This is a genomic window from Mycoplasma sp. 06067-C1-B144P-99-0482-3, assembly GCF_051053925.1.
GTDB lineage: Bacteria > Bacillota_I > Bacilli_A > Mycoplasmatales > Mycoplasmataceae > Mycoplasma > Mycoplasma leachii.
In genome coordinates this window covers 346,030-403,700 of sequence record NZ_CP144017.1, presented here as the reverse complement: position 1 = coordinate 403,700, position 57,671 = coordinate 346,030, and the positions used below count along the sequence as shown (strand labels likewise).

Sequence of the window (57,671 nt, the reverse complement as noted above, 5' to 3'; positions counted from 1 at the left end):
AAAAATAAATTTTTCAAAACCTTTTAAATAAGTTGTATATAACTTAGTATATTTTCTATGTTCTAATAATAAATTAATTATTGGATGAAAAGTTATTAATTTTTCTAAAACTTCTTTACTAGTAGTACCTTTTTCTAAATTAGGCAGCTTTAATTTATTAAATAATAATTCTTGAATTTGTTTTGGTGACGAAAAATTAAAATTATTATCAATTTCTTCAGCAACCATAATTTTCATTTGCCATTCAATATGATTAATTTTTTTTAATATTTGTTCAGTTTGTAATTTCAACTGTTCTTTATCTATTAAAATTCCTTGGACTTCAATATCATATAAAACCTCAATTAAAGGATAATCAATTTTTAAATATAAATCATAAGTATTAGTTTGTTTTAATTGTTCAATTAATTTATCAGAATATTTTTTTAATAAATAAGCTTTTTTACTAATATATTTAGACTTAATATCTATATCAATATCTGGATTTTTTTTAACTCCTTTTCCAAAAATAATTTCATTTGTTTCAATTTCTTCTTGTTGATTAACTAATTTAATTTGGTTAGATAAATCAGAAACAACATTAGCATTTAATGAATAACAAGCAACCATAAAATCAAAATCAAAATTACTTGGTAACACATTATACTTGTGATTTTTTAATAAATAAGTAGTTTTTTTAATGTCATAAGTATATTTTTTTAAGTTTTTATTATTTAAAAACTCTTCAAACAAACTGTCAGTTGAACTTAATGTTGTATCTTCAAAAAAAGATAATTGCTGAACTTTATTTTTAAAATCTAAATAAAAATTTCCTTTATTATTTGAAATGCCAATTCCAATTATTTTATCTTTATGATAATCTTCTTCTAATGATTCAACATACAAATAATTTATAGAATCTTCATAATCTTTTGATCATGAACTAATTATTTTAATATCTAAATTTTTTTTATTATTTTGATAAGAATTAAAATCAAGATTTAAAATATTTGAAAAACGTTTTTTTAAAGAATACATTTCATATTTGTTTAAAAATTCATAAATATTATTAACATTAAAATCTAATTTATTAAAAGAAAAATTTTCTAAAACTACATCAGTTTTGATTATTGCTAAATCTTTACATAAAAAAGCCATTTGTTTGTCTTGTTCTAATTTAGTTTTAATTGCACCTTTTAATTGTTCTAAATTATTATAAATATTTTCTAAACTTTCATATTGTTGAATTAATTTAATAGCTCCTTTTTGACCAATTCCATTAACTCCTTTTAAATTATCTGAAGAATCACCAACTATTGCTTTATAATCTGGAACCTGATTTGGTAAGATTTGTCATTTTTCAAATAACTTATTAGTATCAATTTCTTCAAGTTCATTAACTCCTTGAATTGGATTTAAACAAATTACTTTATTTGTAATTAATTGATACATATCTTTATCACTACTTAAAATTTCAGCTTGTAAATCATCAAATTGCTCTTGAGCATATTTACAAATTGAACCAACAATATCATCAGCTTCAATATTTTCTTGTTCAAATCATTGAATATTTGCTTTTGTTAAAAATTCTCTAACTATACTAAATTGTTCAATTAATTCATTAGGAGTTTTAATTCTATTAGCTTTATAATCACTTAATAAATCATGTCTAAAAGTTTTTTTTCCTTTATCAAATGCTATTAAAATGTGATCATAAGGTCCTCTTTGATGAATTACAGATAATAACATATTAATAAAAGAATAAACTGCATTTGTTAAAACACCACTTTTTGTTTTTAACAAACTAGTATTTGGTGAATAAGCAGTTGCATAAAAAGCTCGAAAAATTAAAGAATTACCATCTACTACTAAAATTTTAATTTTCATATAACCTCCTAAATAGCTTTAATTAAACTAACAAACTTTATTGAAGTTTTATTATTTGTTTTAGTTTTTAATACTTTAAAAACATAAGCTTCATTTTCTATTAATTGATCAGAAATATCTTTATAATCACTACTAAAAATTGTTAGTTCAAGTTCACTAGTGTTATCAAAAATTGTTACAAACGCCATTTTATTATTATTTTTATCTTTAATTTCTTTAATTTTTAAAATATAACCTAAAATTACTTGTACTTTATTATATTCAAGTTTAGAAATATCAATAAGATTTAAATCAAAATTACTAGTTTTAAGTTTTAAAATAGGATTTTGTTCAATAAAAAAACCATATAATTCTTTTTCAAAACTTGCTAAAATCTCATCTTCATATTCATCATAAATAATTAAATTAATTTTTTCATCATCTAAAATATTATTAACTTGTTTATAAGCATTAGCTTGACTAATTAATAAATCTAAATTTTCTATCATTGTCTTTTTATTATAATTAAAAATATCTAAAGCTCCAGCTTTTATTAAAGTTTGCAATACATTAATATTAATTTTTTGTTTAACTATAGCTAGTATAAAATTATGAATATCTAAATACATATTTTCATTTTCGCTTTTAGCTAAATTTATCTTTTTAACTACTTCATAACCAATTGATTTAATACAAGTTAATGGCATATAAATTTGTTTGTTTATAATTTGATAATTAAAATTAGCATTAATCACACTTGGTTTATTAACTTTAATCTTATAATCATACAACTCTTTAATATATTGTTGAGTTTTAATTTCATTACCAATATTTTGATCTAATAAACTAGTATAAAATTCAGTTGTAAAATGAGCTTTAAAATAAGCTAATCAATAACTTATATAAGAATAAGAAATAGAATGTGATTTATTAAATCCATAATTTGAAAATTTTTCAATTCAATTTCAAATTAAATTAGCTTTATTATAAGAAAAATTATTCTTAACAGCACTATTAATAAATTCTAATTTCATTGATTGCATTACTTTATTATTTTTTTTACTCATAGCTCTTCTTATAATATCAGCTTTTGCATAAGAAAAATTAGCTACTTTATTAAGCATTTGCATTACTTGTTCTTGATAAATAATAATTCCATAAGTTGGTTTTAAAATCTCAAAAACACTTTGATCAATAATTTTAAACTTATTAGTTTTTTTATTTTCTAAATAAGTTGGAATCATTTCTTGAGGACCTGGACGATATAAAGCTGAAGCTATTGAAATTTGTTCAATACTATCAACTTGCATTTTTGAAATTAGATCAGTCATTCCTTTTGATTCAAGTTGAAAAATTCCTGAAGTTTGTTTATTTTTTAAAAGCTCAAAAGCTTTTTTATCATTTAATGGAATTTTGTTTAAGCTAATTTTTAGATTTTGATTTAAATATATTAAATGTTTTATTTCTTGAATAGTAGTTAAATTTCTTAACCCTAAAATATCCATTTTAATTAAACCTAAATCATCTAAATAATTCATATCAAATTGAATTTGATTAATTCCATTAAAACCAATTTTAATAGGAACAAGTTCTCTTAAATCACAATCAGTTAAAACAATTCCAGCTGCATGTGTTGAAGTTTGACGTGGTAAACCTACAATTTTATGCATTGTTATAAAAATTTCTTTAAATACATTGTTTTGAAAATAATCATTTAATAATTTATTTTCTTTAATAAACTCTAAAAAATCAGAATTTGTATATTGATCTAAAACTTTAGAAATTTTATTAACAATTAATAAATCAATATTAAAAACTCTACACACATCTCTTCAAGCCATTTTATAACCAATAGTTTGATAAGTTGTAATCATACCAACATGATTTTTACCATATTTTTCAAATAAATATTCTAAAACTTCTTCTCTTCTATTATCTTGAAAATCTAAATCAATATCAGGTAAATTTGATCTATCTGGATTTAAAAATCTTTCAAATAATAAATCATATTCTAATGGATCAATATCTGTAATTCTTAATAAATGACTAATTAAACTACCAGCAGCACTTCCTCTACCAGGACCTACTAAAATATTGTTTTTCTTTGCAAAATTCACATAATCACTAACTATTAAAAAATAATCACTAAACCCCATTTGCTTAATAACTTTTAATTCATAATTTAACCTATTAATATATAGTTTTAAATCTAAATTAGGCTTAATTTTTTGTTGATATTTTTTTAATGACAATAAACAAATTTGGCGTAAATATTCAAATGAAGATAAATTATTTATATTTTTATATTTAACTAAATGTTTTTTATTACTATCAAATAAATTAAAATCAACTTTTAAATTAATTTCATTAATAACTTTTTTAATATTTTCTAGTGAATAATTTTTTAATAAATAATCATTATCTGGATAAAAATAATTATTAATATTTTGAATTTGTTTTATTGTTTTATTAGTCTTAACAGCATTTAAAATATTAAAAGTTTTTTGATCATTTATATCTAAATAGCTTATTTGATTAAAATATAGATTTAATTCTTTAACATCATAAAAATCATTATTTAACTTATTAATTAAATGTGTTTTAAAATCTAAATCACTAATTAAACCAATAACAACTACATTATTATTAACTAGTTCTAAAATATATTCTTTAATTTCATAATCATAATGATTAAATCCATCATTTAAAAAACTAGAAACAAAATTAAGAATTTGATAACCTTTTTTGTTTTTAGCATAAATTATAAATTTAGTAGAATCTTCAAATTCAATTGTTAAACCAATTATTGGCTTTATGTTATTATCAGTAGCTTTTTTAAAAAACTCAGCAACACCATACATAGTATGAGTTTCACTATAAAAAGCATAACTAAGTTTATTTTTTTTAATAAATTCTATATATTGATCAATAGTAATTAAAGATTCTAAAAAATCATATTGATTTTTAATAGTTAATAAAGATATATAGTTCATAGTTGCTCCTTATATTAATTTTAGTGAGTTTTTTATAGTTTTAAAATAATACTAGTTATAAGTTGAGATATAACCCGAGTTTTACAGTTGTTGTGCTAAAGTAAAAAGTGCAACAATATTTTAATCGTTATTTAAATCTTATAGAGTTCAAAATTTTATCAAATTCAACATCTGTCATTAGCGATTTTATCGTGTTTGTTTTTTCAAATAGCTTTGATAAAAGTTTAAAATCTTCAACAGTTTGTGAACTATCATTAATTATTTTTGTAGTTGAATAATTCTTTCCATTTTGATCTTGTTTTATTTCAAAACCTTGTTTTTCATCATTTTTGTAAATATAAACAATTCCACCACTTATATTGCTACAAGAGCACATATTAAGTGCTTTGATAATTCTTTCTACACTAAGTTTCCCATTTAATTTATGAAAAATTATTCTAAGTATAACCAGAGAAACATAACATATTAAAATGTGAGCATTTATGTGTTCTTTGGTTCTAACAAACATTGGTCTTGTTGCTAGATCGTTTTTTGTTACTCTGAAAACATCTTCTATTTTTGCTAATCCGTGGTATAAATCGCGGATTTTTTTGTGATCATATTCAAGTTCTGAAGTCACAATACAAGAATAACCTGCAAATTTTAAATCTTTTTCTATTTTTTCTACATCAATTATAAATTGTTTTTTATCAGCTATTTCACCTGTTATTGATGAATAATTTTGTGTTTCTATATATTTTGTGTAGCTATGTGTAAGATTAGCAACCCCATATTTAATTGCGTTTTGTGCTTTTAGCACTTTTTCATTAATTTTTCTAATATCTCTTCTTGCTCTTTTGCCATCTCATCAAATTAAAACCTTTTGTTTAACTGTAACTTTTTTGTTATTTTCATCAAAATAAGTAACTGGTTCGATAAATTCTTGGTATTTATAGTCTGAAGTAACTGTTTTATACAATGATTCATCAAACATTTTTTCTTGGTATTTTTTACCTTTTTTACCTTTTAGAATTTGTGAAAATAAGTATCCGTCACCATTTTTAGCAATAGATTTTATGTTTTCTTGACAGTTTATTCCTTTATCGGCAACTATTACAGTTCGCTCTAAGTTATAACTACTTTTTACTTCATTTAAAATAGGTAAAAGAGTTTTTGAATCTGAAGTATTTCTTGGAAAAATCTTATAGCTTATTGGAATTCCATTTGAATCCATCATAAATCCCAACTGAACAATTGGATCAACAACATGTTCTTTACTAACTCCGCGTTTCAATAAACCTGTAATTTTTTTATATTGTTTTTCTGTATTACCGTCTTTAATTGAAATTATTTGCTGATCATTTATGATTTTTTTATTAGTTTCAAGAGGAAAAACCTCTTCATAAACATCTGCATCTTCAAAGTCTTTTTCAAAATAAAAATTTGTTGAATCAAAGAATGTTTCAACTGCATTTCTTCCTATTTTTGATGAAATAACCTTATTTAAATGTTTTTGAAGTTCATCTGAGTGCTTATCAATGTAATCTAAGCATCTATAAACAGCATGAATAGGAAAATTAAGATCTTTATTATAAAAGGATTCTATCTTTTTATATGTAGATCTCTTAGAAGCTGGTGACATTATTCTTTGCAAAACTAAAAACTTGAAAATTTCATTTATAGAATATGTTGTTTTGTAGTTTAAGCTAGCAAAAAAATCATCTAATTCCAAGAATTGATATACTGCTTCTAAATATTTGTAACCAAAGTTATATGAACTTGAACTTAGATCATCTAAAAATGATTTATCTTTAATTTCACTAAAAGTTATTCTAGGTCCTTTAAGTGCGTTTTTGTTAAACTCTTCAACCTCTTTTATGAATTTATTTTGATCTAGTTGGTCTTCTAGATAGCCAAAACTTTTAACGATTTCTTGTTTAACTTTTCCGTCTTTATCTCGATATCCTCTAACAACTCTAAAATATGTCTTAACAGTCCCGTCTTTAAATTTTATCTTATCTCGTTTTATCATAATATCTCCTATAAATATTTTAGCATAACTTTGGAAAAAGTAAATAGGCGTAAGAAAAAAGATGAAAAAGCCCTTAAAATCTGAACTTTTCATCTTTTTTATCTATTTATTAGCACAACAACTGTAAAACTCGGGTAATACTAGTTATAAGTTGAGATATAAGTTTAAAAAATATCAAAAAATAAACTATTTAACAAATTATAAAACTATAATAATAAAACAATAAATTAATAGTATTTTTGAAAATATAAACAAAAGAATCTAAGTTTTAAACAACTTAGATTTTTACTTTATTAAAATAACAAAATATTTTTTCTTACCTTTTTTAACTAATAAATATTTATTTTGGATTAAATCAAAACTACTTATTAAAGTGTTTTCATCTTCTATTATTTGATTATTAATCATAATCGCTTTATTAGTTAAAAATTCTCTAGCTTCTCTTTTTGAACTAGCAGCTTTTACTTCAATTAAAGCATCAATTACTTTAGTAGTTTTATTGATTTGAGTATTTGGTAAGGAATTTAAAGCCATTTTAAATAGATCATCAGTTAGTGAAAATAAATTACCACTAAAAAAAGCTTCTGTTAATTTTAAAGCTTTATCTAGTCCTTGTTGTTGGTGAACAAACTTTGTCATTTCACTAGCTAAAGCTTTTTGTAAAAGACGTTTAGAAGGTTGTTGATTATGTTGTTTAATTAATTGTTCAATTTGATCTTTAGTTAAAAATGTTAAACATTTTAATAGATTAATAGAATCTTCATCAGTTTGATTAATTCAGAATTGATAAAATTCATATTCACTAGTTTTAGATTTATCTAATCAAACAGCCCCAGATTCAGTTTTTCCAAATTTTTGACCATCAGATTTGGTTAATAAATTAATAGTTACTCCTGCTGCCTTATTGTTTTTATTAACATTATCAGAAATAAAATCAATACCACTAGTAATATTTCCTCATTGATCAGATCCACCAATTTGTATACTACAATTATTATTTTTATATAAATAATAAAAATCAAATGCTTGTAACATAGTATAACAAAACTCAGTTACAGATAAGCCTGTTTGAATTCTTGTATCAATTGATTCTTTTGCTAATAAATAACTTAGATTAAAATGTTTTCCTATATCTCTTAAAAAGTCAATTAAACTAATATTTTCTAGTCAATCTCGATTATTTACAAAAATAACTGTTGGAATAATTTCTTTTAATTGAGCACTAATTTTATTAATATTATGATCTACTTGTTGTTTTGTTTGTAAAACTCTTTCATTGGCTTTAAATGATGGATCACCAATCATTCCTGTAGCTCCACCAATTAAAGCAATTGGTTTAAAGCCTTGTAAAGCAAATCTTTTTAAAGTAATAATCATCATTAAATGACCAACATGTAGTGAATCTGCTGTTGGATCAAACCCACAATAAACTGCATCATTATTATTTTGAGCATCTAAAATTTTAGATTCATTTGTAAATTGTTTAATTAACCCTCTTCATTTCAATTCTTCTAATATACTATTTTTCATAAAACTTCCTATTTAACTTTTTTTAATCTAAGATTTTTAATATTTTCTCTTCCAAATTTTGCTTGTTTTTTATTGTTGATTAAAACAGCATCACCTGTAAAGTGAATATTTATTTTAGCTAAAGCAGATCCAACTCCATAAATATCTACTGGAACTTTGTTGTTTTCAAATTCTTTAATTTTTTTTGCTGAAAAACCTGATGAAACAATAATTTTTGTATGACTACATCCAGCATTATCTAAAGCTTTTCTTACTTCTCTAACTAATTGTTCACTTACTCCATTTAAATTAGTTTTATTTTCATATTCTTTATTTTTAATAAAAAATTTATCTACTAAATTTTCAGAAGTATCTAATCTAACTGCAAACAATTTATCTTTAAAATGTTTTGCAATTTTAGTTGCCATATTTACACAATCATTATCATAATCTATTAAAACAACTAAATTATTATTTGAATATGTTTTATAAAATGCATCAGCTGCTTTTAAAGTATCTCCATTAAAAGCTTGAATCAATGCATGAGGCATTGTACCTGATGGAATTGGAATAGTTTTATCATCAATATATTCTAAACTAGCTTGAGTTACAAATAATCTAAATCCACCAATATAAGAAGCATAACCATCACTTGCTAGTGTTAAATAATTATCTGCTCTATCTAACATATTTAAAACATTTTTATTATTAGCAGCATCGATAATTTGTTTTGAATTGGTAGCTATAGAAGTATTTCTTGACAAAATCCCATCAATTATTCCTTCTAATCAACCAAAATCTTGATATCTTCCAGTTATTTTTAAAACTGGTTCTTTACTATTAATTATATCTCCATCATTTAATGCATATATCTCTAAATCATCAAAATTAGGAGAAGCAAATTTTAAAAGATCTATAACTTCATTAACTCCACATAAAACTACGTTATCATTTCTTTGAAAAAATTGCATCGTAACTTTTTGATCAGGTTTAAATTTTTTTAGAATTTCTACAGTCTTTTTAAAGTAATCAGCTATAAAATAACCATCTTTTATTCTAGGGTCAAATTTAAACTTGATTTTATTTTGCATAATATTCCTTTCAGAAACTTTCACCAATTTTATTATTATATTCACTACCTAAATCAATAATTCCTTGTTGTTCATTTTCAATATTTAATTCCTTATAACTACACAACATTCCAAATGAGTCAACACCTCTAATTTTACTTTGAATGATTTGAGTTCCATTTGGTAATCAACTATTTAAAGTTGCTACAACAGAAATCATTTTTTTTCTAACATTACTTGCACCACAAATTATTTGCAAAATTTCATCTTTAATATCTACTTTACAAATATTTAAATGAGTTCCCTCGATAGGTTCACAATCAATAATTCTTCCTATTAAAAATTGTTGTTCTTGATTAATTCAAATAATATCTTTTAAAGTTTGAATAACATAATTTACTACTTTTGGATCTTCAGAACAAAATCCTGATTTCAAATCTAAATTTTGATCAACATTAAAAATATTTGCACCGATTATTTGATCATTATTTTTCAATATTGTTATATTATTTATTTGTTGGATTGATGTAACTTTTTTATTATAAAAACTTACCAACAAACTATTGAACTGTTTACTATAAAAAATTCCAAATTTTATGTTATTCACAGTCAATATCCTCCTTGTTACCATTGTATTATATTATATCAATTTATATAATCTAATTAAAGAAATAGAAATGGGTGGTTAATATAAAAATAGCAGTTCTTACTGATTCATCTTTTGATGGAAAAGTTAGTGATTATCAAGACCTTTACGTGATTCCTTTAATTATCGTAACTCAAGACAATCAAACATATTATGATGATGAAAATTTATCAAAAGATAAATTTTATAATCTCTTAAACACACAGGTTTTAAAAACTAGTCAAACAACTCCTGGAGATATGTTGAAAATGTGAGATGAACTATTAACTAAATATGATCAAGTCATTTTTTTACCAATTTCAAAAGGATTGAGTGGGCAATACAACACTTTTAAAATGCTTCAACAAACTGAAGAAAAATATGAAAATAAAGTTTTTGTATGTGATACTAATGCAGTTAGTGTTGTTATGCAAGAAGTTGTCAATAAAGTATTTATGTGAATAAAAGAAAATAAAACTGCACAAGAAATTTCAAAATTAATTGAAAAAATAGCAGATGATTTTGTAACTTATATTATTCCAAAAAACTTAGATACTTTAAAACAAGGTGGAAGAATTTCTCCAGCCGCAGCAGCTTTAGCTAAAATTTTAAAAATAACTCCAATTCTAAAATATGATGGAAGCATTGATAAACAATCAACAGCTAGAACTTTTAAAAAAGCTTTAAAAGAAGCTTTAAGCTTATTAAAAGAACAAGTTCAAGGTTTAAAAACCATAGATATTTCATATTCTAGAACTGATGAAAAAACTTTAGAAATGATTAAAAATATTATTAAAGAAGAACAATTAAAAATAAGACTAGAATCAGAATTAACAAATGTAATAGCATCACATACTGGAATTGATACTATTGCATTAGTAGCTTGAAAAAAATAGAGGTGACAATTATGAAATTTGGTATATTAGTTGATAGTGCTGCTATTTATGATCCCATTGAATTTAAGGATACAATTATTGATGTAATTCCACTTCATATAGTTTTTCCAAACAATGATGAGTACTTAGACATCAATAGTACTGTAAGCCAAGAAAAAATTTTAGAAAAAGTTTCAGAAGGAATTAATATAAAAACTAGCCAGGCAAGTCCTGGAGAATTAGAACAAAAATATGATGAATTATTAGAAAAGTATGATCATATTATTCATATTCCAATTACTAATAACTTATCTTCTATGTTACAAACAGCTACTTTAGTTAGTCAAGATGAAAAATACAAAGATAAAGTAACAGTTTATCAAAACAATGATTTAGCTGCTCAAGCTATTGCTTATACTGCCTTAAGTCTTGCAAAAGCTATTAAAAGTAATAAAGTTAAAACTGTAGAACAAGCTATTAAATTTATAGACAACTTTAAAGAAAAAGTTCTAATAGCTATAATTCCAGGAGATCTAAAAAAACTATCAAGTGGTGGTAGAGCTAAAGGAGTTATTACAACTGTTTTAAATCTTTTAAAAACTAAATTACTAATTGTTTGAGCAAAAGAACCTAAAAAAGAGGCCATTGGAAGAACTTATAATGGTCTTATTGAAAAATTAATAAAAAATCTTTCTAAAAAGTTTAAAAAAAATAAATATAAACTATACTTTTTATCAACTCCACTAACCTCAAGCAAAACTGTTGAAATTATTAAACAAATTCTTAATGATGGAAAAGTAAAATTTATTCACGGATATGTGCCAAATATTTACACTATTCATGCAGGGATTGAGACTATAGGTTTTGTTGCAATTGAAGAATAAAAAAAACTGGGTTCCCAGTTTTTTTTATTTCTTATGGCAGGAGAGAAAGGAATCGAACCCTCAACGCTCGGTTTTGGAGACCGACGTTCTACCATTGAACTACTCTCCTATAAAAAAATCACACGAGGTGTGATTTACTTTCAAAATGGCAGGGGCAACAAGACTCGAACTCGTGACACTCGGTTTTGAAGACCGATGTTCTACCTACTGAACTATGCCCCTATAAAACTCACTTATAATTATAAAGTCAATTAATGAGTTTTTCAAGGCAAATACATATCATTAGCTAACTCATCTACTTATTTATTTCTTTATTTGAACACTTTAAACAATATCCATGTCCTTCAATTTTAAAATGGGTTAGCTTAATATTATTTTTTTCACATAAATCTAATAATTCTAAGAAATGATAATTTTTTATATTCTTGTCATCTAAATGAATGACTTTTAAGCATTCATCACATTTTAAATGAACAGACTTATCAGCTGCTATTTCATAAGAAATATCTTTGCCATTAAAAGTATTAGCAAAGACAATATGCTCTTTTAATAGTAAATCAATGGTATTATAAACACTCATTACATTAATATTATTAATTTCAGATTCTAAATTATTAATAATTTCTTGAATAGTTAAATGATCAGAAATAATTAGCATTTTAATTACAATATTTCTTATATCAGTTAATCTGATTTTTTTATCTTTTAACCTTTGAACTATTTGATTGTATTTTTGTTTTTGAGTTTTAGATAAAACAATCATTTTATTTTAATTCCTCTATTACTTTTAACAAATCATCAATAGTACGTAGACTTAGTAGTTGATCATCATTAATTCTAATATTTAATTTTTCTTCTAATGTAACTACCATATCCATTAAATCTAAAGAATCTAAGCCTAGAGATTTAAATTCGCTATCTTTAGTAATATTACCCTTAGCACCCTTGCTTTTTAACTCTTTAATAATTTGATTATAAATAGTCATTATTTCACCTAAGCTTTCTTCTATTTATTATTATATACAATTTTATATGACCATTTATAGTTTTGATAAGCAACACTAACACTAGTATTGTCATGTTGAAAGGTAATTAGTTCATCTAGTGTTAAAAGATCTTTATTTTGTTTTTTTAACTCTTTTAAAAAGATAGTTTTAAACTGAGTAATGTTTAATTTATTATCTGATGTTAATAATTTATTTAGATATTTTTCACTATCAATTATAGGTTTATTAATTTTTATAGATTGTTTTAATAAATTATTTTTATCTAATGAAAAAATATTTGAAAAATAAATCGAAGCTATTGTTGATAAAATACAAGAAGCTATTAAAACAAACATAATAAAAAGTTTAATATTTTTACTTCACTTCATATTTATTTAAATCACTTTCTAAATTAGGATTAATTTCTAATGATTGAAAAAACTCTTTTGATAAAAGATATTTAGAAATTATTGGATTTATAAATTTACAATCATTACAATCTATAAATTTAATACTATTAACCTTAGTTTGAAAATTTAACAGATCATTAAAAATCTTCAAATCATAATAAAATGTATTTTCAACTAATCCATTAAAAATAAAACCTTTTTCATTAGAATTATTTATAACAGTTTTGTCTTTAATTATTGAATTATTATTAAAATAAATACCATCATCTTTTATTTGACCTTTAGGTAAATCTTTATAAAATTTATTAGTTTTTAAATAATCATTAATTTGTAATTTATTTATTTGAATGAAATTATTAATATTTAAATTCAAAAGATTGTTAATTAAATAGTTTATTTCTCAATTTCTATTAAAATCTTTATGCAGATTAACTTTAAAATTATAATCAAAATCCATAATTTTTTGATATTTTTGATTGATTGTAAATTCTAGTGACTTGTAATTTAATTGATAAGTTAAAAGATTATATAAAAGGTTAGTTCTATTTTCTTCAAAATTTTTATAATAAGTAACTAGATTGTTTAAATAACTATTTTCAGTTTTAATAGATTTGTTGTTTAATAAAATAATATTACTAAATTCTTCATTTAAATTATTTGCTTTAAATTTAGCATTAAAAACTAATTCTAATTTATTATCAATAAATAAATTAGCAGGTAGATTAATTAAAATAAGTTGTTTTTCTTTAGTATTACTAATTTTATAATTAATTGGTTCTTTTGTATTGCTAATTAAATTAACTAATTTATCTTTATTTTTATAATTAATAGAATAAACAAAGTTATTTAAATAACTAAAAATCTTTTCTTTGTCAAAATAACGCAAATTCTTAGAAACTATTAAGTAAAGTTTGTAAAATTCTTTTTTATCTTCTTGAAATTTTTGTTTTGAAAAAATCACATCAACTAGATATTTAGGTTTTTGTGTTGCTCTAGTATTTTTAACTTCTATTTCTTTAAACTCAACATTCATGATTACACCTCATATAAGTATTAGAAAAAAATAGAAGATATTTATCATTTATAAAAATAAAAAACAACACCTAAGTGTTGTTTGTTGTTTTCAAAATGGGGCGTAGAACGGGGATCGAACCCGCGTATGTCAGAGCCACAACCTGATGTGTTAACCACTTCACCACCTACGCCATTAACTATCTTATTATCTAAAATTTTCCACCTAAAGTCAATATAATTAGATTTTTTCGTTGGATTATTAGATTTTTTCATCTAAAAAAGTAGTTAAAATTAACTACTTTTAATTATTGTATCTAAATACTATAATAAATTTATTTTTATTTAATAAATTTAGTTCCACTTAAATTTTGTAAAACTTTTTCAGCTTGTTCTAATGAACCAATATAAGCTGGTTTACCATTTGTTTTTTTAACAAATGACATTACAGCTTGAATTTTTGGAAGCATTGAACCTGATGCAAATTGATTTTGATCAATATATTCTTGAGCTTTATCTAAAGTTAGTTGATCTAAAGCTTGTTCATTTTCTTTTTTATAATTAATCATAACTTTGTCAACAGCTGTTAAAATAATTAAACTTTCTGCACCAATTATTTCAGCTATTTTTGCAGCAGCAAAATCTTTATCAATAACAGCAGCAATTCCTACTAATTTATCATTTTCTTGATAGACTGGAATTCCACCACCACCTCCAGCAATAACAATAAATGAGTTATTTACTAATTGTAAAACTGCTTGTTTTTCAATAATATCGATTGGTTTTGGCGAAGCAATTACTCTTCTTCACCCACGACCTGCATCTTCAGCAACATTTCAATTATTTTCTTTAGCCATTTTTTTAGCTTCATCTTCACTCATAAAAGATCCAATTGGCTTAGTTGGTTTTAAAAACGCTGGATCATTTTTATCAACTAGAGTTTGAGTAACAATTGTAGCTGTCTGTTTATCTATTTTTCTTAGTTTTAACTCATTATCAATAGCTTGTTGTAAGTGATATCCAATATAACCTTGACTCATAGATCCACATTCAGGAAAGTCTAAAATTGGAGATTTTGACTCATTTTTATTAGCAATATCAAAAGCATTATTAATCATTCCAACTTGAGGACCATTACCATGAACAATTACAATATCATTTCCCTGTTGAATAAAATCAACTAGTGACTTAGCTGTTTTTTTAACAATTTCTAATTGTTCACTTGGTGAATTGCCTAAAGCATTTCCACCAATAGCAATTACAATTTTTGACATTTTAACTTCTCCTTTCTTTATAAATTTCTTTTATCTTTTAAAAAATAACCACTCATTATAAAGTTTTTATTTTAATGAGTGGTAATTTATTAATAAAATTTGTTTATAAGATAGTTTTATTTAGTTGTTGGTTGTTGTTGAGTAATACAGTGAATATTACCACCACCTAATAAAATTTCACGAGCCATTACAGTTTCAATTTTATGATTTGGATAAACTGATTGAAGTGTTTTAACTGCTAAATCATCATATTTATCACCAAAAATAGGTAAAATAATAGCATTATTTGCAATATAGTAATTTGCATAACTTGCTGGCATTCTTTGTTCTGGTTCTCTTGACATAGTATCGCAAATATCTATACCTTCTGCTTCTTCTTTTGTAATAAATAATGGACCTGGTTGATGTAATTTAGTTACTTTAATCTTACGACCTTTAGCATCTAAAGTATTTGTTAAAATATCATAAGCTAATTTAGAACGTTCATATTGAGGATCGGTTGTATCATCTGTTCAAGTTAAAACAACATGACCTGGACTAACAACATTTAATAAGTTATCAACATGTCCATTAGTTTCATCATTATAAACTCCTAATGGTAATCAAACTACTTTTTCAACACCACAATATTCTTTTAAATTTTCTTCAATTTGTTCTTTAGTTAAATCTGGATTACGGTTTTCATTTAATAAACATTCTTCAGTTGTATATAATGTTCCATCTCCATCAGTGTGAATACTTCCGCCTTCTAAAACAAAATCAGTTCTATAATAATCTATATTACAAATTTCACAAACTTTTCTAGCAATAGCATCATCTTTATCTCAAGGAAAGTACAACCCACCTTTAAATCCTCCTCAAGCATTAAAGACTCAATCAACACCACGAATTTCACCATCTTTATTTTTAACAATAGTTGGCCCTACATCTCTCATTCAAGAATCATCATTTGACATTTCAATTACTCTAACATTTTGATCTAAAAGGTTACGAGCATTTTCAAACTGTTGATGAGAAACTAACATTGTTACTTTTTCATATTTTGCAATGGCATTGGCTACATTTGCAAATACACGTTGAGCTGGTTTTGCTCCAAGTCTCCAATTATCAGAACGTTCAGGTCAAATCATTCAACATTGATCGTGTTTTTCTCATTCACCCGGCATTCAAAAACCATCTTTTTTAGGAGTTGAATTCATTTTTTTACTCATATTAATCTATTCTCCTTTAACTAAGTTTTTTTTATTTTTATAACTAGATCATCATATTAATAGTTCACCAATACCAATACAAATCACGGTTCCAATTAAAGCAAATAAAACATATCCTCCACCAGAATTTAATTCTCAAGTTTTTGCACCTATCATAATCTCACCAAATAAGAATAAAATTATACTTAAACATAAAATCATCATAGGAGTAATTACAACAACTCATTGGAATCATTTAGGTCCTGGAATTTTAAATGGTTTTTTTAGATCTGGATATTTGTATCTAATAATGATAAAACTTGGAAATATTAATAAGTAAGGTAATAAGAATATAATTGATGAAAATGCATATAATTGTCAAAAGATTTCAGAAATTTCTCCACTTGGAGATAATAAACCTGCAATAATTAATAACACTGTACATACACTTCCAGTAATAATAGTTGCTCATAATGGAGAATCATTTTTTAAAACTGTACCAAAGATTTTTGGAAACTCTCCATCACTTGCTGCTTCTTGAATTGCTTTATTAGCACCTGTACTTCAAGTAATCATATTTCCAAAAAAAGTAAATAGTAAAAATACACCTAAAATTTTAGTTAATCATTCTGGAAATACTTTTTCAATTGTTTGAATAATACCATTAGAAACATCTAAAGTTTTTACATCTAATATAATATTAACTGCAATAGTTCCTATAATATAAGAAATTACAATTGTTACTCCAGCTAAAATAGTCGATAATGGAATATCACGTTTAGGATTTTTCATCTCACTTGCAGTATTTGAACCTAATTCAAAACCAGAAAGGTTATAAATAATTACTGGTAAAAAGACAATACCTTTACTAAATGATGGAAGGATTCCATATTCAGCATCATTTATTTTTGTAGAAACTGGATTTCCTTGAGCTAATCAAGTAATTGCTGCTGCAATTAAACCAATAGTTACAACAAGTTTTGAAATAGAAGAAAAATTAGGTAATCACTTAGTATATTTAAAATTTAACAATCCAACTAAAACAGTTAGTCAAGTTATACCAATAGCTATACCTATTTGAGTTCATAATGACAATGGAGAATTTGGAAAAAAGATTTTTGATAGTGTTGATGAGAATGCAATATAAACTGAAGACATTCATAAACCAACATTTAATCAATAAAATCAATTAGTTCTAGCTGCTCACTTATTACCACAAGCATTTTTAACTCACGCATAAATTCCACCATTATCACTATATGCTGCACCTAATTCAGCTGTAATTAATCCATATGGTAAAAAGTATAAAAAAGCTAATAAGGTTCAATAAATTATTGATTGTCAACCAATTGCTGCTGCTGAAGCAAATGAGTCTAAGACAAAAACTGCACTAAATGTAAAAGCAATTATGTCAAATAATCTTAGACCTTTTTTTGTTTTAGACATATTTAAAAATATTTTTTATTTTATTTTTTGTTTTTTGTTTCAGCATAATCATTATTATATGTGTAGCGATGTTTTCATGAACGATCTTGGTGTTCCATAAAGGCTTCAACTTTACCTCTATAATAATCTTTAACAGCATTTGATGATTTATCAATTTGTGGGTATAGATAGTAAACTAACAGACCCATTTGAGCTGTTAATCTGTTTTCAGCTTGTTCAAAAGCAATTGATTGATCTGAATCTATTACTTCATCATAAACTTCTACATTTCTTGAAGCAGGTAAACAATGCATAAATAGTGCTTGCTTTCCTGCCTTTTCCATTAGTTCAGGAGTAACTTGATAAGTTGGTTTAAAGGCTTTTACTCTTTCTTCAGCTTCATCTTCTTGATCTACTCATCATCATAAATCAGTATAAACAATATCAGCACCTCTAACTTGTTCCAAGTCATCAGTTACTAATACAGATCCACTATTAGCTTGTTTGATGTTTTCATTAGCAATATCAACTCATTCTTGTGGGCTTTGATATCTTTTTGGTGAAATATGTAGAAAATTCATACCTAGTTTTGTAGTAATATGCATTGTTGATGAACACACATTAGTTCTATCTCCAATAAAGACAACTTTAATATCTTCAAATTTAATGTCTTCATATTCCAAGTTTTTAGTTGCTGGCATATATTCTAACATTGTAAATACATCACAAATTGCTTGAGTTGGATGATTATAATCTGTTAGACCATTTAAAACTGGAACATCAGCATATTTTGCTAAATTTAAAACTGTTTCATGTTTTAAAGCTCTACACATAATTCCATCACACATATGTGATAAAACTTTGGTTGTATCATATAAACTTTCACGAACTCCAAGGTGTAGTTCACCTGGTTTTAAATATTGAGCATGACCACCTAAATGTGTCATAGCTGCTTCAAATGAAACACGAGTTCTAGTTGAAGGTTCTTCAAATATCATGGCCAGAGTTTTGTTTTTTAACAATTCAGGCACTGCACCACAATAACGAGCTTCTTTTAACATTTTCATTAGTCGAAATATTTCAAAAATTTCTTTTTTATTCAAATCTTGAGTATCTATAAAATGTCTAACTTTGTTCATATAAAAATTCCTTTCTTAAATTTATTTTAGCACTAATTGTATGTTTTTTTTTTTTTTTTTTAAATTACAAAAGACTTAAGTCCTTTTAAAAAGTACTTAAAAAATAAGGTTAATTTATATTAAAATTTTAATATTTTATAAATTCTTAATTGTTATTTTAGTTAATCTTTTAAGATTTAACTCTCTTTATAATTAAATTTATCTTTATAATTAACCTATAGTAAAAGGAAGAATATGCAAGAAAAAATTATAGAAATTAAAAATTTAACTAAACAATATAATAATGGTTATGGAATTTTTGATATTAACTTAGAAGTTAATAAGGGTGAAATTTATGGTTATTTAGGACCAAATGGAGCAGGTAAATCTACAACAATTAGACACTTAATGGGATATATTAAACAAAACAAGGGAAAAGCTTTAATTTTTAATAAAGATTGTTGAAAGCATTCTTATAAGATTCAACCAAGTGTTGGTTATTTACCTGGAGAGATCAATTTTCCAGAACAAGAAAATGGATTAAGCTATATTAAATTTATTTACAAATTAAGAAAACAAAATAATTGAGATTATGTTGAAAGACTAATTAAATATTGAGAATTTAATCCAAATATTAAAATAAAAAAAATGTCTAAAGGAATGAAACAAAAACTAGGTTTAGTTTTATGTTTAATGCACCAACCAAAAGTTTTGATTCTAGATGAGCCAACAACTGGACTAGATCCTTTAATTAAAAACAAATTTATTCAATTGATTTTAAAATTAAAGCAAAATAACACTACTATTTTTCTAAGCTCTCACGTTTTTGAAGAAGTTGAAAAGCTATGTAATAAAGTAGCAATAATTAAAAATGGTAGAATAATTAATAAATTAGATTTAGACCAAATAAAAAACACTAATGACAGAGAGTACAAAGTTACTTTTAAAGATCAAAATATTTATAAGGATGAATTTTTAATAAGTACAAATGATTTACTAGCAACTTATAAAGTTCCTATTAATAAAGTAAATTACTTTTTTAATCAATTAAAATCATATGAGATTAATCTGCTTGAAGAAGTTCCTTTTTCATTAGAAAACTACTTTTTAAAATTTTATAAAAAAGAAGGAGAAACTGAATAGTATGTTTAATTTTCAATTATGAAAAAACTCATTTAAAAACACTTTAATAGTTTGATTGTTTTGTATTCCTTTTTTTAGTTTTATATCTATTATTTTATTAGTTTCTATAAAATCAGATAGTAAATCAATAAATATAACTGCTTATCAAACTATTTTAAAAATTCTTTTTGATCAATATGGTGTTTTAATTATCTCTACTTTTTTAATTTCAGGAACTATTTCTTTAATGACAAGACCAATTGAAAAAGGTCATTTAACTTATATACTTTCATCTAATTTATCTAGAACTAATATTGTTTTAAGTAGATTTTTATACTTTTTATTTAGTATTACAGTTTATGTTTTTGTTGTTTTTTTAATAAATGCAGTATTTATGAAAATTAATCACATAAACACAGAAGAGCTTAATTTAAAAAACTGAACCTTACAATGTTTTTCATTTTGAATAATAGTATGTGCAATTGGATCAATTTGTTTTATGTTTAGTTGTATTTTTAATAAAGGAACTTGAGCATTAATTTTTAATGGAGCTATTTTTACAATTTTTGTTGCTAGTGATGTAATTAGTCAAGTTGGTAAAGCTTTAAATAGACAATTTTTAATTGATTTTAAAAATTTTACTATACTAAGTTTAATAGATTTTAATAGACTTTCTATTAAAACTATTTCTGAATTTTATATTAGTTATGCAATATTAATAGGAATTATAGTTTTATCTTCTAGTATTGGAATTATTAGCTTTACTAAAAAAGATTTAACATTATAAAAAAGAGAAGATTTGTCATCTTCTCTTTTTTTATCAATCTTGTTTTCTAGATGCTTTTTGTTTTTTAATAAGTTTATAAGATAAAAAGCCAGCTCCAATTAAAACTACAACTCCAGCTAGAACTCCTCCAACTGTTTCAGCAATTTTATGAGTATTTTTGTATTCTATAACAACAGTATCACTTTTATTTATTTTTAAAATAAGTGTTGCTTTTTTACTTCCAATTTTAATATCAACATCAGTTTCTTTAAGTTTTTTATCATTTTCTAGTTTATTAACTTCATTAACCCTTTTAATAATTTCACTAGCTGTTGGTGTTTTATTAAAACTACCAAGTTTTGTATTTTTTATTAAATTAGCTAGTGTTTTAGAATTGTTTTTTTCTTCTTTTTTAGCTTCAGATTTTAAAACAATACTATTAATATCATTATTAATAATCAAACTAGAACTTAAAAACATACTAGTAGAAATTGATACTAAGATAGCTAGAAGACTTAATATTTTTTTCAAAAAATCACCTCTATTTTTAAAATAATTTTCTTAATTATTATTTTATATTCACAAACTATAGAAAATCAATTTATATTTTAAGGTTATTTTATTTTTGAATTACTTTAGTTTGTTTTAAAATTTTTGCTGTTTTTGAAGTAATTAAATTATTAATTAAAAATTGAGCTGTAAATAAATAAATTCAAAATATTACCATTACTAAAGTGTTAATACCAGAAATTAAACTACTATATTCCATTACTTGTTCAGATTTAGCAAATAATGCAACAAAGTTAGCTCCAGTTGTAATTGTTCAAATAAATCCAGGTAAAACTATGTTATTAACTATTAGTTTTACTGATAGTTGTTTTCCTGATCTATAATTATCAACTAAAGTTGCTAACACATACATTACTAAACAAGTTGTTAACACTAAATAAGCTAAAGCACCAAATCATTTAGTCATTAATGGAGCTGTAAAAGGTTGAGCAATATTTCCAACTTGAGCAATTCCAACACAACCAGCAGTTAATGTCATAAATGCTAATAATAATAATGAATAATAAGTAATTGCAGGCTTAATTAATATATATTTATTAATTTTGTAATCTTTTTTAAAGAAAATATAAAATCCATGAAAAATGATTGCAAAAATTACTCACAACATAATAAATGAACCAATTGTAACTAAAGCAGTAATGTTTGAAGAGTTTTCAGTAATTAGTTGTAATAAAATACCACTAATTATTCCAGATAATAAGATACTTGGAAGTAAAGCAAATAGCAAGAATAATGAAAAACGAGAAATCTCTATACTAAAGATTTTTCATCCCAACTTTTTAGAATCTTTAGACATTGCTTCATAATATTTAACAAAATATCTTGAACTATAAGAAGAGTATTCAAATCCACGTTTTATGTCATAAAACATTTCATCTCCTCTTCCATTATTCATTGCACGTCTTTTTTCTTTAAGATACATTTCTTGAATTGATTCTAATACTGAAATACAACCATTTTTAAATACTGTGACATCACCAAATTTAATTAGTGTTTTATAAATTTCATTCATTAAATTAGTTAAAAATACAGGTTTAAATGCTAGTGATGAATATGATGAGTAAGCTGTTTTAACTCCTTCAAAATCACCTTCACTAATTTTTGTTTTTAAATTTTCAACAAATTCAATAGTTTTACTATAGTTAAATAAAACATTCATATCTCTATTTTTTAAATATGATTTAATGCCAATAATTGTATTAAATAATAATTGTTTTAATAAAGGTATAAACATTGCAAAAACCCCTCCAACTAAAATAAGTTTAAAAGGACTTAGTAATGTATATAATAATGAGTCTGGAGCCATAAATCCAGTTAATTTATAACCAGACTGATTAATGGCGTTAACTCAATCTGTTCATGATGTTGATCCATTAAAAGCAGCTACTTTTTTTCCTCATTCACTACTTTCACCTAATTTTTCAATTAAAATAGTTTTTCAATTATTAACTCATGCAGAAGTTGAAGTCATTAGTGAGAAAAATGGATCTTTACCATCATTTTTTACACCTCTAATTGCATAAATAGCAACCCCGTCAAGTCAAGCTGAATAACCAAAATAAATTACTGCAACAACTAATAAAATGATTGTTAATTTAACGGTTTTTTTCATTTAAACTCCTTTTCTACAAAAATGATTATATAATTTTGCAAAATAAAAAAGGTATTTTCTACCTTTTTACTCAATTACAATATTGACAATTCGATCAACAACTGCTATATATTTTAAGTTTTTATGATCTTTAATAAATCTGATAATATTTTCGTTTTCTTGTGCTAATTTTATTAAAATTTCTTTATCTGTTCCTTTTTCAACTTCAATTGTTGATCTTAATTTTCCATTAACTTGTAAAGCAATAACAACAGTATTTTTAACTATTTTAGTTTCATCAAATTCTGGTCAAGTTTGTAAAGTTACACTAGTTCTATTTCCTAATTTTTCTCATAATTCTTCAGCTAAATGTGGAGAAAATAAACTTAACATTTTTACAAAACCTTCAATATATGGTTTATAAACTGTAGATAATTCTTCTTTATAAATTGCATTTACTAAAACCATTAACTGACTAATTGCTGTATTAAATTTCAATTCTTTTATCATTTGAGTTACTTTTTTAACTACATCATTATAAACATAATCTAACTTATGATTATTAGTATTACTAAACTCAACTTTATTAATCATTCTATAACAACGATTTAATCATTTTAAACTAGCATCTAATCCGTCAAAACTTCAAGGTAAGCTAGCATCTAATGGACCCATAAACATTTCATACAATCTTAAAGCATCAGCACCATGTGTATCTATTACATCATCTGGATTAATAACATTTCCTCAAGATTTAGACATTTTTCTATTATCAGACCCTAATATCATTCCTTGGTTGAATAATCGCTGAAATGGTTCACTTGTTGGCAATAATCCTAAATCATATAAAAAATGGGTTCAAAATCTAGAATATAGCAAGTGACCAACAGCATGTTCTTGACCACCAATATACAAATCAACTGGTAGTCATTTTTCTAGTCTTTTTTTAGCTTCATCACCAGTTAAATCAATTAAGTTATTTTTTGAATTAGCTAAAACATAAGCAATAAAGTATCAACTTGATCCTGCTGATTGAGGCATAGTATTAGTTTCTCTTTTATATTCTCTATCACCAATTTTTACATTTACTCAATTTTTAACATTAGCTAAAGGACTTTCACCAGTATTAGTTGGTTTTATATAATCATTCTTTGGTAAAGTAATTGGTAAATTGTCATCTTCAATTAAGATAATATTATTATCTTTATCATATAAAACTGGGAATGGTTCACCATAAAATCTTTGTCTTGAAAATAACCAATCTCTTAATTTGTAATTAGTTTTTTTCTTACCTAAATTATTTTTTTCAATATAATTATGAATTACTTGCAAACTTTGAGTTCTATCAAGATCATTTAAAAAGTCTGAATTAATGTGTTTTCCTTCACCAACAAAAGCTTTAGATTGATCTTTTGTACTAATTACAAATCTAATTGGTAAGTTAAATTTAGTAGCAAAATCCCAATCTCTTTTATCATGAGCAGGAACAGCCATAATAGCTCCTGAACCATAATCATTTAAAACATAGTCACTAATTCAAATTTGAATTTGTTCTTTAGTTAATGGATTAATAGCATAACTACCAATAAATACACCTGTTTTAGTTTTTGATTCATCTTTTCTTTCAATTTCAGATTTATTTGCAGTTAGTTCAATATATTTTTTAACTTCATCTAATTTATTTGGTGTTGTTAGTTTTAAAACAAGTTCATTTTCTGGAGCTAAAACAATATAAGTTGCTCCAAAAACAGTATCAGCTCTAGTAGTAAAAACTGGAATATTTATATCATTTGATTTAAAGTTTATTTCACATCCTTCAGATTTACCAATTCAATTTCTTTGCAATTCTTTTACAGAATTTGGTCAATCTAAATTATCTAGACCTTTTAAAAGTTTGTCTGCATAATCAGTAATTTTTAAAACTCACTGACGCATTTTTCTCTTAACTACAGGATGTTCTCCTCTTTCACTAACCATTAAACCGTCTTTTTCAATAATTTCATCATTTGCTAAAACAGTCCCTAGTTCTTGACATCAATTAACATCAATATTTCTATTTTCAGCTAAACCTTTTTTATAAAATTCTTTAAATATTCATTGTGTAACTTTATAGTAATTTGGATCAGCTGTGTTAATTTCTTTATCATAATCATAACTAAAACCCATTTTAACAAGTTGAGCTTTAAAATTTTCAATATTTTTTAAAGTAAAGTCTCTTGGGTCATTTCCTGTTTTTAAAGCATATTGTTCAGCTGGCAAACCAAATGCATCTCAACCAATTGGGTGTAAAACATCATAACCTTGCATTCTTTTAAATCTACTATAAACATCAGTTGCTGTATATCCTTTAATGTGACCAACATGTAATCCAGCTCCACTTGGATAAGGAAACATATCTAAGACATAAGCTTTTTTGTGATTACTATCAGTAGTTTTATAAACATTATTTTCTTTTCAATATTTTTGTCATTTTTTTTCAATGGCTTTGTGTGAAAAATCCATATGTTAACTCCTTTACTATAATTAATTAAAATTGTTATTAAAATGTTTAAGTAAGAAAATGAATAACTATTTATTAATTATATAAAAAAGTAAAAAAAAAACACCAATTGGTGTCAAAATTAATATTCATATGGTCGGAATAATTGGACTTGAACCAACGACCTCTCCGTTATCAGCGGAGTGCTCTAACCAGCTGAGCTATATTCCGGATAACAAGATAATATTATATTTTTTTTGTTATAAATTCAAGATGTTATTTAAATTTTTAAATATTATTTTGTATTGTTTCTTTTTTAATAGTTTCAACTATAAATGTCGATTGTTTTAAATCTCTTCTAACAATTATAGCATATTTTTGATTGTTTATAGTAATTGAAACACTTTGAGAAATAATTAAACCTGAATTTTCTTTTTTAGTTTCACTAAATTCAAATTTATTAAATCTTTGATCATTAAAATGTTTTTCTAGACTAGTTGTAAAGTTTGGTTTCTTATTTAAGTTTATAATAACATTGTTTAAAAGTCCAGCAAATCATTTCAAGCTATCTTGATTCTTTGCTTTATCACTTGGAATTAGCTTATTAAATAAAAGATCTATTAATGAATTTGAATTTTCTTTCATCCCTTCATCAGTTAAACCTATAACTTCTTTAAATTTATTGGGATTTTCTAAAATAATAGAAAATAAATTTTTTTTATCTTCTTTTCCATTATTTCATTTATATTTGTACTCAAAAATACCTTTTATAAAATTCTTTAAAGAAATTATACTAAACCCATAAGCTTTGTCAAGATCTTTTAGTTTTGAATCAGATGAATCTGAGTTAGAAATTTCATTTAAAATTTCAGTTATAGATTTATCTAGATAATAACTACCAAAATTAGGATAAGTATCTACTTTAATAAAATCTGATAATTTTATACTAAATAAATTTTTAAGATTTAAGTGAATATTATTTGGAAATATATTTCTTAAACTAATGGCAACTTTTTTAAAATAGGGGAATATAAAATTTAAGGCTGCTGGAATTTTAATATTAAATTTTTCTAAAACTAGTTTTGTTACAGAATCATTTGTTAGTGTTGCAATAGTATCAAATGTTTGTTCAACATTTTTATCATATATATACTCAAAGAAATTTTCACCAAGAATTGGAATTAAACTTTTAATACCTGATTTGACTAAAGAAAAAGTAGGTTCATTTTTAATAAAATTATCTATTTTTGTTGAAATATCATCAAATTTAACAAATTTTTCTAATAATGTCTTAATAAAATTGATTGTTACACTGCTATCTTTAAATAAACTTTTTAATAATTCATCTAATTTTAAATTTTTTAATATTATTGAAATATTTTCCACAACTTTAACAAAGTTATCATCAATAATTGGTTTATTTGATACAAAAGAATCAATGACTAAATTTAATAATGAAATAAAAACATCTGCAAGTCCTTTTTTTAAAAATAATTCGCTTTCAAAGAAATTTTTAAGATCTATTTTTTCTATATATGTTTTAGCAATACTAAAAATTGGACTATCAAATTTCAGATTTTTAAGATTAATATTTGAAAGTGATTCAAATAATATGGCAACTAAAAATGTTTGAAATCCATTTAATTTAATTTCTTTTATAGTATTATTTTGATTTCCATTAAACTCAAAAAATAAACTATTATAATTTTGACCAGCATTTGTCCCACTATTTTCGCTTCCAGAACTAGTAGTACTATTTTCATTTTTATATTTGTTTTCTATATATTTTCCAGAAAATAAAATAGCAGCAAATTGTCTTAATCTGTACGCATTTTCTTTTTTATTTACACTACCTAAATAATAATTTAATGTATCTATTAAATATTTTAAATTTAAAGTTGTTTTAAAATTAGAACCAGATGATCAGTTATTATTAGGACTAGATATTTTTTTACTAGAAGTAAAGTTTGTAGATGAACCAGAACCATTACTATTATTTAATCCATATAATTCTTTAATAAAATCAGCATTAGTTTTGTTTTTTTTAAAAATGTTAGCACCATTAATGCTAAATTGCTCTTTTCGAGTATCATCAAATAAACTAAAAAGATATTGGAATAATTCTAATCCTCTAATTAAACTTGCAGCTACTTTAATATGTCTTTTAATATTATCTGGAATAATTGGTTGATTATTATTAGTATTATTAGAAATTATATTTACTGATGGAATTACACTTGTTTTATTATCAAATTTTCTTATTTTTCTTATAAATGTTTTTGATGTTTCTCATAACTTAACATTCAAACCATTATTAGGTTTAACTTCTGCAGACACTAAATTATAATCTTTATCTAAAATACCATTAATACCATCTAAAATATTTAAAAGAGCTAAGTTATTTAACTCAGATAATTCAAAATCTTTATATAAAGTTAAAGCATCAAATGTTTCAATTTCTTTATTTAACTCTTCTAAAAATTTAGGATTAGAAAAAATAGCATTTAAAATGGTTGTTATAATGTCCTTACTTATTTTTAAATTGTTAATAATATCAGCAAACTTATTGTTAATATCAAAATTTTTACCTAAATCAAGTATACCAACAATACCAGCACTACTTAAATTTTCTAAAATAAGAGAAATAGCACCACTAATTTGTTCACTAGTTAATCCAAATAAAGTTTTTGGTAATACAGAAGTTAAAAAATCAGTGTCAGTTCCTTTAATGCCATCTAAATTAATATTTTCATTTTTTTTAATAATTAAAGATTTGCCAAAATAATTTTCAAGAGCATCTTCAAAATCAGTTGATAAAGTAATTTTGTCTTTAACTTCAGCGTTTATATTATAGTTTTTTGCTTGTTGAAAAAAGTTCTTATTATTAAAATAAGATTTTAAAAACTCAAAATTATAGCCATAATAATCAGCTATAGCAACTTGTTTTAAAAGTGTTGCTGAAACTGTTTTAATATTATTTAATGAATTATTTGTAATTGTAACTTCATTATTATTATTATTATTATTTGTATTTATAGATGGAGTTATAGTTTTTTTACAAGCTAAAACTGTAGAAAATACACCAGTACTTACTAAAGTTAACGAACTAAAAATAGCAAGTATTTTTCTCATAAAAACTCCTTATTTAATATTGACAATTATAAAAATTATAACATATTACAAATATCTTACTTGTGATAGTATATTCTTGGCAAAATAACTATAAGTTCTATGACATATTAATTTTATCTTAAAAAAATAAAAAGCAACATTTTTATGTTGCTTAAAAGAGATTAACGTTTTGAGTATTGAGGTGCTCTACGTGCTCCACGTAAACCATATTTTTTACGTTCTTTAATACGAGCATCACGAGTTAATAACCCTTGATCTCTTAATAATTTTCTATAATCTTCACTAGCTTGTAGTAAAGCTCTAGCAATACCTAATCTAGTTGCACCTGCTTGACCTGTAAACCCACCACCAATTACTTTAACAATAATATCAAAATCTTTTAAAGTATTAGTTGCTACTAATGGTTGTTCTAAATCTTGAACTAAAGTAGCATATGGGAAAAATTCTAATGCTGGTTTTCCATTTACTGTAATCAAACCTGAACCAGGAGTTAAAATAACTTGAGCAATTGAAGATTTTCTTCTACCAGTTCCTCTGTAAATAACTTTATCTTTAAACATTATTTAACATCTCCTTTTTTAGTTGAAATTTCTAAAACTTCAGGTTTTTGTGCAGCATATGGATGTTCAGATCCTTTAAATACATGTAAAGCTCTATATTGATTTGAACCTTGAACATTTTTTGGAAGCATTAATCTAATAGCTCTTTCTAAAATCTTAGTAGGATCTAGTTCTCTTTGAACTGAAACACTTCTTTTTTTCAATCCACCAGGATGCATTGAATGATGGTAGTAAAATTTATTAGATTCTTTTTTACCAGAAAAAATTGCTTTTTCAGCATTAATTACAATAACGTGATCTCCATTATTAATATGTGGAGTAAAATCAACTTTATGTTTTCCTCTTAAAATAAGAGCAACTTGAGTTGCTAATCTACCCACAGTTTTCTTTTCTGCATCAACAATGTATCATTTTTTATTAATGTCTTTTGCAGAAATCATAGTAGTTTGTTTCATTTTTGCTAACTTCCTTTAATTGACTTGTCCGGGGTCTTTAAAGTGTGATAAGCATTAATTTATTATATATAAACTTATAGTGTTTATCAACATAACAACCTAAAATACAAGCAATTAATTATTTTAAATATCATTATCTTTTAAAGTTAAAGTTGCATCAGTTTTATAAATTGAATTAAATCCAACAATTAAAGTAATTAAATAAATTCCACTAACTGCAAAAATTACAGCAAAAGGTAGTCAAATTGGAAAAATAATCGGAAGAACTATAATTGAATATAATGATTTAATAGTTGAATCAAAAATAAACCAACCACTAACAAATCCAATTACTAACATATTAGCAATAACTATAAAATACATTCCTAAAATGTTTTCTGTAATGTATTTATTTGAATAACCTAAAACTTTTAAAGTAGCAATAAACCTAACATTGTCTGAAATAATTAAAGAAGTGGTTAATAAAATAATTATAAATACAATCATTAATATTGTAATAATTGCTAAAACTAACGCTAACATTACTAAACTAGAAATTTGATCTAGAATTTGTTTTGTAATTTGAATTGGAGTAATAGTTTTAATAACTCCTTGTCCAATTCCATCATAAACAATTTTATTTTCTAAATGTTGTCCATTTAAACTAATAGGATTATAATCAGCAATTTTTGAATAAGTTGAAACTATTGTATCTAAATTACCAATATCATTACTTTTTGAATATTTATAATTAAAAATCGGAAATTGATTATCAAAGATTTGTAAAACTTTTTTAGCTACATTATGATTAGGGTTTTTAGAATCATTAATAAATTGTTCAACAAATTGATCATAACTATAATCAGTTAAAGACTTATTATTTAAATCTAAAATATTTTTTAAAACTTGTTTTGCTTGAGTTGTTGAAAAAGTCTTATTTCACTGAGGAGCAAAAATATCTCTTCATCAAATTTGTTTATTTTGTTTATAATTTAAAATATTTTGAGCATCATCTTCTTTAATTCAAGCCATGCTTTCATTATAACCATTATGAATACCAACTATTTTAAATTCTTTAGTTTGACTTTTATTTGCAATTTTAAGTTTATTTTCTAAATAACTTTGATAATAACTAGTAATATCTGAAAAATTATTTAAAGACAAATAACTATTATTAGTTTTAACTTTTAAATTATCTGTAGTAATTTGAGATCTTTGAACAAAACTATTAAATTTATTATCTTGTTTCATAGATCAATCACTAGTTTTAAAAACAGTAGTTTTATTATTTTCTACATATTGTAGTTCATTTTGTAAAACATTTAGTGAAATTTTATCATTAGTATTTAAGTTCAATCTTTTTGCTATAGTTTGATTAATAATAATACTATTTCTATCTGAATCAAATAATTTTTTAATTAAATCATTTTTATTTTCATCATATAAATCAATATAGTCATGATTATTTAAAATTCCATAAATTTTAAATGAATGTTTATTATCTAATGTTTTTACATTTAATAAAGTTCCTAGTTGCTCATAATTTTTATTAAAAGGAGCTAAGTTAAATCCTAAAGTGTAATCTTTATTACTATTGTATGAAATCTTTAAGTTTTGTTTTACAAAATAAGGAGCACGTGAATAAGCTGCTTGAATTAAAGCTTGATCATCTCTTTTATAAAACATTACACTAAATCATAAAAATAGTTTTGCAACCAAATCTTTTAAATCATCTAATTTATATTTTTTATTAATAAAATCAGAAGCTGAAATATCTAAAAATTGATCTGATATAGAATTAGATTTATTTCACTTATTATCTAAAATATGATAAAGCCCTAATCTAGATTTACTATCTGTTAGTTTAAACTCTTTTAATATGTTAGCTTTAAAACTATCATTTGATAAACTAGATTTGCTTATTGATAATAAATCAGAATTCAAAATATCTTCATAAGCTTTAGTTTTTAAAGTAATTTGCTCATTTTTAATTTGATTAAACTTATTAATTTTTAAATTTTCATTGTCTTTTAAATCAAAACTATTAACATATTTTTTATTAATAGCTAAACCAATACTATTAGTATAAGTTGCATAAAATTGTTGTAAATATTTAAATTGATTTAATAATGTTTCAAATTCACTTGATTTTGTTTGTTTTAAATTACTAATTAAATTAATATAATCAGGTCAGTTTTTTAATAAAATAAAGTTTATTGAACTAGGAGAAGCTGATAAACTAGCAATATATTTAAAATATTGTTTTGTTAAAGCAATGTCTTGAGCTTGTAATAATTTCATATTTGCTAAAGCCAAGTTAATTGAATCAACTTCTTGTTTATCTTTTAAATCAATATCTAAACTATAATAAGCATTATTAAAAGTTTGATCTAAATAGTCTTTAATAATAGTTTCTAAATCATAACTTTGATTTTTACTAGGTAAAGAAGTGGCTAAATAAGAATCGTTGTTTTTAATAATATTATAAGAATTTTTAGATTTGATATCTGAATTAAATACTCTTATAAAAGAAAAAGGATTATTATAAGTTGGTTGGCTATATTCAACAACTTGATTATACTTAACTCCATTATAAGAATAAATCTTGTTATTTTTTAATAAATTTGGTGAAACAAAAGAAATAGTAAATAAAATTGTAGCAATTAAAACAACAAACCCAACTCCAGTTAGTTTAGAACCAGAATCAACTAATAAAGCAGCTCTTAAACGATGATTAAACTTTCTTTTATTAGATAAACTTTTAACTAAACTACCTAGTTTTGTAATTTTTTTAGCACTTCTATTTTCTAATAAATTAATTGCTCCTTTTTTCATAATTAAAGAAGCAATTAAAAATGAAATTGCTGAAATAATTAATCACATAAAAATTAAATTATTTAAAAATCCAATTCAATCAAAGCTAAAAACTCCATAATCTAAACTAAAGTAATTAGCAAATTTATTAATAATAATAATTGAAATTAAACAAGATAAAATATATCCTAAAATTCCACCAACAATACTTGTAAAAAATGGCATCATCACATAATTAAATACCATTTGACGCTTTTTATACCCAATTGCTCTCATTGTTCCTATTTGACCACGAGAATTTAAAATTTGTTTTTTAGTGATTAAAAAAGTAGTATATAAAACAACACTAATAATAGCTAGTAAAACAGCAGCAGAATAAATATTATAAGCACTAATAGTTTTTTTAATAACACTAGTTCTTGAATTAAATCTATAATTTGAATCTTCTAATTTATAAATTCATTTGCTTTGTGTTCTTTTATTAATTAATTCATTAAAATATTGATTCATTCAATCAATAATCTGATCATTTAATTTATGTTCTGTTTTTAATGAATAAAATGATTCTCATTCATTATTTGAACTCACAACTAACTTAGAACTAGTCGAATCATACCTATAAAAACCATCATCTTGTTTAATTAAGCCAAATCTTGATGGATCAACATAAATAATTCCTTCATTTAAACGATTAGGAATTGGTGAATAAGCATTAATTGTTGGAAAAATAAAATCAGCAGAATTTGCAAATCCAACTACTTGGTATCAATCAAAACTACTTGCATATTTAATCTGATAAACACCATTAACATCAGTTAATCCTTGTTTTGTAATTTTATTAATATCATTAAATTGTTCTTGACTAGTTTGTTTATTATTTAATGAATTTACTAATAATTGATCACCTAAAACATCTTTTTGAAATCTAATAATATCATTAATTTTTATATTATGTTTTTTAGCATAAATTGGATCAATTACAACTTCTTTGTTTGAATTAATATTTCTACCTTTAACAATTACTATTTGATCAACTTTATTATTAGTTAAATATTGTTTTGAAATAGCTTTTAATGTTTGTAAATTATTTAAAGATTTAACTTGTTTAAATTCACGTGATTCAGTTCTTGATCAATCAAATTTAAAATTGTATCTAGAATGTAGTTTTTCATTTAAATGATTAATATATTGTTGTTGAGCTTGAATTTGATTATTAGAAGTAATTAAACTAGTTGGTAAATTTTCATATGGATCTAATTTTAAAACTAAATTATGTTGATTAGAATTAGTAATCAAATTATCATATCTATTTAAAACTCTTGAGTTAATTGCTGATATTAAAGACATAATTAAACTCATAATCATTACTAATAAAACTAAACCAAGTAATTGCGATTTATATTTAAAAGAGTTTTTTAAAGAGTTTTTTAAAATAAGACCCAGCCATTTATCTCTTTTTTGATATTTAGTTTTCATAATTATTCCTTTTTAATCTGATTTTTTAATATGATAATTTAAACAGTCGTTCTTTTTTATTATATCAATATAGTAAAAAAACACCATTTTTGTTACAAGTAACAAATTAGGTGATTTATAAAAACATTTATTTAAATTTAATTTGTTGCAAAACTAAACCCTTTGCTTCAATAATAAAAGGTGTTTTTTTACCAATACCTTGCAACATTTCAATCAAAGTATTAACATTAATTTTATAATTCAAATAAGCATTTAAACAATTTGCAATAATAATTCTTATTTGATATCTAATAAAACCTGATGCTTTAAATTGAATCACAACTTTATTATTAATTCTTAACACTTTAATGTCATCAATAATTCTTTTTGTTTGATAATCATTTCACTCATTTTCTTTTAAACCAGAAAATAATTTAAATTCATGTTCACCAATAAAAAGGTTAAAGATTTCTTGCAATTTTAAAATATCTATTTTTGAGTGTTTTCAAAAATATTCACATCGATTAGTAAAAATATCAAATTTATAATCATTAATATAATAATTATAAATTTTATACTCAACTTCTCTTATATTAAAATTAGAATCTACAAATTTAGCATTTAAAATTCTAATATCTTTAGGTAAAGCTTTATTTATAGCTTTAATAAACTTTTCTAAAATTGGAGTAAAATAAATTATTAATAAAACTTTTTGATCTAAAGCATGAACATTAGCATCAGTTTTGCTAGCTCCAATTGTTTTAAACTCACTAGTTTTAATTACTTTTTTAATAGCTTTATTTAAAACAGTTTGAATACTTATAGAATTAATTTGATTAATTCATCCATGATAATTACTTCCATCATAGCATAAAGTTAATAAAATACCTGTTTTCATTTTAATATGTTACTAGTGAATCAATGTGATTAATATGTCAGTTAGTAAATACTCCACTTGGATTCAAACCATAAACCATCATAAAAACAGCAAAACCAATACCTAACACAAATAAAATAAAATCAATTAATCTTGGTTTAAATTGTACAAATCTAGTTCTTGAAGCATTTGGATCATAACCTCTAGCATCCATTGCATAAGCTAAATCTTCAGCTTTTTGAAATGATGAAACTAATAAAGGAATAATTAATGAGGTTAAACTTTTAACTTTATCTTTAAATTTCCCATTTTTAATATCAATTCCTCTACTTGCTTGAGCTTTCATAATTCTTCCTGCTTCATCAATTAAAGTTGGAATCATACGTAAAGCAATTGAAATAATCATTGACAAAATATAAACTGGAGCTTTAATTAATCTTAGTGGTGATAATAAATCTTCAATAGCTAATGTTAATTGCAATGAAGGAGTTGTACCTGTTAAAATACAAGTTAATGTAATCATTAAATAAATTCTCATTCCCATTACCAAAGCACTATATAAAGCTTTTTCACTAAATCAAAAGACTTTTCAATTAAAAAAATATCCAATAGGTTGTAAGTTTTTAATATGTTCTAATTTATTATCTTGTAAAATATTAACAGCTTTAACATCTAATTGGCCAATTATTGAACTACTAGTTTTTGATCAAAAAATTTTATCAGTATTACTTGTAGTTCATTTTGAAATCTCTTCAATTGCTTGGTTTGAGGGGTGAATGAAAAAAAAGTTCATAATTACAATAATTACAAAAATAAAACTAACAGGAACAAATAATCTAATTAACATTTTAAAACTTAATTGACTTAAGGCAAAAACACTAATAATAACTAGACTAATAATTAAATATCCAGTAAGACCAATAGGAAAAAAAACAGAAACAATTAAAACTATAATCATAAATAGTTTCATTCTAGGATCCATTTTATGAATGACTGAGTTTTTAGGAATATATCTACCAAAAGTAATTCTCATAATTTGGCCTTTCTATTTTAATACTTTAGCTAATTCGCTAGCAAATTCTTCAATTGTTCTAATTTTTTTATTTAATAAGTCAATTCCTTTATTTTTCAATTTATACATTAATTGATAAAGTTTTGGTGGATCAATTTCAATTTTTGCTAATAGTTCTATGTTTGAAAAAATCTCAAACGGTGAACCAATAGCAATTACTTTTCCCTCATGCATAACAATTACTTCATCAGCAATTCTTAATACTTGATCCATATTATGAGTAACCATAATAATACGTTTTTTATATTCTTTATTTAATCTTTCAAATAAATTAATAAAATCTTCTTCACCTTTAGGATCTAAACCTCCAGTTGGTTCATCTAAAACAAGTGTATTACCATCCATAGCAATAATTCCAGCTAAAGCTACACGTCTTTTTTGACCACCAGATAATTCAAAAGGAGAACGTTTAGCATAATCTTCGGGTAGTTGAACTAGTTTTAAAAGTTCAGGAACCTTTTTATAGGCTTCTTGTTTATTTTCACCTAAATTAACAGGGCCAAAAGCAATATCTTTTTCAATAGTTTCTTGAAATAATTGATATTCAGGAAACTGAAAAACTAAACCTATTTCTTTTCTTAAGCGTTTAACTTCTTTAATTTTTTTAATATTTGCAGGAATAGCATAATCACCAACAATTGTTTGACCAGTTTCAGTAATTATTAACCCATTTGTTAATTGGATCATTGTTGATTTACCTGAACCAGTAGTTCCAATTACACAAGTAACTTTATTTTTTTTAAATTTTAAACTAGTATTATTTAAAGCCTTAAATTCAAAAGGAGTTTTTTTTGCATATGTGTATGAAACATTATCTAAAATAATATCTTTTGAAAAATCCATTTTTTGTGGTTCTTGATTTTTATTATTTATTTTTTGCATATTTGTTCTACCAGCTCATCTATATTTTGTGTACTTGCAATTTTAATTCCTTTTTTTTCTAATTCTTCTCTAACCAAGCCAACAAAAGGCACATCTAGTTGAATATTTCTTAAAAATTCTTTATCTTCAACTATATCTAATGGTTTAGCAACTCTAACTAGTTTTCCATGATCTAAAACAATTACTTTATCAGCATTTAAAATTTCATCCATATCATGAGTAATTGAAAGAATAGTTTTAGTTCTAGTTTCTCTTAATTGAACCATAATTTCTTTAATTTCTCTTTTTCCTTTTGGATCTAACATACTAGTAGCTTCATCAAAAATCATAATATCTGGATCTAAAGCTAAAGTTGAAGCAATTGCTACTCTTTGCTTTTGACCACCACTTAAATTTAATGGTTCTTTTTTTAAAGCTCACTCCATACCAACTTTTTTTGCTGAATCTAAAATAATATCTGGCATTTTTTTAGGATCAACTCTTTTATTTTCTAACCCAAATGCAATATCAGCTTCAACAGTTGAACCAATAAACTGGTTATCAGGATTTTGAAAAACTATTCCTAAAAATTTTCTAGCTTGTTCAATATTTTGATCATGAACAATATTTCCAAAAATTTTAATTTCACCTTGTTGAGGATTTAAAACACCAATTAAAATTTTAGAAATAGTTGATTTTCCAGAACCATTGTGACCAATAATAGTTACATAATCACCTTTATTAATAGTAAATGAAACATCATCTATTGCATTAGGAAATTCAGGACCATACTTAAAAGATAGATTTTTAATTTCAATAGCAATATCATTAAGTTTTTTAAGTTTAATACTTTTACCTTGACCATTAATAACTTCTTTAAATTGTATTAGCATATTTTTAGCATTCTCAACTTCAAGTTGGGCTTTTTTAATATCATCCTGATTGTTAGATGATTTAATTTTTTTATACATACTCTCAGCAAGTTTTACATTTTGTTTAAAAAGTTTAGTGGTTGCTATTATTTTATTAATTTCGATTTTTGTAGTTTTTCTTTGAATTTTAATATTTTGTTTTTTTAATTTATCAATATTATCTTGACGAATTAAATTCAAATATTGGTTATTTAAATCATTTAATTTAACAAAATAATTATTAAGAGAAATAATAGTCGCTTCTAGATCATCTTGAGATATTTTTTTAGAATTAAATTCTTCAAATATTGCTAAATTATCCATTCAAAAGCCCCGATTCTATTTGTTCATTATAATAATTATAAATTAAAAAATATTTAAAAAAATAATAGAAATAAAAAAAATAAGGTGCAAGACCTTATAATTTTGAGACTAGATTAATTTAATAATAACCATAGGTGCATTATCACCTTTACGGTTATCTAATTTTAAAATACTTGTGTAACCACCATTTCGATTTTCATATTTTTTTGCTAATTTATTAAACAATTTTTGTAATGCTGTTTCTTTTTTATCAGCATCAATATCTCTTAATCAACTAGCAGCTTGACGTCTTGAATGCAAATCACCACGTTTAGCTAATGTAATCATATGATCAAAATGTCTTCTTAATTCTTTTGCTCTTGTTTGAGTAACTTCTAAAGTTTCATTAATGATTAATTCAGTAGTTAAATTACGCATTAAAGCAGTTCTTCAAGCAGTATTTTGGCCACGTTTTTGAATGTATGACATAAGTTTTTACCTCCTATAATTATGATTGTCTAAATGCTAATCCTAATGAAGCAACTTTATCTTTAATTTCTTTTAATGATTTACGTCCTAGATTTCTTATTGAACCTATTTCGTCTTCATTTTTAGTAACTAATTCTCTTAATGTATTTATTCCAGCACGTTTTAAACAATTTAAACTTCTTTGTGTAAAGTCTAATTCTTCAACTATTCTATCTAGTTCTTTATCATCAGTTTGATTAACACCAATAACTTCTAATACACTAATTTCACGGTTTAGATCAATAAAGAATTCTAAATGAGCAACTAAAATTTTAGAAGCAATACTAATTGCATCAATTGCAGTAATTGAACCATCAGTTGTAACTTCTAATTCTAATTTCTCAAGATCAATAGCTCTTCCAATTTTTGCTGAATCTACACTATATGCAACTTTAATAATTGGTGAATAATTTGAATCAATTGTAATCATTCCTGGTTCAATATTTTTTTCATTTTTATTATCTTTAAAAGTCTTATAACCACGTGAATTTTTAGCATATAAAACTAAATCTAAAATTCCACCCTCACTAATAGTTGCTATTAATAGATCTTGATTTAAAACTTCTACACCTGCTGGTAATTCTAAATCACCAGCATATACAGGACCTTGAATATCAGAGCGAATTTTTAATTGTACAACTTCATCATCACCATACATAGAAGTATCAATTCTTAAAACTAATTGCTTAATATTTAAAATAATTTTAGTAACATTTTCAATAATTCCTGGAATTGAAGTAAATTCATGAGTTGCCCCAGCAATTTTTATCGCATAAACACTTGCTCCGGGAGTTGCTGCTAATAAAGTTCTTCTAATCGCATTACCTAAAGTTATACCAAATCCTCTTTCTAGAGGTGATACACTAAATTTTCCGTATTTTTTGTCTTGTCCTTCTTTTAAAAGAATAAATTCTGGTCTCACAAATTGTTTCATAAATTAACCTCTTGGGCGTTTTCTTGGACGCACTCCGTTATGTGGAATTGGTGTTGTGTCTTTAATTGATGTAATTTCTAAACCAGCCATTTGTAATGCTCTAATTGCAGCATCACGTCCTGGCCCTGGGCCTTTAACTTCAACAGATACAGTTTTAACACCATTATCCATAGCACCTTTAGCTGCTGCTTCTGAAATTAATTGAGCTGCATAAGGTGTAGATTTTTTAGAACCTTTAAATCCTATTGCTCCTGCACTAGATCAAGAAAGAACATTTCCTTTTTCATCACTAACTGTAACAATTGTGTTGTTAAAAGTAGAATGAATATGCGCAATACCTTTAGGAATATTTTTCTTAATTTTTTTCTTAGCTTGTGGTTTTGGATTTGCCATGATTATTTTCCCTTCTTTCTACTTTCTATTTTTTCTTATTAGCTACAGTTTTTCTTGGACCTTTAACAGTTCTTGCATTAGTTTTTGAAGATTGTCCTCTAACAGGTAAACCTTTACGGTGTCTTAGTCCTCTGTAACTTCCAATTTCCATTAAACGTTTAATATTTAATGATACTTCTCTACGTAATTCACCTTCAGTTTTGTATTTTGAAATTTCAATAGAGATATTTTTGATTTGTTCTTCTGTTAAATCTTTTACTCTGATATCTTCAGAAATGTTTAAAGTTTTTAAAACACTTTGAGCAGTTGGTAGCCCTATTCCATAAATATAAGTTAAAGAAACAACAACTCTTTTATTATTTGGGATTTCTACTCCACTAATACGAGCCATATTCTAGGGTATCCTTTCTAATTTATTAATTAAACAATTATCCTTGTCTTTGTTTGTGTTTTGGAGTAACACAAATGATCATTACACGGCCTTTACGTCTAATTACACGGCATTTGTCACAAATTTGCTTGACTGATGATCTAACTTTCATCTTTAAAACCTCCATATTTTTTAAAATAAAACAATAATCGTTTAAATGATTTAAATTGTTTTAAAATAACTACTTACCAATTTTTCTATAAGTAATTCTTCCACGTGTCATATCATATGGTGAAATTACAATAGTTACTTTATCTCCAGGTAAAATGCGGATGTAATGCATGCGGATTTTACCTGACACGTGGGCATTAATAACTACACCATTTTCTAATTTCACTTTAAATTGGGCATTAGGCAATACTTCAACAACAGTGCCTTCAAATTCCATTTCTGTTTCTTTAGCCATCGATAATGCACCTATCTTTCTGTTTTAGTTAGTACTTCACAACCATCTTTTGTAATTAAAATTGTATGTTCAAAATGAGCTGTTGTACTATGATCAGCTGAATACACTGTTCATTTATCATCTGCAACTTTAGTTTTATAAGTACCTATTTGAACCATTGGTTCAATACAAATAACCATACCTTCTTGCAATCTAATTCCTGTATTTGGTATTCCATAATTTGGAATATAAGGATCTTCATGTAAAGCTAAACCAATTCCATGACCAGTATAATCTCTAGGAACACTAAAATTAAACGATTCAACATAATTTTGAATAATTGAACCAATTGTTCCAACTCTTATTCCTGGTTTTAATTCAGTTATTGCTAGTTCTAGTGCCTGTTCAGTGACCCTTATAAGTATATCATTTTTTTTATTTTTTGCAATTCCACAAACCATAGTAAAAGCACTATCTGCATGTCATTTTTGATACATGCAACCAGCATCAATACTTACAACATCTCCATCAAGTAATACTCGATCTCTTGGAATACCATGAATCAGTTGATCGTTAATTGAAATGCAAATAGTTTTTGGAAATCCTTGATAATTTTTAAAATTAGATTCACATCCATTTTGTTTAATAAATTCTTCAAAAGCTTTATCTAAATCTAAACAATTAACACCAGGCTTAATCATTGATTTTAATAAATTTAGACCTTTTGCTAAAACTTGGCCTGCTATTTTCATTTTTTCAATTTGCTCTTGATTTTTAATTGTTATCATTAAATTTTTAATTCTCCTTTGATTTGATTAAAAACTTGTTCAGCTGATAAATTATCTGCTTTAATTTCAATAAATTTAGAATTAGTTTTAAAATAATCAATTAAAGGTAAAGTTTGTTCATTATAAGTTTGTAGTCTTATTTTAACTTTATCTAAACTATCATCACTTCTTTTAACTAATTTGGTATTATCAAAATCACAAAGATCTTCTTGTTTTGGTTTTCTAGTTTCTAAATTAAAACTAGCTTTACAAAATGGGCAAACCAATCTATTTGTAATTCTTTTAATTAAAATTTGATCATTTACATCTATATAAAATACATAATCAATTTTTTTATTATATAAATCTAACATTTTTTCTAGTGATTTAGCTTGTTCTAAAGTTCTTGGGTATCCATCAAAGATTAATTTATTATTAGTATGTTTTAAAAATTGACTAACGATTTGATTAACAATTTCATCTGGAACATATTTACCAGCATTCATATACTCTTGACACTTTAAACCCAATTCTGTATTTAATGAAATTTCTTTTCTCATTAAATCACCAGTTGATACTTGAATAAAATTTAATTTATTTACTAGTTGTTCTGCTTGTGTTCCTTTCCCACAACCAGGTGCTCCTAACAGCATAATGTTCATATATAAAATTCCTTTTTAATAACATTATAAATGTATTTTATAATAATCTATATTCTAAATAAAATAAGATAATAAAATACTTTAGTTTATATAAAATAACAATAAAGTAAAAAAGGCATATTGCCTTTTTATCAAATATGAGATGTTTTATTCTTATTAATATTATTAGTGAATTTTTCTTTTTTCTTCTCAATAAAGTTTTGTTGAATAATTCTTCCTTTTAATTGTTGAACAGTTTGAATAGCAACTGAAATACAAATAATTAATCCAGTTCCACCAATTGCAAGATTTGATGGAAGTTGAGTTAATTTTGAAATTACATAAGGTAATAATGCAATTATTGCTAAAAATACTGATCCTACAACTGATAATCTATTAATAATACCAGTTAAATATTTTGTAGTATCTTTTCCTGGTTTAATACCTGGAATAAATGTTCCAGATTTTTGGAAGTTTTCAGCAATTTTTTCTGGATTAATTTGGACTTGAGAATATAAGAATGTAAATAACACGATTAGGATTCCAAATATTGAAATACCTCACCAAGTATTAAATGATAAATAATCTCTTGTAAATATAACAAATCCACTATCTGGGTTAACTGCTTCTATAATTTGAGAAATTGTAATCGGGGTTGAAATAATTGCTGATGCAAAAATAACAGGAATAACTCCAGCATTATTTAACTTTAATGGTAAATATGGAGTATGTTCACTAGAATCTGTTAATCCTGATCCAGTTTGCTGAATTGGGATTTTTCTCTCAGCTTCATTCATAATTACAACTGATAGAATTACTAGTAAAAATACACTAATATAAATCATAAAGTTTAATAATCCTGAAAAAAAGATATTTGCTTCTTCACCAGAATTTGATACTCAATATTCAAATGTTGATTTTAAGTTTGATGGCATTGAAATAATAATACCTATAAAAATTACTATTGAAATTCCATTACCAATACCTTTTATAGTTATTTGATCGGCAATTCATAACATAAAAAACGAACCACCTAGCATTACTAAAGGAATCAAAATGTAATAAAATGCTGAATTTGCTATAGCATTAGTGTTATCTCAACCAGGAATAATTAATCCTTGACTTGATAAAGTAAAAATAGTTGCTTCAGCTTGCATTAACGCAAATGGAATCATAATAATTTTTGTTAATTTATCAAGTTTTTTTCTTCCTCTTTCACCAGATTTTGATCATCTTGTCAAAACAGGAATCACATCTGTTGATAAAAGTTGCACAATAATTGAAGCAGTAATATAAGGAGAAACTCCTAAAGCTAATATTGAAAATCTTCCAATACTTCCTCCACCTAATGTTGAAAGTAATTGAAAAAATTGAATTCTACTAGAATCAGTTGCAAATCTTTTATCTAAAGTTACTCCAGGAACAGTTATATAAACGCCAAGTCTAATAATAACAAGAGCTAATAATGTAAAAAGAATTCTATAAATTAAATCTTTATTTTTTGTAAAAAAACTTAATTTAAAAAGATTTTTCTTTTTATTAGATGATTTAAAAGTACTTTTTTTATCAACTTTATTAGCAGGTTTTTTAATAACCATTAAATCACCTCTACTTTTCCTCCCAATTTCTCAATTGCATCTTTAGCTGCTTTTGAGATTTTGTTAACTTTTACATCAACTTTTTTAGTTAATGTACCATTAGCTAATATTTTAATTAATGATGTACTATTTTTAATAACTTTGCAATTGATTAAATTTTCGTGATTAATCACTTCTAATCCTAAAGTTTCTAAATCACTTAGATTTAAAATAGTGTATTGTTTTTGATTTAATGAAGTAAATCCAACTTTTGGAAGTCTTCTAAATAATGGTGTTTGACCACCTTCAAACCCAGGACGAACCCCTCCGCCTGAACGAGAATTTTGACCTTTATGTCCTCTAGTAGCTGTTTTTCCTTTTCCAGAAGCCATACCTCTACCCACTCTAGTAGCTTCTTTTTTACTACCTGGTGTGTATTTTAATTCATTTAATTTCATTAATTATGACTCCTTTCTACTATTCAACTGAATTTTCAGCTTCATTTTTAATCATTGGTTCAGTTACGACATCTTCTTTTTTAACTTTTTTAGAAGTCATTTTTTTAGTTGTTGATTTAGATGGTCTTTTTTCAAGATTCTTAGTTTCAGCAGTTTTTTCAACTAACACAACTTTTTGTTTATCAAAAGTTTTACCATATCTTAATTCTTGAACTCTTTTTAAGGTTTGCATTGAACTTAGTCCTTCAAAAGTAGCTCTAATCATATTAATTGCATTATTGCTTCCTAGTGATTTAGCATAAACATCTGAAATTCCTGATAATTCAATAACTGCACGAGCTGGTCCACCAGCAATAATACCAGTACCAACTTTAGCTGGTTTAATTAAAATTTTACCTGCTCCAAAAGTTCCTAAAACTTCATGTGGGACAGTTGTATTTCTTAAAGTTACACTTATTAAGTTTTTCTTAGCTTCTTTAATTGCTTTTTTAATTGCTTCTGGAACTTCATTAGCTTTTCCAGTTCCCATTCCAACTAAACCTTTTTTATTTCCAACAACTACAACTGCTGCAAATCTAAAATGACGACCACCTTTAGTTACTTTTGTAACACGTCTAATTGTTACAACTTTTTCTTCAAACTCATCTTTTACTACTTTTTGTCTAGATGATGGTCTTGATTTTCTTTCAAATCTTTTATTATTTTCTTGTTTTGGAGTAGAAGCTTTTTCAACATTAGAATTCATTTCTGATGATGTTTCTACTACATTCATTTCTTCAGTCATAATCTCTTCTACCCTTTCTTAAAATTTTAATCCATTTTCTCTTGCTTTTTGAGCAAATGCTTTTATTTTTCCATGATATAAATAACCATTACGGTCAAATACTACTTGATTAATGTTAGCTGCTAAAGCTTTTTTGGTTAATTCTTCAGCAACTTTTTCAGCAGCTTCAATATTAGATTTATTTTTTAAATCCATTTTTAATGTAGAAGCAGATACTAATGTAACTCCTTTAGTATCATCAATAATTTGAGCATAGAAATTAGTATTTGATTTAAATACATTTAATCTAGGTCTTTCAGCAGTACCAACAACTTTATGTCTTACTCTGAAATGTCTACGTTTTCTAGCTTGAGTTTTAGTAAATTTCATACTTAGTAATCCCTAAGCTCTGGTACTATTTACCAGCTGCTTTCCCTTCTTTTCTAATAATAGTTTCATTTTTGTATTTAATTCCTTTACCTTTATATGGTTCAGGTTTTCTATATGCTCTAATATTTGCTGCTACTTGACCAACTAATTGTTTATCAATTCCACTAATAGCTAATTCAGTTGGTTTAACTGCTTGAATCACTACACCATCAGGAATTTCAAATTCAACAGGATGTGAATAACCTAAACTTAAATTTAATTTAGAACCATTAACTGCAGCTTTATACCCAACCCCAGTAATTTGTAATTCTTTTTTAAATCCTTCACTAACTCCAGTCAACATACCTTGTAGTAATGAATTAGTAGTTCCGTGTAATTGTTTTGTATGTTTTTGTTCATTTAATCTTTTAGTGATTAATTTGTTTTCTTCAACTTCAATTTTGATTAAAGGTGAAAATTGTTTTGATAAAGTTCCTTTAGATCCTGTAATTGTTACTAAATTGTTTTCTGCTATTTTAACTTCAACACCATTTGGAATTTGCAATAATCTATTACCTATACGAGACATATTAAACTCCTATTATCAAATGAATGCTAGAACTTCTCCACCAGCATTAGCTAGTCGAGCTTTTTTACCAGTCATTATTCCTTGTGATGTTGAAACAATTGAGATACCTAATCCGTTTAATACTTGTGGAATTTCATTAGCTTGTGCATAAACTCTTAAACCTGGTTTAGAAATTTTCTTTAATCCTTGAATTACTCTAGTTTTTCCTTGGTACTTTAATTCAATATTAATAGTTTTTTTAACATCACCTTCAACAGTGAAGTCTGAGATAAATCCTTCTTCTTTTAAAATTCTTGCTATTTCTAATTTTACTTTGCTAGAGGGAACACTTACAGTTTTTAAGTATCTTTGATTAGCATTTCTAATTCTAGTTAGCATATCTGCAATAACATCTGTTGTCATACTTTTGAATCTTCTCTCTTTCTATCATGAAGCTTTTTTAATACCAGGAATTTGTCCTTCATAAGCAAATTTTCTAAAACATAAACGGCAGATTCCAAATTTCTTTAACACAGCATGAGGTCTTCCACAATGATTACAACGTGTATAATTTCTAACATTAAACTTTTGATGTTTAGCTTGTTTAACTTTTAATGATTTTTTAGCCATTATAATATCTCCCTTGTTCTATTTTTCAAATGGCATTCCTATTTTTTGTAGTAATGCAAATGCTTCTTTATTTGTTTTAGCAGAAGTTACAATAGTAATATCCATACCACGTAATCTAATAACTTTATCATAATCTACTTCTGGAAAAATAATTTGTTCTTTAATTCCAGTTGTAAAGTTTCCAAACCCATCAAATGAAGTTTTTGAAACTCCTCTAAAGTCACGTACTCTTGGTAAAGCAACATTAATTAACTTATCTAAAAAGTCATACATCTTTTTACCTCTTAAAGTAACTTTAGCACCAATTGCCATACCTTCTCTTAATTTAAATACAGCTAATGATTTTTTAGCTTTTGTAACAATTGGTTTTTGTCCAGATAATTTTTCTAGTTCAGATATAGCTGCATCTAATTTTTTAGGATCTGTTGTAGCATCTCCTATTCCCATGTTAATTACAATTTTTTGGATTTTTGGAACTTGCATTATTGATTTGTAATTTAATTCTTTAAATAATTCAGGAACAATTTGATCTTTGTATTTAATTTCTAATCTTGATTTCATACTAATTTATTTCCTTTCTTATTTAGCTGTTTTAATTTGAGTTTTAGATTTTCTAGCTATACGAACTTTTTTACCATCAATAATTTCAAATCCTACTTTTGTAACTTGATCTTTATTTTTTGGGTCTTGTAATGCAACATTTGATATATGAAGTTTTGCAGGAATATCTTTTATTCCACCTTCACTATCTTCATTAGTTGGCTTAACATGTTTTTTAACTGTTATACCTTGAACTGAAACTCATTGTTTATCTTTTGTAATTGAAGTAATTGGTCCAATTTGTCCTTTGTGTGAACCAGCGATTACTTTAACTACATCACCTTTTAAAATTCTTGACTTTGCCATAAACTGGTTCCTCCTATAATACTTCTGGAGCTAAAGATGCAATTTTTGCAAATCCAGCTTCTTTAATTTCACGTGCTATTGGACCAAAAATACGAGTTCCACGTGGTGTTTTATCTTCTTTAATTAATACTGCTGCATTTTCTGAGAATTTAATATAAGTACCATCTTCTCTTCTTAATTCACGAGTAGTTCTAACAATTACTGCTTTTACAACTTGACCTTTTTTAATAATTGCACCTGGAGTTGCAGAAATTACTGAGCAAATAATAATATCACCAATGCCTGAAAATTTTCTAACTGAACCACCTAGATTACGAATAACACGAACTTCTTTAGCACCTGAGTTATCTGCTACTTTTAATTTAGATAATGTTTGAATCATATTTTTTATCTCCTATTATAAAGTTGCTTTTTCAATAACTCTAACTAATCTAAAGTTTTTAGTTTTTGATAAAGGACGTGTTTCCATAATTTCAACTTTATCACCCATTTGAGCAACTTGGTTTTCATCATGTGCTTTATATTTTTTAGAATATTTAACTCTTTTTTTATAAATTGGGTGGTTTTTATAAGTTTCAACTAATACAGTAATAGTTTTATCCATTTTATCTGATACAACCTTACCAATTAGTACTCTTCTACTATTTCTTTGCATTATTTAGTTTCTCCTTTAGTATCAGGTTCAACAGTTTCTTGTTCAGCTGCTTGCATTGCTTTTTGAATATCAGCTTCATTTAACTCAGTTTGGTTTTGTTGACCATATTGCTCTTCTAAGAATTTTCTTTGTTTTGCTCTAACTTCTTTTCCAGCTTTTTCTGCTTTTTCAACAGCTTTGTTGTAATCTGCTTTAATAACTTTATTAGTGTTTTCTCCACTTAAACGTTTTTCTGATAATGCTAATTCAATTCTTGCAATTTCTTTTTTAATTTCTTTAATACGGTGAGTTTGTTCTAAACTTCCAACTGCTGCTTGAAATTTTAAAGCAAATAATTCAGCTCTTTTTGATTCATTTGTTTTAATTAACTCATCAACAGATAGATTTCTTAGATCTAACATTTTTGATTTAGACATTAATTTTCACCTCTTTTAACAAATTTACAACGAATTGGTAATTTATGCATTGCTAGTCTTAAAGCTTCTCTAGCTACTTGCTCATTAACTTGAGCAATTTCAAACATAATTGTTCCTTTTTTAACTACTGCTACTCACTTTTCAGGATTTCCTTTTCCTGATCCCATACGAACTTCAGCAGGTTTTTTAGTCATTGCCATATGTGGGAAAATTCTCATTCAAATTTTTCCATCACGTTTCATATAACGTGTCATAGCAATACGTGCAGCTTCTATTTGATGATTATCAATTCACGCACCATCTAAAGCCATTAAACCAAATTCACCAAAGTTAATTTCTTTAGCTCCTTTAGCTTTTCCTTCATAACTAACTCTATGAGGTTTACGATATTTTGTTCTTTTTGGTTGTAACATAACTATCTTTTTCCTCCTTTATTAGTTCTTGGTTTTGCCATTATTTGTGAATTATTCATTCTTTCTTTTTTAAATACTTCACCATGATTAATTCATACTTTAACTCCAATTTGACCATATGTTGTTGGAGCTTCATATAAAGCATAATCAATATTATTTCTTAAAGTTGAAAGTGGTACTGAACCTTCTAAATATCCTTCAGTACGAGCCATTTCAACTCCACCTAATCTTCCACTTACAGCAGTTTTAATTCCTTTAACTCCAGCTTTTAAAGCTTTTTTAATAGCTAATTTTTGAACTGTTCTAAATGAAGCACGGTTTGAAATTTGTTCACCAATTCATCTAGCAACTAAAGTTGCATCTGCATCAGGACTTTTAATTTCAATAACTCTAACATTAACAATTAATTTTTTATTTTTAACAGTTTTTCTAACAGCTAAAACAATTTTTTCGATGTTTTTACCTTCTTGACCTAAAACGATAGCTGGACGAGCAGTTTTGATAAATAAAGTTAGATCTTTTGTAGTTCTTTCAATATCAATTTTTGAAACAGCTGCATCTTTTAATAATTTAAATAAAGCAGTACGGATTTTGATATCTTGATCTAATCATTTAACATATTGATCTTTTTCAGCATATCATCTGTTTTCTCAATCTCTAACGATTCCTAAACGTAAAACGTTTGGTGATACTTTTTGTCCCATTTCCTAACTATCCTTTCTTATTTTTCATCACTAACTACAATCACAACATGACTAGTTCTTTTAAAAATTTCATATGCTCTACCATGAGCTCTAGGTCTAAAACGTTTTAAAGTTGGTCCTTCATTAACAAAAATTGTTTTAACATATAACTTATCTGCTTCCATACCATTATTATTAACAGCATTAGCAACTGCTGAATTTAATAATTTTAAAATTGGTTCAGCAGCATCTTTGTTTAGATTTTTTAAAGTAGCAACTGCAACTGATACAGCTTTGTTTCTGATTGTATCTGCAACTAATCTCATTTTTCTAGGAGAGATACGAATCATACTTAATTTTGCTTTTGCTTCCATTGTTTAATTCTTATCCTTCCTATTATTTTTTCTTACCTTTGTCATCACCATGACCACCGAATTTACGAGTTGGAGCAAATTCACCTAATTTATTTCCAACCATATCTTCAGTAATATAAACTGGAATAAATTCTTTTCCATTATAAACACCAAATGTTTTACCGATGAATTCAGGGAAAATAGTTGATCTACGTGATCAAGTTTTAATTACTTCACCATCTTTTGCTGCTGTAACTTTTTTAAACAAACTTTCATCAACAAAAGGTCCTTTTTTTAATGATCTTGCCATATTATCTTCTATTCTCCTTTCTTATTTTTTATTACTACGTTTTCTTACAATTAGTTTTTCTGAAGTTTTTTTAGTGTTTCTTGTTTTTACACCTAAAGCTTTCTTACCTCATGGAGTAACTGGAGACTTACGACCAATTGGAGCACGTCCTTCTCCTCCACCATGTGGGTGATCGTTTGGATTCATTACAGAACCTCTAACAGTTGGACGAATACCTCTTCATCTATTACGTCCTGCTTTTCCTCAGTTAACTAAATTGTATTCTTCGTTTCCTACTTCACCGATTGTTGCATAACATTCAGATAAAACTTTTCTAACTTCTCCAGATGATAAACGTAAAGTTACATATCTTCCATCATCATCTTTTCCTAAAAGTTGAACTGATGAACCAGCACTTCTTGCAATTTGTCCACCTTTTCCAGGTTTTAGTTCTACATTATGAAGTAAAGTTCCTTCAGGAATATTTTTTAATGGTGCTGAATTACCAACTTTAATATCAGCATTTTCACTAGCAACCACTTTCATTCCTACTTGCATTCCTTTTGCAAATAAGATATAACGTTTTTCTCCATCTACATAATTTACTAAACAAATAAATGCATTTCTATTTGGATCATATTCAATTGTTGAAATTGTTCCAAAAATATCTCTTTTATTTCTTTTAAAATCAATAATACGGTATTTTTGTTTGTGTCCTCCACCTTTATGGCGAGTAGTAATTAATCCGCGATTATTTCTTCCGGCTTTAGAGCTTTTAGAAACAACTAATGACTTTTCAGGATTATTTTTTGTTGTTAAAACAGCTGAATAGTCAATTGTAGTCATATTTCTACGACCATTAGTTGTTGACTTATACTTTTTAATTGCCATATTTTTCCCTTTCTATTTTGATGCGCTTATAATAATTTATCCGGGTCGATTTTTCTATAAGTCGCTTAGCACGTCTAATTTTTGACCTTCTTTTAATGTAATGATTGCTTTTTTATACAATGGTTTTTTACCAACATATTTTCCTAATCTTTTTTCTTTAGCATCATAATTAATAGTTCTAACTGATTCAACTTTTACTTCAAAGATTTCTTCAAAAGTTTTTTTAATTTGAACTTTATTAGCTTTTTTGTCAACTAAGAATGTATACACATTATCTTTATGACCAGAAAATGATTTTTCAGTCAATACTGGTTTTTTTAATACTTCAGTTATGTGCATTATGCGTATACCTCCTCAACTGCAACAGCAGCTTCTTCTGTAATTAGTAATTTAGTAGCATTTAATAAATCAAACACATTTAGTTGGTTAGCAGAAATTGTTTTAACTCCAGTAATATTATTTGAAGATTTAACTACTAATTCTTCTTTTTCTTTTGTAACAATTAATGTTTTTTGATCATCAATTTTTAAATTTTTCATTACTAAAACCATTTCTTTTGTTGATGGCTTAGCAAAGTCAAATTTGTCAACGATTACAAGATTATTTTCTTTAACTTTTAAAGATAAAACTGATCTAAAAGCTAAAGCTCTTACTTTTTTATTAACAGATTTTTTATAGTTAATATCTGGTGTTGGTCCAAATGTAACTCCCCCACCTTTTCATTGTGGAGCTCTAATTGATCCTTGACGAGCACGACCTGTTCCTTTTTGTTTTCAAGGTTTACGTCCTCCTCCAGATACTTCAGCACGGGTTTTAACTTTTTTAGTTCCTTGTCTTAAAGCAGTTTGTTGACTTATTACAGTATCATAAATAGCTTGTTGATGAGGTTCAATTCCCCACACATAATCATTTAAGGCAATTTCTTTAATTTCATTACCTTTAGTGTCTAAAACTTGTAATTTCATTTCTTACCTCAACTATGCTTGAACTGATGCATTTCTATTTAATAATTCAACTGCTTGTTTAGAACTCATACCTTTTACATTTTGCTTAATTTGTACAAAACTATTTTTAGGTCCAGGAATTGATCCTTTGATCAACATAATATTATTAGTTTGATCAATGACAATAATTTCTAAATTTTGAATAGTTCTTTTTACATTACCCATGTGCCCTGGCATTTTTTTTGATTTAAAAATACGGTTAATGATTGCTCCCATTGAACCAATTCCTCTATGATATCCTGAACCATGAGCCATTGGTCCTCTTGAGTAATTATGTCTTTTAATTCCTCCAGCAAATCCTTTACCTTTTGAAATTCCTGTAACATCAACGTATTCACCAGAAACAAAGATATCACTAACATTAATAACTTGTCCGATTTCATATCCTTGCATATTTCTGATTTCTTTTACGAAGCGCTTAGGATTTGAATTAGCTTTTTTAAAGTGTCCTAATTCAGGTTTATTTACTAAGTTAACTCTTTTATCAGTAGTACCTAATTGCACAGCAACATAACCATCACTGTCAATAGTTTTAACTTGTAAAACTGTGTTTGGTAGAACTTCAACTACTGTTACTGGAACTAATTGACCAGAATTAGTAAATACTTGAGTCATTTCTACCTTACGACCTAAGATTCCTTTCATTTTATTTCCTCCTAATTGATAATCACGTATATTCTGCTATTTGATATTTTGTTGTTTTTTAAATAAATAGAAGATTATAATTTAATTTCAATATCAACACCACTTGGCAATTGAACTCTTTTTAGAACATCCATTGTTGCTGCAGTTGGATTTAAAATTTCTAATAATCTTTTATGTGTTCTCATTTCAAATTGTTCACGAGAGTCTTTGTATTTATGAACAGCTCTTAAAATGGTAATAACTTGTTTTTCTGTTGGTAGTGGAATTGGTCCTCTAACTTTAGCTCCAGTACCTTCAGCAGCTTGAATGATTTTAGTAATGCTTTGATCAACAATAGCGTGATCATAACCTTTTAACTTAATTCTCATCTTGTTTTCTGCCATACTAACCTCCTAAATTTACTAATTTAATCAACAACCCCTATGGGTGTGTTGTAAAAAAGCACACAAAATATACATGCAATTAAAATTCTATACTTTTTTATATAAAAATACTAGATATACTTCAATTATTTTTTAATTATTTAATAAGCTAAATACTTTAATTACTTTTAATAATCTGAAGACTAAAATTTTAACTAAAAAACAAAAAAATTACATCAATTTGATGTAATTCTAACATTATATATCCTTTAATTTATATTTTTTAATTAACACTAATTAATTATTTTAAACATTTATTAAAAAACTTTAAAACCTGGAGTATCAGCTTTTTTATCTAATAATTCCTTTAGTTCTTGATCTAATTTTAAAATTGAAATTGAAAACCCACCCATTTCAATTGAAGTCATAAAGTTACCAACAAAAGTTTTATAAATTTTAATACCTTTATTAGTTAAAACATCATTTAAATGATTATTAATTACAAGTAATTCCATTTCAGGAGTAGCACCCATTCCATTAATCATAACTGCTACTTGTTCATCTTTATTAATTTGTATATTATTTAAAATTTTATCAGTTAAAGTATCTACAATTTGATCTGCTGGTTTTAATTTATCTCTATAAACTCCAGGTTCACCATGAATTCCAATTCCAATTTCCATTTCATCTTCATTTAATGAAAAATTAGATTTACCAGCAGCAGGAACAATACATGGAGATATTGCCATTCCCATAGTTCTAACATTATTTATTACTTTTAAAGCAACTTGTTTTACTTCTTGTAAACTAGCTCCCATTTCAGCTTTAGCACCAGCTATTTTATGAACAAAAACAGTACCAGCTACTCCTCTTCTTCCAGCAGTATATAAACTATCTTCAACAGCTACATCATCATTAACAACTACACTATCAACTTCAATTCCTTCCATACTTGCCATATCTTGAGCCATTTCAAAATTTAAAATATCACCAGTATAGTTTTTAATAATTAATAATACTCCTTTATTAGCATTACAACTTTTAATTGCTTGATAAACTTAATCTGGTGTTGGTGAAGTAAATACAGCTCCAGCAACAGCAGCATCTAACATTCCATATCCAACATATCCAGCATGTGCTGGTTCATGACCAGAACCTCCACCACTAACTAAAGCTACTTTATCTTTTTTAATATCATCATTTCTAATAATTACATCAAAACCTTCAACTCTTTTTAATTTATTTGGATAAGCTTTAACTAAACCTTCTAACATTTCATTAACTAATGTTTCAGGACTATTTATTAACTTTTTCATATCTACCTTTCATTTTTGAATTTTGTTTATTAGACTTACTTAAATTATACTATTTAATAAAATTGATATGAATTTTACAAATTTCACATACTGAAATATGTTTTAACTAATTGCACTTTAAAACTACTACTTGATAAGGTTTAATTTGTTTAAAGCTTTTATAATTATTAAAAATAACTTTTAAATTTAAAAATTGATTTAATTTATTAGAACTAATTTTTAAATCAGATAAATTAATAATTACTAAATATTTTTCGTTTAAATAAGTTCTATAAAAACTTAAAACATTAGGGTTCAAATTAATAAATTCAATATCTCCATAACTAAAAGCTAAATGTTTTTTACGTAATCTAATTAGTTTTTGATAAGCTTTAAAAATTGATTGAGACTTTGAATAATCTTTTTTAAAGTTAATATCTAAATAATTATTATTTACATCTATTCAAGGTCTATGAGAAGAAAATCCAGCATATAAACTATCATCTCATTGCATAACAGTTCTTGAATTATCTCTTGATCTATTACTAATAATATTTAAAATTTCTTCTTTTTTTAAACCTTTATTTTTTAAGATCTTATAATAGTTAATTGATTCAACATCTTTTAATTGATTAATATTTGAATAATTATTGTTTAACATTCCAAACTCTTCACCTTGATATAAATAAGGCGTACCTCTTAATAATAAAACTACACTAGCTAAACTAGTTGCTGATTGATAATAATAATTTTTATAATCACCAAACCTGCTAATAACTCTTGGTTGATCGTGATTGTTTAAAAAATTAGCAGATCATGCGTTATTTTTTTGAAAAGCAATTTGTTGAGTTTTAATCATTTTAACTAGTTGTTTTGGGTCATATTTTTTAATTTGTCATTTATCATTATTTAAATAATCAACTTTTAAATGATGAAACATAAATACCATATCTAATTCTTTAGATTCTTTTTTAGTATATAAAATTGCTTGTTTTAATGAAGTTGAAGATAATTCTCCAACTGTTATTACATCATTTTTTAAACTATAAGTTTTACTAGCCATTTCTTTTATATATTTATGAACTAGTGGTCTATCAGTATAATATTTTCTACCATCACCAATCAAATCATCTTTAAAAGTTTTTGGTTTTGAAATTAAATTAATAACATCAAATCTTAAACCTTTAACACCTTTATCTAATCAATAATTAATAATTTTAAAAATATCATTTCTTAAAGCTTTATTTTTCCAATTTAAATCAGCTTGAGTTTTATCAAATAAGTGTAAATAGTATTTATCTAATGTTTTATTATATTCTCATACTGATCCACCAAACTTACTTGTTCAATTATTTGGTAATTTATTTTTATTATCTACAAATATAAAGCGGTTTTTATATTTTTTATTAGTTAAAGCTTTTAAAAATCACTCATGTTCAGTTGAACAATGATTAAAAATCATATCCATCATAATATAAATATTTCTTTTTTTAGCTTGATTAACTAAGTTATTAAAATCAGTCATACTACCAAACATTGGATCAATTTTTTTATAATCACTAACATCATATCCATTATCTTTTTTAGGAGATAAATAAATTGGATTTAATCAAATAAAATTCACACCTAGTTTTTTTAAATAATCTAATTTTTTAATAATTCCTTGTAGATCACCAATTCCATCATTATTAGTATCATAAAAAGATTGTGGATGAATTTCATACACAATCGCTTCTTTATAATTAATTTTTTTCATTTAAATATTATTTTTTAATTTTAATGATGGGATCGGTTTTAACATTTAATAAATCATTACGTAGTTTAACAAAGTTAGGTAGAGTTCCTAAAAATCAAGTTAATATCATAGTAACAATAGTTGTTAATATTGCACTTATCATAAATCAAGTATATCCAGATCCAATTCAAGTTGTAACTCCTTTAACTTTTGAACTAGCTTGAATTGATAAAACTCCTAATCAAGCACCAACTCCAATACCATTTGAAGTTACTCCTGAAATTATTAATAATAAAGCACCTGTTGCAGATCCAATAATTGCTGCTATAAATGGATATAAGAAACGTAAATTAATTCCATACATTGCTGGTTCAGTTACTGCTAGATAAGCTGAAACAGTAGCTGAAGCTCCAGCATCTTTTACTTTTTGATGTTTTCTATTTAAAATAGTAAACATTAATGACGCACTACCTTGTGCAATATTTGACATACATAAAATTGGGAAAATAAATGAACCACCAATTGTTGCTGTGTTTTGAATCATTACAGCATTATACATTGTATGTAATCCAATAACAACAGTTGGAGCATATAATAATCCAAATATTGGGGCAAAGAAATATTTTGCAATTGGATGAGTTAATGCTCAACTTGAAGCAACTGAAATTGCAGAACCAATTACAAATCCAATAGGACCAATAATTGCTAATCCAACAGTATATGATAATACAATAACTAATAATGGAACAAAGATTTGTTTTAAAATAGCAGAAATAATTTTATTTAATCCTTTTTCTAAATAAACTCCAAAAAATGCTACACCAATTGCTGGTATTACTTGAGCAGTATATTGAAGTTTTCAAGGGAATTTAAATGCACCAAAATCAAAAGCAGGGGCATCTTTAAATATTCAAATGCTATCTTTTGCTAATGCTGAAATAGCATAAATATTTTCTAATGGTGGTAATAATAAAGTAAGTCCAATAATAATTCCTAATACTGGAGAACCATCCATTTTTTTAAATATTGACCAGCAAATTGCTACTGGTAAATATCAAAAGACTGCTTGAGCAGGAATTCATAAAAATTCATTTAAACCTTTTACAAATGCTGATAAAGCAACTAATGATTTACCTTCACCAGTTCAATCAGTTTCTAAAATGTTTCTAAATCCTAAAATTAACCCACCAGCTACTAGTGCTGGAATTAAAGGAATAAATATTTCTGAAAAATGACGTAATAAACGTTGATAAAATTTTTGATTTGATTTTTGTTTTGCAGTTATACTTTGAGAGTTTGAATCACTTGTTTGTGGTTGTTGATTAGTTAAATAATTTTTAAATTCTTTGTAATAATTTGTTACATCAACACCAATCACAACATGATAAGCACCAACAGGTTTAACTAC

The 57,671-nt window shown here is 25.1% G+C and carries 60 protein-coding genes, 4 tRNA genes and 1 pseudogene (2 of these 65 only partly in view); 4 read left to right on the top strand and 61 right to left on the bottom strand.

Features of this window, described 5'->3' with window-relative positions; all coding sequences use genetic code 4:
* From polA to ytpR, 6 genes are all read right to left on the bottom strand, one after another.
* Positions 1 to 1,866, bottom strand: the 5' portion of a protein-coding gene (gene polA, locus V2P32_RS01845; protein WP_434343842.1) for a DNA polymerase I. 870 nt of this gene lie to the left of the window's left edge; the window shows 1,866 of its 2,736 coding nt (coding positions 1-1,866); its start codon is at positions 1,864 to 1,866; the stop codon falls past the left edge of the window.
* A gap of 8 nt (positions 1,867 to 1,874) precedes the next feature.
* Positions 1,875 to 4,838 (bottom strand): DNA polymerase III subunit alpha, encoded by a 2,964-nt coding sequence (gene dnaE / locus V2P32_RS01840; RefSeq protein ID WP_434343841.1) that lies wholly within the window; start codon positions 4,836 to 4,838, stop codon positions 1,875 to 1,877.
* A gap of 127 nt (positions 4,839 to 4,965) precedes the next feature.
* Entirely contained in the window at positions 4,966 to 6,849 is a 1,884-nt protein-coding gene (locus V2P32_RS01835; protein ID WP_434343840.1) for an IS1634 family transposase, read from the bottom strand.
* Positions 6,850 to 7,134: 285 nt separating this feature from the next.
* The gene (gene tyrS, locus V2P32_RS01830; protein WP_434343839.1) at positions 7,135 to 8,379 is read right to left on the bottom strand and encodes a tyrosine--tRNA ligase; all 1,245 of its coding nucleotides are present in this window, start codon (positions 8,377 to 8,379) and stop codon (positions 7,135 to 7,137) included.
* An 8-nt stretch (positions 8,380 to 8,387) separates the two neighbouring features.
* On the bottom strand, positions 8,388 to 9,449 hold the full coding sequence (locus V2P32_RS01825; RefSeq protein ID WP_434343838.1) for a nicotinate phosphoribosyltransferase: 1,062 nt from the start codon (positions 9,447 to 9,449) through the stop codon (positions 8,388 to 8,390).
* Positions 9,439 to 10,035, bottom strand: a complete 597-nt coding sequence (gene ytpR, locus V2P32_RS01820) for a YtpR family tRNA-binding protein (protein WP_434343837.1) — start codon at positions 10,033 to 10,035, stop codon at positions 9,439 to 9,441. The genes V2P32_RS01825 and ytpR overlap by 11 nt, the downstream gene beginning before the upstream one ends.
* Before the next feature lie 74 nt (positions 10,036 to 10,109).
* Between ytpR and V2P32_RS01815 the strand changes: the two genes are divergently transcribed.
* A complete protein-coding gene (locus tag V2P32_RS01815; RefSeq protein WP_434343836.1) occupies positions 10,110 to 10,949 on the top strand; it encodes a DegV family protein in 840 nt (279 codons plus the stop codon).
* An 11-nt stretch (positions 10,950 to 10,960) separates the two neighbouring features.
* Entirely contained in the window at positions 10,961 to 11,812 is an 852-nt protein-coding gene (locus V2P32_RS01810) for a DegV family protein (protein ID WP_107669516.1), read from the top strand.
* Positions 11,813 to 11,846: 34 nt separating this feature from the next.
* Here V2P32_RS01810 and V2P32_RS01805 read toward each other — a convergent pair.
* From V2P32_RS01805 to ptcA, 11 genes are all read right to left on the bottom strand, one after another.
* Positions 11,847 to 11,921: transfer RNA gene (locus tag V2P32_RS01805), tRNA-Trp, on the bottom strand.
* Positions 11,922 to 11,958: 37 nt separating this feature from the next.
* A tRNA-Trp gene (locus tag V2P32_RS01800) sits at positions 11,959 to 12,034 on the bottom strand.
* A 73-nt stretch (positions 12,035 to 12,107) separates the two neighbouring features.
* Positions 12,108 to 12,575, bottom strand: a complete 468-nt coding sequence (locus tag V2P32_RS01795) for a Fur family transcriptional regulator (RefSeq protein ID WP_013447933.1) — start codon at positions 12,573 to 12,575, stop codon at positions 12,108 to 12,110.
* A gap of 1 nt (position 12,576) precedes the next feature.
* Positions 12,577 to 12,798: an acyl carrier protein gene (locus tag V2P32_RS01790; protein ID WP_013447934.1), complete on the bottom strand. Its 222-nt coding sequence runs from the start codon at positions 12,796 to 12,798 to the stop codon at positions 12,577 to 12,579.
* Positions 12,799 to 12,818: 20 nt separating this feature from the next.
* Positions 12,819 to 13,187, bottom strand: a complete 369-nt coding sequence (locus V2P32_RS01785) for a hypothetical protein (protein WP_013447935.1) — start codon at positions 13,185 to 13,187, stop codon at positions 12,819 to 12,821.
* Positions 13,174 to 14,241 carry a hypothetical protein gene (locus V2P32_RS01780; RefSeq protein WP_434343835.1) on the bottom strand — a complete coding sequence of 356 codons (1,068 nt, stop codon included), beginning with the start codon at positions 14,239 to 14,241 and terminating at the stop codon, positions 13,174 to 13,176. Before V2P32_RS01780 ends, V2P32_RS01785 begins: the two co-directional genes overlap by 14 nt.
* Before the next feature lie 96 nt (positions 14,242 to 14,337).
* Positions 14,338 to 14,413: transfer RNA gene (locus V2P32_RS01775), tRNA-His, on the bottom strand.
* Positions 14,414 to 14,560: 147 nt separating this feature from the next.
* On the bottom strand, positions 14,561 to 15,493 hold the full coding sequence (gene arcC / locus V2P32_RS01770; RefSeq protein WP_434343834.1) for a carbamate kinase: 933 nt from the start codon (positions 15,491 to 15,493) through the stop codon (positions 14,561 to 14,563).
* Between the two features lie 116 nt (positions 15,494 to 15,609).
* Positions 15,610 to 16,704 (bottom strand): agmatine deiminase, encoded by a 1,095-nt coding sequence (aguA, locus tag V2P32_RS01765; protein ID WP_434343833.1) that lies wholly within the window; start codon positions 16,702 to 16,704, stop codon positions 15,610 to 15,612.
* A 6-nt stretch (positions 16,705 to 16,710) separates the two neighbouring features.
* Positions 16,711 to 18,129 (bottom strand): APC family permease, encoded by a 1,419-nt coding sequence (locus V2P32_RS01760; RefSeq protein ID WP_434343832.1) that lies wholly within the window; start codon positions 18,127 to 18,129, stop codon positions 16,711 to 16,713.
* A gap of 20 nt (positions 18,130 to 18,149) precedes the next feature.
* Positions 18,150 to 19,247, bottom strand: coding sequence for a putrescine carbamoyltransferase (gene ptcA / locus V2P32_RS01755; RefSeq protein WP_434343831.1), 1,098 nt, complete (start codon positions 19,245 to 19,247; stop codon positions 18,150 to 18,152).
* A gap of 234 nt (positions 19,248 to 19,481) precedes the next feature.
* Here ptcA and V2P32_RS01750 point away from each other — a divergent pair, with 234 nt between their 5' ends.
* On the top strand, positions 19,482 to 20,369 hold the full coding sequence (locus V2P32_RS01750) for an ABC transporter ATP-binding protein (protein ID WP_434343830.1): 888 nt from the start codon (positions 19,482 to 19,484) through the stop codon (positions 20,367 to 20,369).
* Between the two features lies 1 nt (position 20,370).
* Positions 20,371 to 21,135: an ABC transporter permease gene (locus V2P32_RS01745; RefSeq protein WP_434343829.1), complete on the top strand. Its 765-nt coding sequence runs from the start codon at positions 20,371 to 20,373 to the stop codon at positions 21,133 to 21,135.
* A 30-nt stretch (positions 21,136 to 21,165) separates the two neighbouring features.
* Here V2P32_RS01745 and V2P32_RS01740 read toward each other — a convergent pair whose 3' ends face one another.
* From V2P32_RS01740 to V2P32_RS01525, 44 genes and pseudogenes are all read right to left on the bottom strand, one after another.
* Positions 21,166 to 21,645: a hypothetical protein gene (locus tag V2P32_RS01740; RefSeq protein ID WP_434343828.1), complete on the bottom strand. Its 480-nt coding sequence runs from the start codon at positions 21,643 to 21,645 to the stop codon at positions 21,166 to 21,168.
* An 88-nt stretch (positions 21,646 to 21,733) separates the two neighbouring features.
* A complete protein-coding gene (locus V2P32_RS01735; RefSeq protein WP_434343827.1) occupies positions 21,734 to 23,296 on the bottom strand; it encodes a hypothetical protein in 1,563 nt (520 codons plus the stop codon).
* Positions 23,297 to 23,362: 66 nt separating this feature from the next.
* Positions 23,363 to 25,777, bottom strand: coding sequence for a leucine--tRNA ligase (leuS, locus tag V2P32_RS01730; RefSeq protein ID WP_434343826.1), 2,415 nt, complete (start codon positions 25,775 to 25,777; stop codon positions 23,363 to 23,365).
* A 131-nt stretch (positions 25,778 to 25,908) separates the two neighbouring features.
* Positions 25,909 to 25,985, bottom strand: a tRNA-Ile gene (locus tag V2P32_RS01725).
* Between the two features lie 57 nt (positions 25,986 to 26,042).
* On the bottom strand, positions 26,043 to 28,886 hold the full coding sequence (locus tag V2P32_RS01720) for an MOLPALP family lipoprotein (RefSeq protein ID WP_434343825.1): 2,844 nt from the start codon (positions 28,884 to 28,886) through the stop codon (positions 26,043 to 26,045).
* A gap of 161 nt (positions 28,887 to 29,047) precedes the next feature.
* Entirely contained in the window at positions 29,048 to 29,446 is a 399-nt protein-coding gene (gene rpsI, locus V2P32_RS01715) for a 30S ribosomal protein S9 (RefSeq protein WP_011166882.1), read from the bottom strand.
* Positions 29,446 to 29,901: a 50S ribosomal protein L13 gene (gene rplM, locus V2P32_RS01710; RefSeq protein ID WP_434343824.1), complete on the bottom strand. Its 456-nt coding sequence runs from the start codon at positions 29,899 to 29,901 to the stop codon at positions 29,446 to 29,448. Before rplM ends, rpsI begins: the two co-directional genes overlap by 1 nt.
* 123 nt (positions 29,902 to 30,024) lie before the next feature.
* Positions 30,025 to 34,170 carry an ABC transporter permease gene (locus V2P32_RS01705; protein ID WP_434343823.1) on the bottom strand — a complete coding sequence of 1,382 codons (4,146 nt, stop codon included), beginning with the start codon at positions 34,168 to 34,170 and terminating at the stop codon, positions 30,025 to 30,027.
* A 127-nt stretch (positions 34,171 to 34,297) separates the two neighbouring features.
* A complete protein-coding gene (locus V2P32_RS01700; RefSeq protein WP_434343822.1) occupies positions 34,298 to 35,047 on the bottom strand; it encodes a tRNA pseudouridine synthase A in 750 nt (249 codons plus the stop codon).
* Position 35,048: 1 nt separating this feature from the next.
* Positions 35,049 to 36,059, bottom strand: coding sequence for an energy-coupling factor transporter transmembrane component T family protein (locus V2P32_RS01695; protein ID WP_434343821.1), 1,011 nt, complete (start codon positions 36,057 to 36,059; stop codon positions 35,049 to 35,051).
* 12 nt (positions 36,060 to 36,071) lie between these two features.
* A complete protein-coding gene (locus V2P32_RS01690; protein WP_434343820.1) occupies positions 36,072 to 36,980 on the bottom strand; it encodes an energy-coupling factor transporter ATPase in 909 nt (302 codons plus the stop codon).
* Positions 36,968 to 38,194 carry an energy-coupling factor transporter ATPase gene (locus V2P32_RS01685; RefSeq protein ID WP_434343819.1) on the bottom strand — a complete coding sequence of 409 codons (1,227 nt, stop codon included), beginning with the start codon at positions 38,192 to 38,194 and terminating at the stop codon, positions 36,968 to 36,970. The genes V2P32_RS01690 and V2P32_RS01685 overlap by 13 nt, the downstream gene beginning before the upstream one ends.
* Positions 38,195 to 38,302: 108 nt before the next feature.
* Entirely contained in the window at positions 38,303 to 38,662 is a 360-nt protein-coding gene (rplQ, locus tag V2P32_RS01680; protein ID WP_434343818.1) for a 50S ribosomal protein L17, read from the bottom strand.
* A gap of 19 nt (positions 38,663 to 38,681) precedes the next feature.
* Entirely contained in the window at positions 38,682 to 39,635 is a 954-nt protein-coding gene (locus V2P32_RS01675; protein ID WP_434343817.1) for a DNA-directed RNA polymerase subunit alpha, read from the bottom strand.
* Positions 39,636 to 39,638: 3 nt separating this feature from the next.
* Positions 39,639 to 40,028, bottom strand: coding sequence for a 30S ribosomal protein S11 (gene rpsK / locus V2P32_RS01670; protein ID WP_008362476.1), 390 nt, complete (start codon positions 40,026 to 40,028; stop codon positions 39,639 to 39,641).
* Between the two features lie 25 nt (positions 40,029 to 40,053).
* Entirely contained in the window at positions 40,054 to 40,419 is a 366-nt protein-coding gene (gene rpsM / locus V2P32_RS01665; protein WP_011387529.1) for a 30S ribosomal protein S13, read from the bottom strand.
* A 37-nt stretch (positions 40,420 to 40,456) separates the two neighbouring features.
* A complete protein-coding gene (rpmJ, locus tag V2P32_RS01660; protein WP_004429078.1) occupies positions 40,457 to 40,570 on the bottom strand; it encodes a 50S ribosomal protein L36 in 114 nt (37 codons plus the stop codon).
* 69 nt (positions 40,571 to 40,639) lie between these two features.
* Positions 40,640 to 40,864 carry a translation initiation factor IF-1 gene (gene infA / locus V2P32_RS01655; RefSeq protein ID WP_011167188.1) on the bottom strand — a complete coding sequence of 75 codons (225 nt, stop codon included), beginning with the start codon at positions 40,862 to 40,864 and terminating at the stop codon, positions 40,640 to 40,642.
* An 11-nt stretch (positions 40,865 to 40,875) separates the two neighbouring features.
* Positions 40,876 to 41,631, bottom strand: a complete 756-nt coding sequence (gene map / locus V2P32_RS01650; RefSeq protein WP_434343816.1) for a type I methionyl aminopeptidase — start codon at positions 41,629 to 41,631, stop codon at positions 40,876 to 40,878.
* Positions 41,631 to 42,272, bottom strand: a complete 642-nt coding sequence (locus V2P32_RS01645) for an adenylate kinase (RefSeq protein WP_434343815.1) — start codon at positions 42,270 to 42,272, stop codon at positions 41,631 to 41,633. The genes map and V2P32_RS01645 overlap by 1 nt, the downstream gene beginning before the upstream one ends.
* A gap of 128 nt (positions 42,273 to 42,400) precedes the next feature.
* Positions 42,401 to 43,849, bottom strand: coding sequence for a preprotein translocase subunit SecY (secY, locus tag V2P32_RS01640; protein ID WP_434343814.1), 1,449 nt, complete (start codon positions 43,847 to 43,849; stop codon positions 42,401 to 42,403).
* Entirely contained in the window at positions 43,849 to 44,286 is a 438-nt protein-coding gene (rplO, locus tag V2P32_RS01635; protein WP_434343813.1) for a 50S ribosomal protein L15, read from the bottom strand. The genes secY and rplO overlap by 1 nt, the downstream gene beginning before the upstream one ends.
* Positions 44,287 to 44,305: 19 nt before the next feature.
* Positions 44,306 to 45,070 (bottom strand): 30S ribosomal protein S5, encoded by a 765-nt coding sequence (rpsE, locus tag V2P32_RS01630; protein ID WP_434343812.1) that lies wholly within the window; start codon positions 45,068 to 45,070, stop codon positions 44,306 to 44,308.
* 18 nt (positions 45,071 to 45,088) lie between these two features.
* A complete protein-coding gene (rplR, locus tag V2P32_RS01625) occupies positions 45,089 to 45,439 on the bottom strand; it encodes a 50S ribosomal protein L18 (RefSeq protein ID WP_434343811.1) in 351 nt (116 codons plus the stop codon).
* A 25-nt stretch (positions 45,440 to 45,464) separates the two neighbouring features.
* Positions 45,465 to 46,007, bottom strand: a complete 543-nt coding sequence (gene rplF, locus V2P32_RS01620) for a 50S ribosomal protein L6 (RefSeq protein ID WP_434343810.1) — start codon at positions 46,005 to 46,007, stop codon at positions 45,465 to 45,467.
* A gap of 12 nt (positions 46,008 to 46,019) precedes the next feature.
* Entirely contained in the window at positions 46,020 to 46,409 is a 390-nt protein-coding gene (rpsH, locus tag V2P32_RS01615; protein WP_008362508.1) for a 30S ribosomal protein S8, read from the bottom strand.
* A 21-nt stretch (positions 46,410 to 46,430) separates the two neighbouring features.
* Positions 46,431 to 46,616 (bottom strand): type Z 30S ribosomal protein S14, encoded by a 186-nt coding sequence (locus V2P32_RS01610; RefSeq protein WP_008362512.1) that lies wholly within the window; start codon positions 46,614 to 46,616, stop codon positions 46,431 to 46,433.
* A gap of 18 nt (positions 46,617 to 46,634) precedes the next feature.
* Positions 46,635 to 47,177, bottom strand: coding sequence for a 50S ribosomal protein L5 (gene rplE / locus V2P32_RS01605; RefSeq protein WP_013447957.1), 543 nt, complete (start codon positions 47,175 to 47,177; stop codon positions 46,635 to 46,637).
* An 18-nt stretch (positions 47,178 to 47,195) separates the two neighbouring features.
* Entirely contained in the window at positions 47,196 to 47,522 is a 327-nt protein-coding gene (gene rplX / locus V2P32_RS01600) for a 50S ribosomal protein L24 (RefSeq protein ID WP_011387538.1), read from the bottom strand.
* 13 nt (positions 47,523 to 47,535) lie between these two features.
* A complete protein-coding gene (gene rplN, locus V2P32_RS01595) occupies positions 47,536 to 47,904 on the bottom strand; it encodes a 50S ribosomal protein L14 (RefSeq protein WP_013447958.1) in 369 nt (122 codons plus the stop codon).
* 15 nt (positions 47,905 to 47,919) lie between these two features.
* Positions 47,920 to 48,177, bottom strand: coding sequence for a 30S ribosomal protein S17 (gene rpsQ / locus V2P32_RS01590; protein ID WP_011166904.1), 258 nt, complete (start codon positions 48,175 to 48,177; stop codon positions 47,920 to 47,922).
* Positions 48,177 to 48,593 (bottom strand): 50S ribosomal protein L29, encoded by a 417-nt coding sequence (rpmC, locus tag V2P32_RS01585; RefSeq protein ID WP_434343809.1) that lies wholly within the window; start codon positions 48,591 to 48,593, stop codon positions 48,177 to 48,179. The genes rpsQ and rpmC overlap by 1 nt, the downstream gene beginning before the upstream one ends.
* Complete coding sequence (gene rplP, locus V2P32_RS01580) at positions 48,593 to 49,006, bottom strand: 50S ribosomal protein L16 (protein WP_013447960.1); 414 nt, start codon at positions 49,004 to 49,006, stop codon at positions 48,593 to 48,595. Before rplP ends, rpmC begins: the two co-directional genes overlap by 1 nt.
* Before the next feature lie 2 nt (positions 49,007 to 49,008).
* Positions 49,009 to 49,710, bottom strand: a complete 702-nt coding sequence (gene rpsC, locus V2P32_RS01575) for a 30S ribosomal protein S3 (RefSeq protein WP_013447961.1) — start codon at positions 49,708 to 49,710, stop codon at positions 49,009 to 49,011.
* A gap of 17 nt (positions 49,711 to 49,727) precedes the next feature.
* Entirely contained in the window at positions 49,728 to 50,063 is a 336-nt protein-coding gene (gene rplV / locus V2P32_RS01570) for a 50S ribosomal protein L22 (protein WP_008362527.1), read from the bottom strand.
* A gap of 22 nt (positions 50,064 to 50,085) precedes the next feature.
* Entirely contained in the window at positions 50,086 to 50,352 is a 267-nt protein-coding gene (gene rpsS / locus V2P32_RS01565) for a 30S ribosomal protein S19 (protein WP_011166909.1), read from the bottom strand.
* 21 nt (positions 50,353 to 50,373) lie between these two features.
* A complete protein-coding gene (gene rplB / locus V2P32_RS01560; RefSeq protein ID WP_013447962.1) occupies positions 50,374 to 51,222 on the bottom strand; it encodes a 50S ribosomal protein L2 in 849 nt (282 codons plus the stop codon).
* A gap of 54 nt (positions 51,223 to 51,276) precedes the next feature.
* The gene (rplW, locus tag V2P32_RS01555) at positions 51,277 to 51,561 is read right to left on the bottom strand and encodes a 50S ribosomal protein L23 (protein ID WP_434343808.1); all 285 of its coding nucleotides are present in this window, start codon (positions 51,559 to 51,561) and stop codon (positions 51,277 to 51,279) included.
* The gene (gene rplD, locus V2P32_RS01550) at positions 51,561 to 52,187 is read right to left on the bottom strand and encodes a 50S ribosomal protein L4 (RefSeq protein ID WP_434343807.1); all 627 of its coding nucleotides are present in this window, start codon (positions 52,185 to 52,187) and stop codon (positions 51,561 to 51,563) included. Before rplD ends, rplW begins: the two co-directional genes overlap by 1 nt.
* A gap of 12 nt (positions 52,188 to 52,199) precedes the next feature.
* A complete protein-coding gene (gene rplC / locus V2P32_RS01545) occupies positions 52,200 to 52,871 on the bottom strand; it encodes a 50S ribosomal protein L3 (protein WP_434343806.1) in 672 nt (223 codons plus the stop codon).
* 74 nt (positions 52,872 to 52,945) lie between these two features.
* On the bottom strand, positions 52,946 to 53,254 hold the full coding sequence (rpsJ, locus tag V2P32_RS01540; RefSeq protein ID WP_011387545.1) for a 30S ribosomal protein S10: 309 nt from the start codon (positions 53,252 to 53,254) through the stop codon (positions 52,946 to 52,948).
* Between the two features lie 296 nt (positions 53,255 to 53,550).
* Positions 53,551 to 54,549, bottom strand: a pseudogene (dhaK, locus tag V2P32_RS01535) (dihydroxyacetone kinase subunit DhaK).
* 106 nt (positions 54,550 to 54,655) lie between these two features.
* Positions 54,656 to 56,284, bottom strand: a complete 1,629-nt coding sequence (locus V2P32_RS01530) for an alpha,alpha-phosphotrehalase (RefSeq protein ID WP_434343805.1) — start codon at positions 56,282 to 56,284, stop codon at positions 54,656 to 54,658.
* Between the two features lie 7 nt (positions 56,285 to 56,291).
* Positions 56,292 to 57,671, bottom strand: partial view of a PTS transporter subunit EIIC gene (locus V2P32_RS01525; RefSeq protein WP_434343804.1) — the 3' portion only. Its footprint extends 168 nt past the window's final position; the window shows 1,380 of its 1,548 coding nt (coding positions 169-1,548); the start codon falls outside the window, past its right edge; the stop codon is at positions 56,292 to 56,294.